50 protein-coding genes (1 of these 50 cut by a window edge) are annotated in these 56,833 nt (G+C 73.2%); 28 read left to right on the top strand and 22 right to left on the bottom strand.

Annotated elements, in window-relative coordinates; translation table 11 throughout:
• The 3 genes in view from NPS70_RS26780 to NPS70_RS26770 are tightly spaced (each overlapping or abutting the next) and all read left to right on the top strand, a layout consistent with a single transcriptional unit that may run on beyond the window.
• Positions 1-53, top strand: partial view of a hypothetical protein gene (locus NPS70_RS26780; protein WP_256527017.1) — the end only. 952 nt of this gene lie to the left of the window's left edge; only the last 53 of its 1,005 coding nucleotides appear in the window; its start codon lies beyond the left edge, outside the window; its stop codon occupies positions 51-53.
• Positions 50-1,339 carry an activator-dependent family glycosyltransferase gene (locus tag NPS70_RS26775; protein ID WP_256527016.1) on the top strand — a complete coding sequence of 430 codons (1,290 nt, stop codon included), beginning with the start codon at positions 50-52 and terminating at the stop codon, positions 1,337-1,339. Before NPS70_RS26780 ends, NPS70_RS26775 begins: the two co-directional genes overlap by 4 nt.
• The gene (locus tag NPS70_RS26770; RefSeq protein WP_256527015.1) at positions 1,336-2,304 is read left to right on the top strand and encodes an SRPBCC family protein; all 969 of its coding nucleotides are present in this window, start codon (positions 1,336-1,338) and stop codon (positions 2,302-2,304) included. Before NPS70_RS26775 ends, NPS70_RS26770 begins: the two co-directional genes overlap by 4 nt.
• 22 nt (positions 2,305-2,326) lie before the next feature.
• On the opposite strand, the gene NPS70_RS26765 is transcribed toward NPS70_RS26770, so the two are convergent.
• A complete protein-coding gene (locus NPS70_RS26765; protein ID WP_256527014.1) occupies positions 2,327-2,629 on the bottom strand; it encodes a muconolactone Delta-isomerase family protein in 303 nt (100 codons plus the stop codon).
• A 142-nt stretch (positions 2,630-2,771) separates the two neighbouring features.
• Here NPS70_RS26765 and rfbB point away from each other — a divergent pair, with 142 nt between their 5' ends.
• Positions 2,772-3,767, top strand: a complete 996-nt coding sequence (rfbB, locus tag NPS70_RS26760) for a dTDP-glucose 4,6-dehydratase (RefSeq protein WP_256527065.1) — start codon at positions 2,772-2,774, stop codon at positions 3,765-3,767.
• The gene (gene rfbD, locus NPS70_RS26755; protein WP_256527013.1) at positions 3,764-4,615 is read left to right on the top strand and encodes a dTDP-4-dehydrorhamnose reductase; all 852 of its coding nucleotides are present in this window, start codon (positions 3,764-3,766) and stop codon (positions 4,613-4,615) included. The genes rfbB and rfbD overlap by 4 nt, the downstream gene beginning before the upstream one ends.
• Positions 4,616-4,674: 59 nt before the next feature.
• Here rfbD and NPS70_RS26750 read toward each other — a convergent pair whose 3' ends face one another.
• The 7 genes from NPS70_RS26750 to NPS70_RS26720 all read right to left on the bottom strand — a co-directional run bounded on the left by NPS70_RS26750 (position 4,675) and on the right by NPS70_RS26720 (position 12,156).
• Positions 4,675-5,976 (bottom strand): activator-dependent family glycosyltransferase, encoded by a 1,302-nt coding sequence (locus NPS70_RS26750; RefSeq protein ID WP_256527012.1) that lies wholly within the window; start codon positions 5,974-5,976, stop codon positions 4,675-4,677.
• A 78-nt stretch (positions 5,977-6,054) separates the two neighbouring features.
• Positions 6,055-6,492, bottom strand: a complete 438-nt coding sequence (locus NPS70_RS26745) for a MarR family transcriptional regulator (RefSeq protein WP_256527011.1) — start codon at positions 6,490-6,492, stop codon at positions 6,055-6,057.
• A gap of 57 nt (positions 6,493-6,549) precedes the next feature.
• On the bottom strand, positions 6,550-7,863 hold the full coding sequence (locus NPS70_RS26740; RefSeq protein ID WP_256527010.1) for an activator-dependent family glycosyltransferase: 1,314 nt from the start codon (positions 7,861-7,863) through the stop codon (positions 6,550-6,552).
• 44 nt (positions 7,864-7,907) lie between these two features.
• A complete protein-coding gene (locus NPS70_RS26735; RefSeq protein ID WP_256527009.1) occupies positions 7,908-8,711 on the bottom strand; it encodes an SDR family NAD(P)-dependent oxidoreductase in 804 nt (267 codons plus the stop codon).
• 84 nt (positions 8,712-8,795) lie between these two features.
• Positions 8,796-10,019 carry a nucleotide disphospho-sugar-binding domain-containing protein gene (locus NPS70_RS26730; RefSeq protein ID WP_256527008.1) on the bottom strand — a complete coding sequence of 408 codons (1,224 nt, stop codon included), beginning with the start codon at positions 10,017-10,019 and terminating at the stop codon, positions 8,796-8,798.
• 32 nt (positions 10,020-10,051) lie between these two features.
• Positions 10,052-11,236: a class I SAM-dependent methyltransferase gene (locus tag NPS70_RS26725; RefSeq protein WP_256527007.1), complete on the bottom strand. Its 1,185-nt coding sequence runs from the start codon at positions 11,234-11,236 to the stop codon at positions 10,052-10,054.
• A gap of 101 nt (positions 11,237-11,337) precedes the next feature.
• Positions 11,338-12,156 carry an NAD(P)H-binding protein gene (locus NPS70_RS26720; RefSeq protein WP_256527006.1) on the bottom strand — a complete coding sequence of 273 codons (819 nt, stop codon included), beginning with the start codon at positions 12,154-12,156 and terminating at the stop codon, positions 11,338-11,340.
• Positions 12,157-12,366: 210 nt separating this feature from the next.
• On the opposite strand from NPS70_RS26720, the gene NPS70_RS26715 reads away from it, so the two are divergent.
• The gene (locus NPS70_RS26715; RefSeq protein WP_256527004.1) at positions 12,367-13,152 is read left to right on the top strand and encodes an SDR family NAD(P)-dependent oxidoreductase; all 786 of its coding nucleotides are present in this window, start codon (positions 12,367-12,369) and stop codon (positions 13,150-13,152) included.
• Positions 13,153-13,207: 55 nt separating this feature from the next.
• Here the strand turns inward: NPS70_RS26715 and NPS70_RS26710 are convergent, their stop codons facing one another.
• The 3 genes from NPS70_RS26710 to NPS70_RS26700 are packed head-to-tail and all read right to left on the bottom strand — an operon-like array spanning position 13,208 to position 15,713.
• On the bottom strand, positions 13,208-13,891 hold the full coding sequence (locus tag NPS70_RS26710) for a disulfide bond formation protein DsbA (protein ID WP_256527002.1): 684 nt from the start codon (positions 13,889-13,891) through the stop codon (positions 13,208-13,210).
• A 53-nt stretch (positions 13,892-13,944) separates the two neighbouring features.
• Positions 13,945-14,721, bottom strand: coding sequence for an ABC transporter permease (locus tag NPS70_RS26705; RefSeq protein ID WP_256527001.1), 777 nt, complete (start codon positions 14,719-14,721; stop codon positions 13,945-13,947).
• Positions 14,722-14,723: 2 nt separating this feature from the next.
• Positions 14,724-15,713 carry an ATP-binding cassette domain-containing protein gene (locus NPS70_RS26700; RefSeq protein WP_256527000.1) on the bottom strand — a complete coding sequence of 330 codons (990 nt, stop codon included), beginning with the start codon at positions 15,711-15,713 and terminating at the stop codon, positions 14,724-14,726.
• A gap of 320 nt (positions 15,714-16,033) precedes the next feature.
• Here NPS70_RS26700 and NPS70_RS26695 point away from each other — a divergent pair, with 320 nt between their 5' ends.
• Both NPS70_RS26695 and NPS70_RS26690 read left to right on the top strand, forming a co-directional pair.
• Positions 16,034-17,638, top strand: a complete 1,605-nt coding sequence (locus NPS70_RS26695) for an FAD-binding oxidoreductase (RefSeq protein ID WP_256526999.1) — start codon at positions 16,034-16,036, stop codon at positions 17,636-17,638.
• A 123-nt stretch (positions 17,639-17,761) separates the two neighbouring features.
• Positions 17,762-18,712, top strand: a complete 951-nt coding sequence (locus NPS70_RS26690) for an aromatase/cyclase (protein ID WP_256526998.1) — start codon at positions 17,762-17,764, stop codon at positions 18,710-18,712.
• Between the two features lie 84 nt (positions 18,713-18,796).
• On the opposite strand, the gene NPS70_RS26685 is transcribed toward NPS70_RS26690, so the two are convergent.
• Together NPS70_RS26685 and NPS70_RS26680 are read right to left on the bottom strand one after the other, a co-directional pair.
• A complete protein-coding gene (locus NPS70_RS26685; protein WP_256526997.1) occupies positions 18,797-20,020 on the bottom strand; it encodes an acyl-CoA dehydrogenase family protein in 1,224 nt (407 codons plus the stop codon).
• A gap of 118 nt (positions 20,021-20,138) precedes the next feature.
• Complete coding sequence (locus tag NPS70_RS26680; RefSeq protein WP_256526996.1) at positions 20,139-20,879, bottom strand: NAD(P)-dependent oxidoreductase; 741 nt, start codon at positions 20,877-20,879, stop codon at positions 20,139-20,141.
• A 120-nt stretch (positions 20,880-20,999) separates the two neighbouring features.
• Here NPS70_RS26680 and NPS70_RS26675 point away from each other — a divergent pair, with 120 nt between their 5' ends.
• Genes NPS70_RS26675 through NPS70_RS26650 form a run of 6 tightly spaced genes read left to right on the top strand, consistent with a single transcriptional unit; the run spans position 21,000 to position 28,008 of the window.
• Entirely contained in the window at positions 21,000-22,370 is a 1,371-nt protein-coding gene (locus NPS70_RS26675; protein ID WP_256526995.1) for a P450-derived glycosyltransferase activator, read from the top strand.
• A gap of 37 nt (positions 22,371-22,407) precedes the next feature.
• Complete coding sequence (locus tag NPS70_RS26670; protein ID WP_256526994.1) at positions 22,408-23,619, top strand: class I SAM-dependent methyltransferase; 1,212 nt, start codon at positions 22,408-22,410, stop codon at positions 23,617-23,619.
• Positions 23,620-23,673: 54 nt separating this feature from the next.
• Positions 23,674-24,288: a dTDP-4-dehydrorhamnose 3,5-epimerase family protein gene (locus NPS70_RS26665; protein WP_256526993.1), complete on the top strand. Its 615-nt coding sequence runs from the start codon at positions 23,674-23,676 to the stop codon at positions 24,286-24,288.
• The gene (locus NPS70_RS26660; RefSeq protein ID WP_305886402.1) at positions 24,285-25,232 is read left to right on the top strand and encodes an NAD(P)-dependent oxidoreductase; all 948 of its coding nucleotides are present in this window, start codon (positions 24,285-24,287) and stop codon (positions 25,230-25,232) included. Before NPS70_RS26665 ends, NPS70_RS26660 begins: the two co-directional genes overlap by 4 nt.
• The gene (locus NPS70_RS26655; protein ID WP_256526991.1) at positions 25,229-26,731 is read left to right on the top strand and encodes an NDP-hexose 2,3-dehydratase family protein; all 1,503 of its coding nucleotides are present in this window, start codon (positions 25,229-25,231) and stop codon (positions 26,729-26,731) included. Before NPS70_RS26660 ends, NPS70_RS26655 begins: the two co-directional genes overlap by 4 nt.
• Positions 26,728-28,008 (top strand): class I SAM-dependent methyltransferase, encoded by a 1,281-nt coding sequence (locus NPS70_RS26650; RefSeq protein WP_256526990.1) that lies wholly within the window; start codon positions 26,728-26,730, stop codon positions 28,006-28,008. Before NPS70_RS26655 ends, NPS70_RS26650 begins: the two co-directional genes overlap by 4 nt.
• A 146-nt stretch (positions 28,009-28,154) precedes the next feature.
• Here the strand turns inward: NPS70_RS26650 and NPS70_RS26645 are convergent, their stop codons facing one another.
• On the bottom strand, positions 28,155-28,607 hold the full coding sequence (locus tag NPS70_RS26645; protein WP_256526989.1) for a nuclear transport factor 2 family protein: 453 nt from the start codon (positions 28,605-28,607) through the stop codon (positions 28,155-28,157).
• Positions 28,608-28,785: 178 nt separating this feature from the next.
• Here NPS70_RS26645 and NPS70_RS26640 point away from each other — a divergent pair, with 178 nt between their 5' ends.
• Positions 28,786-29,565 (top strand): cyclase family protein, encoded by a 780-nt coding sequence (locus NPS70_RS26640; protein WP_256526988.1) that lies wholly within the window; start codon positions 28,786-28,788, stop codon positions 29,563-29,565.
• Positions 29,566-29,652: 87 nt separating this feature from the next.
• On the top strand, positions 29,653-30,363 hold the full coding sequence (locus tag NPS70_RS26635; protein WP_256526987.1) for a trans-aconitate 2-methyltransferase: 711 nt from the start codon (positions 29,653-29,655) through the stop codon (positions 30,361-30,363).
• A 64-nt stretch (positions 30,364-30,427) separates the two neighbouring features.
• Here NPS70_RS26635 and rfbA read toward each other — a convergent pair whose 3' ends face one another.
• Positions 30,428-31,309, bottom strand: a complete 882-nt coding sequence (gene rfbA / locus NPS70_RS26630) for a glucose-1-phosphate thymidylyltransferase RfbA (protein ID WP_256526986.1) — start codon at positions 31,307-31,309, stop codon at positions 30,428-30,430.
• Positions 31,310-31,438: 129 nt separating this feature from the next.
• Here rfbA and NPS70_RS26625 point away from each other — a divergent pair, with 129 nt between their 5' ends.
• Positions 31,439-32,548 (top strand): DegT/DnrJ/EryC1/StrS family aminotransferase, encoded by a 1,110-nt coding sequence (locus NPS70_RS26625; RefSeq protein WP_256526985.1) that lies wholly within the window; start codon positions 31,439-31,441, stop codon positions 32,546-32,548.
• A 26-nt stretch (positions 32,549-32,574) separates the two neighbouring features.
• On the opposite strand, the gene NPS70_RS26620 is transcribed toward NPS70_RS26625, so the two are convergent.
• The gene (locus NPS70_RS26620; protein WP_256526984.1) at positions 32,575-32,940 is read right to left on the bottom strand and encodes an antibiotic biosynthesis monooxygenase; all 366 of its coding nucleotides are present in this window, start codon (positions 32,938-32,940) and stop codon (positions 32,575-32,577) included.
• Positions 32,941-32,948: 8 nt separating this feature from the next.
• Positions 32,949-35,081 carry an AfsR/SARP family transcriptional regulator gene (locus tag NPS70_RS26615; RefSeq protein ID WP_256526983.1) on the bottom strand — a complete coding sequence of 711 codons (2,133 nt, stop codon included), beginning with the start codon at positions 35,079-35,081 and terminating at the stop codon, positions 32,949-32,951.
• A 1,046-nt stretch (positions 35,082-36,127) separates the two neighbouring features.
• On the opposite strand from NPS70_RS26615, the gene NPS70_RS26610 reads away from it, so the two are divergent.
• The 9 genes from NPS70_RS26610 (at position 36,128) to NPS70_RS26570 (ending at position 49,610) form a co-directional block, all read left to right on the top strand.
• Positions 36,128-37,420, top strand: a complete 1,293-nt coding sequence (locus NPS70_RS26610) for a beta-ketoacyl synthase (RefSeq protein ID WP_256526982.1) — start codon at positions 36,128-36,130, stop codon at positions 37,418-37,420.
• Complete coding sequence (locus NPS70_RS26605) at positions 37,417-38,682, top strand: ketosynthase chain-length factor (protein ID WP_308315052.1); 1,266 nt, start codon at positions 37,417-37,419, stop codon at positions 38,680-38,682. Before NPS70_RS26610 ends, NPS70_RS26605 begins: the two co-directional genes overlap by 4 nt.
• Complete coding sequence (locus NPS70_RS26600; RefSeq protein ID WP_256526981.1) at positions 38,679-38,939, top strand: acyl carrier protein; 261 nt, start codon at positions 38,679-38,681, stop codon at positions 38,937-38,939. Before NPS70_RS26605 ends, NPS70_RS26600 begins: the two co-directional genes overlap by 4 nt.
• Positions 38,940-39,362: 423 nt before the next feature.
• Positions 39,363-41,396, top strand: coding sequence for a thioredoxin domain-containing protein (locus NPS70_RS26595; RefSeq protein ID WP_256526980.1), 2,034 nt, complete (start codon positions 39,363-39,365; stop codon positions 41,394-41,396).
• Between the two features lie 167 nt (positions 41,397-41,563).
• Positions 41,564-42,835 carry a glycosyltransferase gene (locus NPS70_RS26590; protein ID WP_256526979.1) on the top strand — a complete coding sequence of 424 codons (1,272 nt, stop codon included), beginning with the start codon at positions 41,564-41,566 and terminating at the stop codon, positions 42,833-42,835.
• The gene (locus NPS70_RS26585) at positions 42,832-44,520 is read left to right on the top strand and encodes an ArnT family glycosyltransferase (protein WP_374212061.1); all 1,689 of its coding nucleotides are present in this window, start codon (positions 42,832-42,834) and stop codon (positions 44,518-44,520) included. The genes NPS70_RS26590 and NPS70_RS26585 overlap by 4 nt, the downstream gene beginning before the upstream one ends.
• Complete coding sequence (locus NPS70_RS26580) at positions 44,517-45,728, top strand: glycosyltransferase family 2 protein (RefSeq protein WP_256526978.1); 1,212 nt, start codon at positions 44,517-44,519, stop codon at positions 45,726-45,728. The genes NPS70_RS26585 and NPS70_RS26580 overlap by 4 nt, the downstream gene beginning before the upstream one ends.
• 123 nt (positions 45,729-45,851) lie before the next feature.
• Positions 45,852-48,284 carry a galactose oxidase-like domain-containing protein gene (locus NPS70_RS26575; protein WP_256526977.1) on the top strand — a complete coding sequence of 811 codons (2,433 nt, stop codon included), beginning with the start codon at positions 45,852-45,854 and terminating at the stop codon, positions 48,282-48,284.
• Positions 48,285-48,479: 195 nt separating this feature from the next.
• Entirely contained in the window at positions 48,480-49,610 is a 1,131-nt protein-coding gene (locus NPS70_RS26570; RefSeq protein WP_256526976.1) for a chitinase, read from the top strand.
• Positions 49,611-49,673: 63 nt separating this feature from the next.
• On the opposite strand, the gene NPS70_RS26565 is transcribed toward NPS70_RS26570, so the two are convergent.
• Complete coding sequence (locus tag NPS70_RS26565) at positions 49,674-50,351, bottom strand: hemolysin III family protein (RefSeq protein ID WP_256526975.1); 678 nt, start codon at positions 50,349-50,351, stop codon at positions 49,674-49,676.
• Between the two features lie 226 nt (positions 50,352-50,577).
• Between NPS70_RS26565 and NPS70_RS26560 the strand changes: the two genes are divergently transcribed.
• Positions 50,578-52,413 carry a phosphoenolpyruvate carboxykinase (GTP) gene (locus NPS70_RS26560; protein WP_256526974.1) on the top strand — a complete coding sequence of 612 codons (1,836 nt, stop codon included), beginning with the start codon at positions 50,578-50,580 and terminating at the stop codon, positions 52,411-52,413.
• Between the two features lie 178 nt (positions 52,414-52,591).
• Here the strand turns inward: NPS70_RS26560 and NPS70_RS26555 are convergent, their stop codons facing one another.
• On the bottom strand, positions 52,592-52,978 hold the full coding sequence (locus NPS70_RS26555; protein WP_256526973.1) for a hypothetical protein: 387 nt from the start codon (positions 52,976-52,978) through the stop codon (positions 52,592-52,594).
• A 135-nt stretch (positions 52,979-53,113) separates the two neighbouring features.
• Positions 53,114-54,325: a pyridoxal phosphate-dependent aminotransferase gene (locus NPS70_RS26550; RefSeq protein WP_256526972.1), complete on the bottom strand. Its 1,212-nt coding sequence runs from the start codon at positions 54,323-54,325 to the stop codon at positions 53,114-53,116.
• A 379-nt stretch (positions 54,326-54,704) separates the two neighbouring features.
• Between NPS70_RS26550 and NPS70_RS26545 the strand changes: the two genes are divergently transcribed.
• Positions 54,705-55,499, top strand: a complete 795-nt coding sequence (locus NPS70_RS26545) for a putative protein N(5)-glutamine methyltransferase (protein ID WP_256526971.1) — start codon at positions 54,705-54,707, stop codon at positions 55,497-55,499.
• Positions 55,500-55,568: 69 nt separating this feature from the next.
• Here the strand turns inward: NPS70_RS26545 and NPS70_RS26540 are convergent, their stop codons facing one another.
• Together NPS70_RS26540 and NPS70_RS26535 are read right to left on the bottom strand one after the other, a co-directional pair.
• Complete coding sequence (locus NPS70_RS26540; RefSeq protein ID WP_256526970.1) at positions 55,569-55,805, bottom strand: chaplin; 237 nt, start codon at positions 55,803-55,805, stop codon at positions 55,569-55,571.
• A gap of 294 nt (positions 55,806-56,099) precedes the next feature.
• Positions 56,100-56,510 (bottom strand): rodlin, encoded by a 411-nt coding sequence (locus tag NPS70_RS26535; protein WP_256526969.1) that lies wholly within the window; start codon positions 56,508-56,510, stop codon positions 56,100-56,102.
• Positions 56,511-56,833: the final 323 nt, after the last annotated feature.

Below are 56,833 nucleotides of genomic sequence, written 5' to 3'. Positions count from 1 at the left end.
CCCCCGTGCGGGCGGCGGCCGCGCCGGCGACGAGGGACGGAGGAGAACGATGAGGGTCCTGTTCACCTCGCTGGAAGGCAGCCACTTCCAGCTGCTCGCACCCCTCGCCTGGGCGCTGCGCACCGCCGGCCACGAGGTGCGCGCCGCGTGCGTGCCCGGGGTGGTCGAGACCGTCACACGGACCGGGATCACGGCCGTCCCGGTCGAGAGCCCGCCGTGGTACGAGGGCCTGGACGCCTTCCACCGGGAGGCCATCGCCCACTTCGGGACCGCCGACCAGGACCGGGACCCGGACCGGGAGGAGACCTGGGAGGAGCAGCTCGGCTACGAGAGCGTCATCGTCCCCGCCCTCAACTCCCGCCTGAACTCGGACACCATGATCGACGAACTGGTGGCGTTCGCCCGCCACTGGCGGCCCGACCTGGTCGTCTGGGAGACGCTCTGCCTGGCCGGCCCGGTCACGGCACTCGCCGTGGGCGCGGCCCACGCCCGCCTCGTCTCCGGACCGGAACTGGCCATGCAGCTGGGCACCCGGCGGACCTTCCTGCGCCTCGCCGCCGAGCGGCCGCCCGAGCACCGCGAGGACCCCACGGCGGAATGGCTGGACTGGACCCTGGAACGCCTCGGCGCCGGAGCCCGCTTCGACGAGTCCGTGCTCACCGGCCAGTGGGTCGTCGACACCCGCCCGGCGAGCCTGCGCGAGGACGTGGGCGTCCCCACCGTCCCCGCCCGCTACATCCCGTACAACGGGCGGGCGGTCGTGCCCCGGTGGCTCCGCGAGCCGCCGGCCCGGCCCCGGGTCTGCCTCACCCTGGGGGTGAGCATCGACAGCGGCTACGCCCTCTGGGACCTCGACACGATCCTCGTGGGGATGCTGGAGGCGCTGGCCGGGATGGACGTGGAGGTGGTCGCCGCGCTCTCCGAAAGGCAGCGCGCGCATCTGCCGCCGCTCCCGGACACCGTGCGGGTGGTGGACCACGTCCCGATGCACGACCTCCTGCCGACCTGTGCGGCGGTCGTGCACCACGGCGGCTACCAGACCAAGGCCACGGCGGAGTTCCACGGCGTACCCCAGCTCCTCCTCACGGGATGGGAGTGGGTCACCGAGGCCATGGGCGTGGCCTACGAGAATCAGGGCAACCTCCTCGCCCTCCCGCTGCGCGAGTTCACCCCCGACCGCTTCCGCGGGAAGGTCGCGCGCGTGCTGGAGGACCCGTCGTTCGCCGGGCACGCGCGGCGCCTGCGGCGGGAGACCGAGGAGATGCCGACACCCAACGAGGCCGTCGCCGAGATCGAGCGGCTCACGGCCCGGTACGGAAGGGAACGGCGAGGAGCATGACGCTCGCGGAGATCGTGGCGGAGCTGGGACGGTACCTGGACGAGGACGCTCCCGAACTGAGCCTGCCCCCGGCGGCCTTCACCTCGCCGGAGCTGTGGGAGGCGGAGCGGGACCGGGTCCTCGGAGCGTCGTGGGTGCTGGCGGCGCATGCCGGCGAGCTGGCCGCGCCGGGCGCGTCCGTGACCCTCGCGCCCGCCGGCCGGCCCGTCACCGTGACCCGGGCCGAGGACGGCACCCTGCGGGGCCGTTCCGCCCTCGGCCCGCACCGGCCGGCACCGGCGGTGGAGGAGTGGCGGGGCTTCGTCTTCGTCAACCCCGACGCGTCCGCCGAGCCGCTGGCCCCGCACCTGCGGCGGATCGGTGAGGAGCTCGATGCCTACCGGCTGCCGGAGATGGTGCGGATCGCCGGCTGGACCGAGGAATGGCGGTGCAACTGGAAGATCGCGGTCCAGAACGCTCACGAGAACTACCACGCCATGGGCCTCCACCCCACCACCGTGGCACTCATCACCCCACCGGGAGGGGCCATGGACGTGCGCGCGGACTCCCGCTGGGTGACCCGGCTCCTCAGCCCCTTCCGCGAACCGCTCCCGGCCACCGCGCTGCCCCTTTCCGACGCCCAGCGCGCCACCATGTACAACTGCGCCGTCTTCCCCTGCGGCAGCCTCGCGGCCTTCGGCGACTCCGTCGTCTGGATCACCATGATCCCGCTCTCCGCCGACCGTACCGAGGTCCGGGGCGGGGTGCTCGTGCACCCGTCGGCGCTCGAAGGCCAGGACCGCGACGCGCTCCGGGAGCAGAACGAGGAGGGCGCCGCGGTGGTCAACCGGGAGGACCGGCTGGGCATGGAAGCGGTCCAGCGGGTGGTCGGCTCCCGCTTCGCCGAGCGCGGTCACCTCTCCCCGAAGGAACCGGGGGTCATGGCCTTCTACCGCGGCCTCGCCCGGGCTCTGGCGACCGGCTGACGCCCCGGTCCGGTCGTCCGGTTCAGTCGCCCCGGTTCTCGAAGGCCCTCGGGTCGAAGCCACCCACCTCCGCCAGGGGGATCACCTCGAAGCGGAGGTGCGGGCTCAGCGGGTTGCCGTACAGCAGGGTGTTCAACTCCTCGTGCGACGCGACCTCGTAGATCAGCAGGCCGCCCGAGGCACCGACCCGGATCCAGTTGTGCCGGATCACCCCCCTGTCGACCAGCCCCTTGACGTACGCGAAGCCCTCGGGCAGCCGCCGCCGGAACTCGTCGGCCGGGATTCCGGTGGGGGACTGGGTCGCGAGGACGGCGAACAGTGCCATCGTTCCTCCAACGCTCGGGGTCTCGACGCCCGAGTCTCGAACGCCCCGGTCACTCGCGCGTCGACGACGGCTGGAGCGGCCGGTCGGCCGCGACCAGGGGGCCTCGTCGAAGGCTCGAACGGTGAAGAGCAGCCTGGACCCCGTGAATCTCCTGGTCACCGGAGCGGCCGGCTTCATCGGCTCGGCCTACGTCCGCAAACTGCTGTCCGACGATCCCGCCGTCCGCGTCACCGTGCTGGACCGGCTCACCTACGCGGGCACCCTCGACAACCTCGACACGTCCCACCCCCGGCTGGAGTTCGTCCACGGGGACATCTGCGACCCCGCGCTGGTCGACCGCCTGACGGCCGGCGCCGAGCAGGTGGTGCACTTCGCGGCGGAATCGCACGTGGACCGCTCCATCGAGGGCGCGGAGTCCTTCGTCCGCACCAACGCGCTCGGCACGCAGACGCTCCTCGACGCGGCGCTCCGCCACGGCGTCGGCCCCTTCGTCCACGTCTCCACCGACGAGGTCTACGGCTCCGTCGCCGAGGGCGCCTGGACCGAGGACAGCCCGCTGAGCCCCAACTCCCCCTACGCGGCCTCCAAGGCCGCCTCCGACGTGCTGGCTCTCGCCCAGCACCGCACCCACGGCCTCGACGTCCGGGTCACCCGCTGCTCCAACAACTACGGTCCCCGCCAGTTCCCCGAGAAGCTGATCCCGCTCTTCGTCACCAACCTGCTCGACGGGGAGCCGGTGCCGCTGTACGGCGACGGAGCCAACGTCCGCGAGTGGGTGCACGTCGAGGACCACTGCGCGGGCGTCGACCTGGTCCGCACCCGGGGCCGGGCGGGCGAGGTCTACCACCTCGGCGGCGGCACCGAACTGACCAACCGGGAGCTGACCGGGCTGCTCCTCGACGCCTGCGGGGCCGACGGGAGCCGGGTCCGGCGGGTGCCCGACCGCCCGGGCCACGACCTGCGCTACGCCCTCGACGACGGCAAGGCCCGCGCCGAACTGGGCTACCGCCCGCGGTACGCGTTCGCCGACGGCCTCGCGGCCACGGTCGCCTGGTACCGGGACAACCGGGACTGGTGGGGGCCGCTCAAGCGGCGGCTGCGCGCCCGCGAGGCCACCCCCGGCCGGTCCCCGCGATGAGGTGGCTGGTCACGGGCGCCGGCGGGCTCCTCGGCCGCGAGGTGGCCCAGGCGCTCGCGGCCGACGGCGCGGACGCGGTGCTCCTCGACCGGCGCGCGCTGGACGTCACCGACCCCGGGGCGGTCGCCGAAGCCTTCGCCCGGCACCGCCCGGGCCTCCTCGTCAACTGCGCCGCCTACACGGCCGTGGAAGCGGCCGAGACCGACGAGGAGCGGGCGCTTCGCGTCAACGGGGACGGTCCCCGGCACCTCGCCTCCCTCTGCGCCCGCCACGGCACCCGCCTGCTCCACCTCTCCACCGACTACGTCTTTCCCGGCGACGCCGACTCCCCGTACGCCGAGGGCCACCCCACCGCCCCCTGCAACGCCTACGGGCGGAGCAAACGCGCGGGCGAACGGGCCGTTCTCGGCCTGCTGCCGGACCGCGGCGCGGTCGTCCGGACCGCCTGGCTCCACGGGGCGCACGGACCGAGCTTCGTCCGGACCATGGCCGAGCGGGCACAGGCCCGGGAACCCGTTGACGTCGTGGCCGACCAGGTGGGGCAGCCGACGTGGGCGGCCGACGTGGCGCGGCTCCTGCTCGCCCTCGGACGCGTCCCGGGGGCACACGGGGTCTTCCACGCCACCAACGCGGGCCGGGCCAGCCGGTACGAGCTGGCCCGCGAGGTGTTCCGGCTGGTCGGTGCCGACCCCGGCCGGGTCAGGCCGGTCCCCGGCGCGGCTCTCGGCGGTCGGGCCCCGAGGCCCCGGTACACCGTCCTCGGGCACGACCGCTGGCGCGAGGCCGGCATCCCCGCGCCCCGGCCCTGGCGCGAGGCCTTGGCAGAGTCCCTGGGCCGCGCCCGCTGAGCGGCGCCCCGGGACGGCGCGCGTGGCAGGCGGAGGCGTCCGCCGGGTGCGCCGCCGGCTCAGCCCGCCGACCGGTGGCGCGCGGTCAACGCCTCGACCACCGGGACCAGCTCGGCGGGGGACGGCACCGCCCGGATCTCCTCCCGCAACCGCGCCGCGTTCCGCGCGAAGGACGGCTCGTCCAGCACCCGCGTCACCAGCCCGCGAAGCTCCTCCGGTGTCAGCGGACCGGGTCCGGCCGGACGCACCCCGGCCCCCGACCGCTCGATCAGCTCCGCCCGCGGGTGGATGTCCCACAGGTCGTTGGGGACGACGACCTGCGGGACGCCGTGCACCAGCGCGTTCTGCGAGGTGCCGAACCCGCCCTGGTGCACGATCGCCGAGCACGAGGGCAGCAGCGCGTCCAGCGGGACGAAGTCCGTCGTCCGCACGTTGCCGGGCACGCGGCCGGCCTCGGCCAGCTGCGCCCGGTCCAGGGTCGCCACCACCTCCGCGTCCAGCTCGCCCAGCGCCTCCAGCAGGTCCGGGACGGACGCCTGGTCACCTCCCATCACCTCCCGGAAGGAGAGGCCGAGCGTGAGGCAGACCCGGCGCCGGGAGGGCGGCTCGCGCAGCCACTCCGGCAGCACCGCCCGCCCGTTGTAGGGGACGTGCCGGACGGGGACCCACGGCAGTTCCGTGGGCGGACGGAGCGAGGCCGGGGTGGGGTCGATGGTCCACTGGCCGGTGACCAGGTCCTCGCTGAACCCGCCGCCGTACCGGGACGCCGTCCACTCCAGCCACTCGGCGAGCGGGTCCTCGCGCAGCTCCGGGGGCCTGGCGGCGAGCGAGGCCAGGTGCCGCTTCCGCATCGTGCCCACCAGGTCGAGCCCGTAGAGCAGACGCGCGTGCGCCGCCCCGCAGGCCCGGGCGGCGATCGAACCGCCCATCATCATGGTGTCCCAGACGACCAGGTCGGGCCGCCACCGGCGGGCCAGGGCCACCAGGTCGTCCACGGTCTCCTCGGCCGTGAAGTTCTGGAAGATCGCCGAGGTCATCACCGTGAACAGACCGTCCAGGAAGTCGGGGGTCAGGCGATCGGGCCGGTCCTCCGCCATCCGCATCAGCTCCTGGGCGTCCGGTGGCTCGGCCAGGCGCTCGGCCGCCTTCTCCTGCCGACGCCTCAACTCCTCCACGGACTCGTCCTGGGCCAGCCGGGGCCCCACCGGGACCGCGGTCAGCCCGGCCGCGGTGACGGTGTCCGCCAGGTCCGGCTGACTGGCGACGCGCACCTCGTGCCCGGCGGCGCGCAGGGCCCACGCCAGCGGCACCTGGACGAAGAAGTGGGGCCTCGCGGCCAGGGTCACAAACAGCACACGCATGGCCGCGAGGCTAGGGACCGGGGCTCGATACGGTCTGGACTCCCGTTGGTGCACCGGCCCGGGCCCGTCGAGCCGCCGTCAGCGGGCGGGTAACCAGGACTCGTCGTCGGTGGCGTGCGCCAGGACGCGCTGGAGGAGGCGGCGCAGGGTCTCGGCCTCCTCCGCGGAGAGGTCGCCGAGCAGTTCCGCCTCCACCCGCTCCAGGGGCCCGTCGATCCGGGTGAGCAGGTACTGCGCCGTGTCGGTGATCTCCAGCCGGCGTGAGCGGTCGTCGGCGCCGGGGCGTCGGCGCACGTGACCCGCCTCGACGAGTTCGTTGACGAGCTGGTGCACCGACTGCCGGGCGATGCCGAGCTGGCGGGCCAGCTCCGCCATGGTCAACTCGGGTTCGATCGAGAGCTGGACCAGCAGTCCGTACTGGCGGACCGTCAGGTCGTAGCCGGTCAGCCGCTCGTCGACCCGCCGCGCCGCCACCGTGCTGGTCACGGCCAGAAGGTAGGGGATGTGCGTCCTCACCAGGGATTCACCTCGACCGTGCGCGGACCGTGATCTTCTTCGCCCGACGGTATGCCATCAGGCGCCGCGACGCCCGGGGGTCCGGCGAGCGGACACCAGCCGCTCCAGGGCCGGGACGATCTCCCGGGGCGTCGGCGTCCCGAGCATCTCGGCGCGCACCCGGGCGGCGTTGCGCGCGAAGGACCCGTCCTCAAGGACCCGTACCACCATCGCGCGCAGCCGGTCGGCCGTCAGCCGCTCCGGCGAGCAGGTCAGGGCCACCCCGGCGGCCCGGGCCCGCTCCGCGCGCGGGGTGTTGCACCACATCCGGGCCGGGACCACGACCTGGGGCACGCCGTGGGCCAGCGCGGTCAGGAACGTACCGGCCCCGCCGTGGTGGACGACCGCCGAGCAGCTCGGCAGCAGCTCGTTCAGCGGTACGAAGTCGACCGCCCGCACGTTCGCCGGGAGCGGGCCCAGCGCGGAGAGCTGTCCGGCGTTGAGCGTGGCCACCACCTCCACGTCCAGATCGGCCACGGCCGCCAGCAGCTCGCCGACCGAGGCCGGGTCCCCGCCGACGACCTCCCGGAAGGAGAGGCCGAGGGTCAGGCAGATCCGGGGCCTGCCGGGCGCCTCGTCCAGCCAACCGGGCACGAGGGCAGGGCCGTTGTACGGCACGTAGCGCACCGGGACTCGGGGGAGGGAGACGGGCAGGGCCAGGGAGGTGGGGACCGGGTCGACGGTCCACTGGCCCACCACCAGCTCCTCGTCGAACCCCCGGCCGGGGCCCTTGAGGCCGTGCCGCTCCAGGACGTGCCCCAGCCACTCCTCCAGCGGGTCGTCCCGCAGCTCCGCGGGCACCCGGCCGAGGACGTGCCGGTAGCGCTCGCGCAGCAGGCCCACCAGGTCCAGCCCGAACATCAGCCGGGCGTGCGCGGCGCCGCAGGCGCGCGCGGCGACCGGGCCGGCATAGCTCATGGTGTCCCAGACCACCAGGTCGGGCCGCCAGTCCCGGGCGTACGCGACCAGGTCGTCGATCATGCGATCCGGCACCGTGTTCCGGTGCACCAGCGGTGTCCACGCGGCGAACACCCCGTGCAGGTGCTCCGGGGTCAGCCGCTCGGGGCGCAGCTCGCCCGGATCGAGGACCCGCAGCCAGGCGTCGTCGCGCAGCTCGTCCACCAGGTCCGTGTCGTCCGGGTTCATCTTGGCCGCGACGTGCAGGGGATCGCCGACCGGCACCGCCGTCAGGCCCGCCCGGGCGATGTCCTCGGACACGTCCGGCTGGGTCGCGACGCGCACCTCGTGACCGGCCGCGCGGAGCGCCCAGGCGAGCGGGACCTGGGCGGCCACGTGGGTGGCGGCGGCGAAGGGCTGGAACAGGACACGCATCGGCGCTCCCCTCGGAAACGTGCGGAGTCGGTCCACGGACGGGATCAGGTCAGGGCGAGCCCGCCGTCCACCGTGACCACCGTCCCGTTGGCGTAGGCGGCCTCCGGCCGTGTGAGCTGAAGGATCCACCAGGCCATCTCCTCGGGACGGCCGACCCTGCCGCTCGGGGCCCGGCCGGCGATCTCCTTCAGGAAGGCCGCGTACTCCGGGGCGGCAGCCTTCCCACCGGGGCCGCTCTGCCCGGAGACGTCGGTCACGCCGGGGGCGAGCCCCACGACCCGGACGCCGCGCGGGGCCAGTTCGACGGCCCAGGTCCGGGTGAGGAAGTCCAGTGCGGCCTTCGCGGCCCCGTACAGGCCGTTGTCCGGCCAGGACCGCAGGCCGATCGCCCCGGCCGAGCCGATGTTCACCACCGTGCCGGACCGCTCCGCCAGCGGTTCCAGCGCGGCTCGGGTGAGCAGGACCGGTGCCAGGAGGTTGGTGTGGAGCTGCCGTTCGGCCTCCGCCCGGTCCAGGGCCGCCAGCGGGCGGTAGCCCATCGCGGCGGCGTTGTTCACCAGGACGTCGAGCCGGCCGAGGACGTCCAGGGCCGCTCCGACGATCCGGCCGGGGGCGTCCGGCGCGGTGACGTCGGCGACCAGGCACCGGATGCCCGGGTGCCCGCCGGCGGCCTCCGCCAGGGTGGCCTCGGTGCGGCCGACGACGAGCACCCGGTCGCCCCGCTCGGCGAAGGCGCGGGCCGTGGCCCGGCCGATGCCGGTGCCGCCGCCGGTGACGACGACCCCGCGCGCGGTGCCCTGCCGCCCGGACGGCCCCGTCCTGTCGATTCCCTCGGTTCGGGTTGTCATGACGGGCAGCATCGGCAGCCGGCCTCGCAGGCCCCTCGACCCTCACGCACCGGGTCCGGCCCGCCGAGGCCCGGCTGCCGGGTCTCAGACGTCCGTCGCCAGCGCCGCCAGCTCCGTGGCGAGCGCCGCCGGGGTCGGGGCCTCCGCGATCTCCTCGCGGAGCCGGACGGCCGCGGCGCGGTGGGCGGTGTCCTCGATCAGGCGCTCGACACCGGCCCGTATCGTCGCCTCGTCGGCGCGGTGCCCGGGCACGTGCAGCGCCGCCCCGGCGGCGGCCACCCGCTCCCCGGTCACCTGCTGCTCCGCGGCGAAGGTCGCGATGAACTGCGGCACCCCCGCCCACATGGCGGTCAGTGCGCTGCCGCTGCCCCCGTGGTGCACGACCGCGGCACACCCCGGCAGCACCGCGGCCAGCGGCAGGTTCTCCGCCACCCGGACCGAGGCGGGCACCGTGCCGAGGGCGGCCACGTCCCGCGCGGTCGCGGTGAGCACCACCTCGCCGTCCAGGCCGTCGAGGGCGGCGACGATCCGGGGGAGCAGGTAGGAGTCGGGACCGGAGACCGTGGACAGGGCGGTGGACCAGGTCACGCAGACCCGGGGGCGCTCCGGCGGCCGGGCGGTCCACGCCGGTGCGGGGCCGGCGCCGTTGTACGGGACGTAGCGGACGGGCAGCCGCTCGGCCTCGACGGGCACCTTCAGCGACGGCGGGTTGGGGTCCACCACCCTGTCGACCATGGTCAGGTCGAAGGCGCCCAGGCCGTGCCGGGGGAACGCGCCGCTGTGGTCGGTGGGGACGATCCGCATGTGGTCGGGGTCGTGCGGGCTCGCGGGGCCCCACAGGCACAGTGCCGACGGAACGTCCAGCACCTTGGCCGCGAGGAGCCCCTCCAGGCTCCCCGGGTCGTGCAGGACCAGCCCCGGACGCCAGTTCCGGGCGTACTCCACGGCGGAGTCGAAGCTCCGGGCTGCCGAGTCCGCGAGCTCCGGCGCGGTCTCCCGCTCGAAGCGGCCGGCGTCGAACGCGTCGAGGCGGTCGATCCGTTCGCCCGTCAGCGGGTGAGGAGGGAGCCACGGGTACGGCCAGATCCCGTTCACCGCCTCCGCGTGGTACTGCAGGCGCAGGCGCAGCACCTCCTCCATTCCCGAGAGGACCGGGACGGGCACCAGGCCGGCCCGCCCCACCGCGGCGGCCTGCCCGGGGGCGCACAGCACCCGGACCTCGTGGCCGGCCGCCTGGAGTGCCCAGCCCAGGGGCATCATGGCCGCGTACTGGGTGGGCCACGAGGACACGGTGAACAGAACGCGCATGGTCGGTTCCCTTCGTTTCGTTCGGCGCCGGGTCACTTGGCGCCGAGAGCGGTCCACACGTCGGCGTCCATCCACGACGGCAGGGTGTCCTCGCCGTTGGTCCCCTTCTCCACGAAGGCGATGTTGTGGTAGGCGTGCAGCCCGGTGACGGTGCTCTGGGCCGGGGTGGGACGGACGACGGCGGGCTCCCGGTGCTCGCGGTGGTGCAGGTCGTCGATCAGCCCCTTGACGAGCCCGAGCGAGGTGCCGGGGCCGGCGACCCCGCCCGTGCTTCCGCCGAAGTCGGTGAAGTAGGCGGTCTGCAGGTCCTCGATCACGTAGAGGCCGCCGGGCCGGACGTACGGGAAGAGGGTCCGGAACGAGGTCAGCACGTGTTCGTTCACATGGCTGCCGTCGTCGATGACGATGTCGAACGGACCGTGCTCCCGCGCCATCTCGGTCAGGTATTCCGGGTCGTTCTGGTCGCCGACCAGCGCGGTGAGCCGCGGTTCCGTGAGCGCGGTCTTGTCGTAGATGTCCAGACCGAAGACGGTGCCCTGGGGGAAGTACCGCTTCCACATCTTCAGCGAGCCGCCGCCGAGGTCGTCGTCGAAGCCGCCGATCCCGATCTCGAGGACCCGGACGGGCCGGTCCCGGTAAGGGGCGAAGTGCCGCTCGTAGTGGGCGGTGTACCAGTGGAAGCTCGCCCACTTGTCCGAGCCGTAGCGGATGGACAGCTCGCCCAGGTCGGGGCAGCGTCCCGTGCAGCCGGCCATCAGGGTGGCGGTGGCCTGGGCGGCCGCGCGCAGCACCGTGTTCATCTCGGCGAGCAGTTCGCTCACCTGCCCGGGGTCCTGGGGCGTGGGGACGAAGGAGTTGCGGAAGTCCCCGGTGCGCGGCGAGTCCGCCGGCCCGAAGAGCCGGCGGACCAGGTCCGGCGCGGTGAAGGCCACCCGGGAGCGCACCCGGGCGGAGTCGTCCTCGACCGTCCGGATCGGCTCGTCGCGCACCATGCGCAGTGCGACGGTGTGCCGCTCCCCGCCGTGGGTCAGGTCCAGGGCCACGTCGACGGCGGCGGTGTTGGCCGGCTCCGGGCAGCGGAACAGCACCTCCTCGACGAGGACGCGTGCCACCTCGGTCAGGCCGACGTCCTTCAGCAGGGCGTCGATCTCGTCGTCGGAGCCGGCTCCGGCTCGGATCAGTCGCCGGATCACTGCGTTCTGTGCGGCATCCACCATGACGGCGTTCCCCTCGGTTCACGGAGAGTGTCCCGAACACCGTCGGCGGTTCACCTGGAGACCGGCTCAACCGCCGCTGAACGCCGCCGCCTGCGTGCGGCCTAGAAGTCCGCGCGGTGGTCGGCCACCCACTGGGCGAAGGTACGGGCCGGCCGTCCCGTGACCCGCTCGGCCGTCGGCCCCACGGGCACGTCCACCGGGTCCTGGAGCAGCCAGTCCACGGCTTCGGCCGGCATGCCCTGCCCGAGCCACAGGGCGCGGGCCCCGTCCACGGTCAGCTCCTCGAAGCGGATCGCGCGGCCGAGGACCGCGCCGAGGTCGCGCACCTGCTCGTGCTTGGTCAGGGACTCGGGGCCGGCGAAGGAGTACGCCTTCCCCGCGTGTCCCTCCTCCAGCAGCGCGGCCAGCGCCACATCGGCGATGTCGGCCTCGTGGACGGGGGCGCTGCGGGCCTCGCCGAAGGGGGCGCGCACCACGTTCTCGGCCCGGATCGTGGGGGCCCACCAGGTGAGCAGGTTGGCCATGAACTCGCCGGGCCTGACATGCGTCCACTCCAGGCCCGACGCCTCCACGGCCCGTTCCACCGCGGTGTGGTGGTCGCCGCTGTAGTCGCCGTCGGCGTACTCCGCCGACACCGAGGAGAGCACGACGATCCGCCGCACTCCCGCCTTCGCCGCCCGCGCGGTGAACTCCTCGGCGGTGCCGGGCAGGGGGAAGAGGTACGCCCGGTCGACGCCGGCGAGGGCCGCGTCCAGGCTCCCGGGATCGGCGAGGTCGCCGCGGACCACCTCCACCCCGTCGGGCAGTGCGGCCTTCTCCGGGGCCCGGGTCATCGCCCGCACCCGCGCTCCGGCCGCCCGCAGCCCCGCCACCACGTGCCGGCCCACGTTTCCCGTGGCTCCCGTCACCAGAAAGGTCATGGTCGCTTCTCCTTCACTGCTCGTCAGCGCACCGAGCCCTTCGGTGCCGCTGTCCTGCCGTGCGGCGGGCGCGGACCCGCCGACGATTCCGGGCCGTCCTCCGGAACGGCTCGAACCTTGATCGACAGGGCCGGTCCAGCCCGTGTCGAGTGCCCGTTGCCACCCTCGGGCCGCGTACGCACATCCGATGCCACGATTCCGGGAGGAACCATGACCGGTACCGAGGGACGGGTCGCCGTCGTCACCGGTGCTACCAGCGGGATCGGCCTCGCGACGGCCCGAGCGCTGGGCCGGGACGGGCTGAGGGTCTTTCTCTGCGCCCGTGACGCCGACGCCGTCGCCGAGACCGTCGCACTCCTGCGCCAGGAGGGGGCGGACGCCGACGGACAGGCCTGCGACGTGCGGTCGACCGAGCAGGTGAACGCCTTCGTGCGCGCCGCCGTCGACCGGTACGGCCCCGTCGACGTCCTCGTCAACAACGCGGGACGCAGCGGGGGCGGGCCCACCGCCGAACTGACGGACGAGCTGTGGCTCGACGTCGTCGACACCAACCTCCACAGCGTGCTCAGGGCGACCCGGGCGGTCCTGAACGCCGGAGGCATGCTGGAGCGCGGCCGGGGCCGGATCGTCAACATCGCCTCCACCGGCGGCAAGCAGGGCGTCGTGCTCGGCGCCCCCTACTCGGCCTCCAAGCACGGCGTCGTCGGCTTCACCAAGGCGCTGGGCCTGGAACTGGCCAGGACCGGCGTCACCGTCAACGCGGTCTGCCCCGGGTACGTGGAGACACCCATGGCGGAGCGGGTCCGCGCCGGGTACGCGGCGGCGTGGGAGACCACGCCCGAGGCGGTGCTCGAACGGTTCGAGGCGAAGATCCCGTTGGGCCGTTACACGACCCCCGAGGAGGTGGCGGGCCTGGTCGGCTACCTGATCAGCGACACGGCCGCGCCGATCACCGCCCAGGCCCTCAACGTCTGCGGGGGCCTGGGCAACTACTGAGCGCGGAGCGCCCCGGGCCGCCGCTGCGCACCTCCGCCCGCCGCCGCGGGTCCGGTCACGTCGGATCGTCCCACCCGCCGACGTCCGGATCCGGGTCGGCGGGCGGCCCCTTCAGCTCGTGGAAGCCGGGGGCGCCGGCCACCAGCAGCGTCCCGTCCCACAGCCGTCCCGCCTCCTCCCCGCGGGGCACCCGGGACAGGACCGGCCCGAAGAAGGCGAGCGGGCCGCGGTCCCGCTCCGCCGGGTCCGTGACGGCCACGACGGGGGTGCCGGGACGCGGGCCGAGGAGCCGGACCGCCTCGGCGTGCGAGGCCCGCAGTATCCCGTCGTACGCGGTCGAGCCGCCGACGGCGGCCAGGCCGGCCGGCAGCCCGGCGTCGGCCAGGGCCGCGGCCGGATCGTTGATCCATCTCCTGGTCCTCCCGGCGCTGCCGCGATCGGCCCACAGGGCGGCGTGGAACCGGGCCAGCGCCTGCTGCCCGTGGTGGTGCAGGACGGCGGTGCCGATCCGCACGGGCACCATGAGGTACCCCGTGGGGTCCCCCTCGGGATCGTCGTCGCGGCCCTCGTTGAGGAGGGCCAGGCTCATCAGGTGCCGTCTCAGGTCCAGCGGGCGGACCCGGGCCGCCTCCAGCAGCCAGCGGGAGGTGAGCCAGGTGTACGGGCAGGCGGGGTCGAGCCACACGTCCACGGCGAGGGGGCCGGGGTGCCGGGTGCTCGGGGTGGCTTCGGCTGTCACGGGTCGGGTGCTCCTTGTGGTCGGACGGGGCTGCGGGGCGTACGGCCGCCGCGTCACACGGTGGCGTTGCGCATGCCGCGGATGCCCGCCACGACCCCGAGGACCGCGACGGCCGCCGCGGCGAGCGTCCCGTACAGGACGCCCGTCTCGGCGAACCGGCCGTCGAACAGGGCGCGTTCCGCCTCGACCACGTAGGTCACCGGGTTGATCCGGCTGAGGACGTAGAGCCAGGTCGGGGCCGAGGCCTGGGTGATGGGCAGCAGGACCCCGGAGAGCAGCAGCAGGGGGAAGAAGATCACCTGCTGAACCCCGTAGAAGAGGGTCTGCTGCTTGCGGGAGTGGAGCGCGAGGGTGAAGGAGAGGGCGCCGATCCCGACGCCGAAGACGGTCAGGAGCGCCAGCCCCGCCAGGGCGCCGAGCGGGTGCAGCCGGAAGTCGGTCGGCAGCAGCAGGACGAGGATCAGCAGCGCCTGCGTCAGCAGGACCACCACCTCCTTCAGGGCCCGGCCCACGAGCATCGCGGCCCGGTTGAGCGGGGTGACGAGCAACCGCTCGAAGGCGCCCGAGGACATCTCGTTGAGGAGGGAGGCACCGGCCCCGGCGGTGGCGGAGAGGGCCAGCAGGACGAGCATGCCCGGCACGAACCACTGCCAGGGGGAGCCCGTGCCGCCCGTCCCCCCGCCCGCCGCGCCCATGCCGGAGAGCAGGGGCGCGAAGAGCGCCAGGAAGAGGAAGGGCAGCATCATCGTGAAGAGGAGGCCGGCGGGCTGGCGCAGCTCGGGTCCCAGTTCGCGGGCGAACGCGGTCCTGGTGTCGGTGATCACCTTCATGGTCAGGCTCCGTCGTGCGTGGTGGTCGGGGCGGTGGCGTCGGAACTCTCCCGCAGGGTGCGGCCGGTGAGGGTGAGGAAGACGTCGTCGAGGGTGGGGCGGGCGAGCCGGGCGCTGAGCGCGCGCACCCCGGCCGCCTCCAGGTTTCTCAGCAGGAGCGGGAGCCGGGTGTCGCCGTGCGGGGCGCGCACCCGCACCTCGGTCCCGTCGGCCGTCACCTCGTGCACGGCGGGCAGTGCACGGGCCACCGCGACGGCCCGGTCCGCGTCGGCGCGGTCGGCGGTCCCCACGGTGATGCGGTCTCCGGCCAGGTCGGCCTTGAGCTGCTCGGGGGAGCCGTCGGCGATCACGCGGCCGTGGTCCACCACCATCACCCGTTCGGCCCAGAGGTCGGCCTCTTCGAGGTAGTGGGTGGTGAAGACGACCGTGGTGCCGAGCTCCTTGCGCAGCCGCAGCACGTGCTCCCAGATGTTGGCGCGGCTGTGCGGGTCGAGTCCGGTGGTGGGCTCGTCGAGGAAGAGCAGTTCCGGCTCGTGGACCAGGGCCATCGCGATGTCCAGGCGGCGCCGCTGACCGCCCGACAGGGTCCCGACGGTCCGCGTGGCCATGCCCTCCAGTTCGAGTGCGGTGAGCAGGAGTTCGGTCCGGGCGCGGGACTCCGCGTGGCCGAGGCCGTAGGCGCGGCCCTGGGTGACGAGTTCGTCGGTGACCCGGAAGTTGCTGCCGGCGCTGTTGCCCTGGCCGAGGTAGCCGATGCGGTGGCGTACGGCGGCGGGATCGGCGACGACGTCGTGTCCGGCGACGACGGCGGTGCCCGAGGACGGCGGGAGCAGGGTGGTCAGCATCCGCAGACTGGTCGTCTTGCCGGCGCCGTTCGGGCCGAGGAAGGCGACCACGGAGCCGGCGTCGATGTCGAGGTCGAGGCCGCGTACGGCCTCGACGGTCTCGCCCTTGGCGCGGAAGCTGCGGGTGAGCCCGCGGGTGTGGATCATGCGTCCTCCCCTAGGGGGTTCATGGAGGGGTGTCACGGGGTTTCGGGCTGCGCGGGGACCGGCCGGCTCGGTCCGGGGCAGGGTGGGGGAAGGTCAGATGCTCTGGGCTCTTGACTTCTTCGAGCTTAGAAGCGTTAATGACGTCTTTGTCAGCCTCCCTGACGGTTTCGCCCGATCGTCGAGCGGCGCGTCGTGGCGCGTACCAGTCCCCTTCCACCGACCTGCCAGCGACGGCTTCCAGGCTGGCCGCCCACACGGCGAACGGCCTCGGGCCGGACGGGAAGGGCGGTGTCCTCTTGGCACGACTCACACGGAGACGGATGGTGGGGCTCTCGGTGGCCTCCGGGAGCGCCGCGTTCCTCGGCGGCCCGGCTGCCGCCTCCGGGCCGCCGGCCTCCGCACGGGCCGTCACCTGCCGACCGGTCCTGGGCCCGGTGGTGCTCGGGCCGGAGGATCCCCGGTACGTGGAGCTCACGACGCGCGGGTACAACGGCCGTTTCACGGGCGCACCGGACGTGGTGCACCTGGTCGGCTCGGCCGGGCAGGCGGTCCGCGCGGTGGAGGAGGCGGCCCGCGCGGGCGCCCGGGTCGCGGTCCGCAGCGGCGGGCACTGCTTCGAGGGCTTCGTGGACGACCCCGCCGTACGGGTCCTGATCGACGTCTCCGAGATGGCGGCCGTCACCTACGACCCGGAGCGGCGGGCCTTCGCCGTCGAGTCGGGCGCCACGCTCGGCCGCGTCTACCGGACCCTGTATCTCGGCTGGGGCGTGACCCTGCCGGGTGGGGGCTGTCCGTCGGTCGGGGTGGGCGGCCATGTCGCCGGCGGCGGCTACGGAGCTCTCTCCCGGCGCTACGGGCTGGTCGTCGACCACCTGTACGGGGTGGAGGTGGCCGTCGCGGACCGGTCCGGCCGGGGCCGCCTCGTGACGGCCACCCGGGACTCGACCGGCGCCGAGCGCGAGCTGTGGTGGGCCCACACCGGCGGTGGGGGAGGCAACTTCGGTGTCGTCACCCGCTATCTGTTCCGGTCGCCCGGAGCCGCCGGAGGCCCGGAAGGCCTGCTGCCCAGGCCGCCGGCCGCCGTGCGCTCGGTCTCCGTCGGCTGGCAGTGGCGGGACCTGGACCGGGCGGCCTTCACCCGGCTCCTGCGCGCCCACGGGGAGTGGCACCGGCGCCACGCCGGACTCGACTCGCCCTACGCGGAGCTGTCGAGCGGGCTCACCCTCGGCCACAGGACGAGCGGGCGGATCACGGCGGACGCCGCGCTCGACGCCGACCGCCCGGGGTCGAGGGAGCTCCTGGACGCCTTCGCCGCCGAGCTGACCGCGGCGGCCGGAGTCCCGCACACCGCGGCCACGTCGACGACACCGTGGCTGAAGTCGGTCCTCGGGGGCGTGCAATGGCCCGGCGGGGCCCGGTTCAAGTCCAAGTCCACGCTGCTGCGGAAACCCTGGAACGACCGGCAGATCGGCGTCCTCCACGACCATCTCGGCCGGGGCGGCGAGGAGTTCGCCACGGCAGCCGTCTACCTCACCTTCCTCGGCGGACGGATCAACGCGATCCACCCGGATGCCACCGCCATGCCCCACCGCGACTGCCTCTTCAGCGCCGTGCACGAGTCCCTGTGGGGAGAGGAGGAGCAGACCGAGCGCCAGATGGCCTGGGTCCGGGACCTCTACCGCGGCCTGCACGCCGACACCGGCGGCGTCCCGGTCCCGAACGCGGCCAACGGCGGCGCCTACGTCAACTACCCGGACACCGACCTCGCCGATCCGCGGTGGAACACCTCCGAAGTGCCCTGGAGCACCCTCTACCACCGCGGCCAGTACGAACGGCTGCGCCGGGTCAAGGAACGCTGGGACCCGCTGGACCTGTTCCGCCACGCCCTGGGCGTCCGCCCGCCGGGCCGACCGCCGTCCGGCTGAGCACCGGCCGGCCGCCCACCGCGCGGACCGGGCACGGGCCGTGCCGAGTTGTCGTCGAGTCCCCGGCGAGATCCGGGGCCGAAGCTGGCGCTGCTCACCCCGAGCGGAGCCGGACGGAGGACCATGTCACATCCCGGAACCCACCACACCGAGCACACGATCACGGTGGCCGCACCGGCGCGCCGCGTCTTCGACCTGATCGTCGACGTCGGCCGCTGGCCCGAGACCTTTCCGCCCACCGTGCACGTCGAACACGTCGAGCGGGGCGGAACGGAGGAACGCATCCGGATCTGGGCCACCGCCAACGGCGAGGTCAAGACCTGGACCTCGCGCCGGCTGCTGGACCGCGACCGGCTGCGCGTGCGCTTCCGGCAGGAGGTCTCGCAGCCCCCCGTCGCTGCCATGGGCGGCGAGTGGGTCGTCGAGGAGGTCTCCGCCACCGAGAGCCGGGTGCGGCTGCTCCACGACTTCCGCCCCGTCGGCGACGACCCCGGGAAGGCGGCCTGGATCGACCGGGCCGTCGAGCGCAACAGCGGCGCCGAACTGGCCGCGCTGCGCCACGCGGCGGAACGGGACGGAGGCCGCGCCGACCTTGTCCTGGCCTTCGAGGACACGGTCGAGCTCGCCGCCGGCGGCGCCAGGGACGCCTACGCCTTCGTCAACGAGGCGCACCTCTGGTCCGAGCGGCTTCCGCACGTGGTCGGCACCGTCCTGGTGGAGGACGTCCCCGGAGTGCAGACCCTGGAGATGGAGACCCGGTCACCGGACGGCGCCACCCACACCACGGACTCCGTCCGCATCTGCTTCCCCCACGACCGCATCGTCTACAAGCAGCTGCGCACCCCCGCGCTGATGACGGCCCACACCGGGCGGTGGCTGTTCCGGGAGGACGCTCGCGGAGCCCGGATCACCTCCGCCCACCTGGTGGTCCTCGACGAGGAGGCCGTCCCCGCCGTCCTCGGACCGGATGCCTCCCTCGCCGACGCCCGCGCGTTCGTGCGGAGTGCCCTGGGCCGCAACAGCACCACCACCATGGAGCACGCCGCTGCCCACGCCCGGGGCCGGAGCGCCTAGCGCCGCCGCGCTCCCGGAACCCGCCGGGCGCGGGGGAAGGGGGCCGGGTCTCCCCGCCCCCCTTCCCCCGCGCCCGGCCCCGCCTCACTCCTTCGCGCCGCCGAGCGCCGCCTCGGAGAGCCAGTCCACCGCGTCCGGGTAGGTGAACGGGTGCATGAACGCGCCCGCCCGGACGTCCCGGTAGAGCCGCGCCAGCGGATGGGACGCCGAGTAGGACGCGCCGCCGACCACCGACAGGCAGTCGGAGACGATCTCCGGGGCCAGCCGGTTCACCATCAGCTTGGCGCGCTGGAAGTCGAACATCATGCGCCGCCCGCGCTCCACCGGGTCGCCGGCGAAGTCGTACGCCAGGTGGTCCGCCACCGACAGCGTGCCGCCCACCGTCGTCCGCAGCCCGTGCAGCCGGGCCTCCGTCTCCGCCAGGAGCGTGCGCACCCCGGCCGAGGGCGCCCCGCCCCGGCGGGTGAGTTCGGCCACCACAAGGTCCCGGGCGGCCTGGGCCACCCCCACGTAGATCCCCAGCATGGTGATCGAACTGACGGTCTGCCCGGCCAGGGCCGCGTCGTCCAGCTCCCCGACGGGCCCGCGCAGGAACACGTCCCCCACCCCGACCGGGCAGTCCTCCAGCAGGACGTCCACGCTCCCGGAGGCCCTCATGCCGAGTCCGTCCCAGTTGTCGAGGACGGTCAGCCCCGGGGTCCGACGCGGCAGCACCGCGGCGGCCGACCGCGTCACCCCCGCCACCTCCACCCGGGCCGAGACGACGAAGTGGGTCGCGATCGGCGCCATGCTCGCCAGGGTCTTGCGCCCGGACAGCACCCAGCCGCCGTCCGGCGCCGGCCGCAGCCGGGTGACCACCCGGCCCCCGCCCGCGTCCTTCACCGTCGTGCACACCACCGCCTCCCCCGAGCCCATGCCCCGCAGCAGGCGCTCCGCCAGCGCCCGCGCCCGGTCGTCCCCGTACCGCCATTCGTGGGTGAGGGTCAGGCCCCGGCTGAGCTGCATGTGCAGTGCGAGCGCGGTGGACGCGTCCGCCTCGGCCACCGTCGTCAGGGCCAGGCAGACGTCGTGCAGGGAGGAGACGCCCAGTCCGCCGAGCTCCGCCGGCACCGTGGCCCCGAGCACGCCGCTCGCGCGCAGCCCCTCGAACACCTCGGCCGGGAAGGCGCCGTCCCGGTCGTGCCGCCGGGCCCCGTCCCGCACCGGCGGAAGGTACTCGGCCAGCAGATCGAGCAGCGCTCCGCCCGAGGACGTCCTCGGGTCGCGCAGATCCGCCGTGACCGCCCGGCCCCTGTGATGCGTCGCCATCGCGTTCCTCGCTTCCTTCGCTCGCCTCCGGTCGCCCGGTGCGATCGGGACGGTCCCGATGATGTCCACCACGGTTCGACGACCGTTGGAGAGCCACTGCCTCCTCGTCGCGGACCGGTCAGTCGCCCGTCTCCCGCAGGTAGCGGTCCAGGGCGCGCCGGTGGTACCCCGGCCCGAAGGCAGGGCCGCCCGGCACCAGACTGCGCAGCCTGGCCACCGACGGACAGTGCGAGAAGGCGCTCTCGCCCCCGTCCACCACCTCCTCCTCCACGGCCTCCAGCCCCAGCCGCAGCCTGAGGTGGGCGACGATCTCCCGGACGTCCACGCAGTCGCCGGAGGCCACGTTCACCGTCTCGTCACGGACCCCGGAGCCCAGCAGCCCGTCGACCAGCCCGACGAAGTCAGCCACGTGCAGCAGATCGCGCCGGGCCCCCGGGTGGACCCGGACCCGCCCCGAGCGCACCTGCGACACCAGCGAGGGCACCAGCCGGAACCCCGGCCCGTGCGGCCCCAGCACATAGGACAGGCGCAGCACCAGATGGCCCACCCCCGACTCCCGGACCACGGACTCCAGGGCGAACTTGTGCCGTCCGTAGCGGGTGGCCGGGACGATCGGATCGTCCTCACGGCCCCGGCAGCCCGGACCGCCGTACATGCTCGCGGTGGAGAAGAAGAGCAGCAGCTCGCCCCGGCGCCGGCACCGCGCCACCGTCTCCCGTACCAGCGCCGCCTCCCGCTCGTGCTCGGAGTCCGGTAGGTGCTGGCGCGGAACGCCGGCCGCCAGCACCGTCACACCGGGATGCGCGTCCCGCAACGGCCACAGGTGCCGGGCGATGAAACCCCTGCCGATGATGTCCATGACCGCGTCACCCTAGGGCGCCGGTGCCATGCGCTCCTCGTGGGCGACTCAACGGCCCCTTCGGCCGGGGCCAAAGGAAGTCGAGGGGGGGTCGAGGGCGCCTGCCTAGCGTCCTTTCCCATGGTGGCGAGCATGACCGACGGCGCGTTGGGGCGCGTCCTGCTGACCCTGCGCGGCGTCCAGTGGATCCTGGGCACCAAGGGCGACCCGTACGCGCTGCTGCTCCGCGCGACCGGAGACGACCGGGCCGAGACCGGCCGGCGCGTCCGCGCCCGCGGTTCCCTGTACTGGAGCAGCGCCGAGGCCTGGGTGACCGCCGACCACGCCGTGGTCCGCGCCGCTCTGGCCGACCGGCGCCTCACGCCGCGGCCCCCCGGGACCGCGGCCCCGGGCGGTGGGTCCCACGGCGGGCCGGACGGTGAACCGGCGCCCTGGGACGTGCCGGCCCTGCGTGAGGCCCTTCCGCTGGCCGAACTCCCCGCCGCGCTGGACCGGGAGGAGTACGAGCGGCTGCGGCTCCGGGCCGGCCCCGTGCTCGGCGAGCGGGCACTACGCCCCTGGCACGCGGCGGCCCTACGGGCCTACCGGAACCGGGCGTCCGCGGTGGGAGAGCGGTTCGACCTGGTGGACGACGTCATCCGGCCCGCGACGGTGGAGGCCGCGCGGACCCTGATCGGCGTGCCCGGGCACCGGGCCGCCCGCTTCGCGGAGCTGTCGGCGCAGACCGCCGGCGTCCTGGACGCGACGCTCTGCCCGCCGCGCCTGGACACGGCCCGCCGCTACCGCGCCGCGCTCCCCGAACTCCACGCGCTGCTCGCCGAGACGATCGCGGACGCCGCCGCCCCCGGTGCTTCCGGCACCTCCGGGGCGAACGGCGGGACCGTCCGCACCGGGCACGGCCGTGCCCGCCGGCTGGCGGACCTCCCGGCCCCCGGCGACCCGGCCGCAACCGCCGACGCACTGACCGTGTCCGCCCTGCTGGCCCTGGTCGGCGTCGAGGCCGCCACCACACTGATCGCCGACGCGACCGCCCTCCTCCTCGACCATCCCGACCAGTGGCGGGCGCTGCGGAGGGACCCCGGGCTCGCACCCGCCGTCGTCGCGGAGACCCTGCGGTACGCACCGCCCGTCCGCCTGCACCGCCTGTACGCGCGCCAGGACCTGGATGTCGCCGGGACCCCGGTGGCGGCCGGAGAGGAAGTGGTCCTGCTGGTCGGGGCGGCCCACCGCGACCCGCGCCGCCACCGCGATCCGGACCGCTTCGACATCCACCGGACCGACCGCGACCGCGGCCCCCTCCCGGACGACGGCCACCTCGGCGGCCTCGTCGGCGCGGCGTCGCGCCTGGCGGCCGACGCCGCCCTGCGGGCCCTCGCCGCGGACCTGCCCGAACTGGTCCGGACCGGCGCGGTGCTGCGCCGACTCCGCTCCCCGATCACCGGCGGCGTACTCCGCTTCCCCGTCGCCCGCCAAGGCAACGTCCGGCGGTAGTTCCCGACCCGGACCCTATGAACCCGAGGAAGGCCCCATGTGCCGTGTCTGTGGAGGACCCGTCCGTCAGTTCTTCGACTTCGGGCGCCAACCGCTCTCCGACGCGTTTGTGGACCCGGACCGCGTCGACGAGGAGTACTTCTACCGGCTCGCCGTCGGCATCTGCGAGTCCTGCGGCATGACCCAGCTCCTGGACGAGGTCGCCCGGGACCGGATGTTCCACGAGGCCTACCCGTACCACTCGTCCGGCTCGGTCCACATGCGCCGCCACTTCGAGCAGACGGCGGGCCGGCTCTCACGCGACCACCTGCGGGGCCCGGACCCCTTCGTGGTGGAGATCGGCTGCAACGACGGGGTGATGCTGCGCTCCCTGGCCAAGGAGGGCATCCGCCACCTCGGGGTCGAGCCCTCAGGCGGCGTCGCCGAACTCGCCCGCCAGCAGGGGGTGCGGGTCCGGACCGAGTTCTTCGAGGAGGCGTCGGCGGCCGAGATCCTGGCCGCCGAGGGTCCGGCCGACCTCGTCTACTCGGCGAACACCATCTGCCACATCCCCTACCTCGAATCCGTCTTCCGGGGCCTCGACACCCTGCTGGCCCCGGACGGCGCGTTCGTCTTCGAGGACCCCTACCTCGGCGACATCCTCGAACGGACCTCCTTCGACCAGATCTACGACGAGCACTTCTACTTCTTCACCGTGGGCTCGGTACGCTCCGCCGCCGCGCGCTTCGGCTTCGAGGTGGTCGACGTCGAGCGGCTGCCGGTGCACGGCGGTGAGCTCCGCTACACGCTGAAGCGGGCCGGCCGCGGCAGCCCCGGCCCGGCCGTGGCCGCGCTGCTCGCCGAGGAGGACGGCAGGGGGCTCGGCACCCCCGAGGTCTTCGACGCCTTCGCCGCCGGGGTCGAGCGCGTCCGCAGCGAGCTGACCGGCCTCCTGAAGGAACTGCGTGCCGACGGCAAGCGTGTCGTCGGCTACGGCGCCACCGCCAAGAGCGCCACGGTCACCAACTTCTGCGGCATCGGCCCCGAGCTGATCGACTGGGTCTGCGACGTGACACCGGCCAAGCACGGGAAGCTCATGCCCGGCTCGCACATCCCGGTCCGCCCCACCGAGAGCCTTGCCGAGCCCTACCCGGACTACGTGCTGCTGTTCGCCTGGAACCACGCCGAGGAGATCATGGCCAAGGAGCGGCTGTTCCGCGAGTCCGGGGGGCGCTGGATCGCGTACGTGCCCGAGGTCCGCATCCTCTGACCGCAGAACGCCGCCGGCAACGCCGGCACCACCACCAGCAACGAGGACGGTGTCATGCAGTCGCGACAGCTCGCCGTGGACGGCGCGTTCGAGTTCCGCCCGAAGGTCTTCACCGACGAACGGGGGCTCTTCGTCTCCCCCTTTCAGGAGACCGCCGCCCGACAGGCCCTCGGCCACCCCCTGTTCCCCGTGGCCCAGACCAACCACAGCCGCTCCCGCCGCGGTTCGATCCGGGGCGCCCACTACACCCTCACTCCCCCGGGGATCGCCAAGTACGTCTACTGCGCCCGCGGCCGGGCGCTGGACATCGTCATCGACGTCCGGACCGGCTCGCCCACCTACGGCCGATCGGAGGCCGTGCTGCTCGATCAGGAGGACTTCCGGGCGGTCTACTTCCCGGTGGGCGTGGCGCACGCCTTCGTGGCGCTGGAGGGCGACACCGTGATGTCGTACATGCTCTCGGGCGAGTACGTGCCGGAGAACGAACTGGCCCTGTCCGTCTTCGACCCGGCCCTCGGGCTGCCGCTGCCGAAGCACCTCGACCCGGTCATGTCCGAACGCGACAGGGCCGCGCCGACCCTGGAGGCGGCCGAGAAGGCCGGCACGCTCCCGGAGTACCGCCGGTGCCTGGAGATCGAGCGGGCGCTGTGCGGCGGCCCGGCACGATGACCGCCGAACGCGGCCCCGCCGTGGCCGTGTTGGGGGCGACCGGCTGCGTGGGACGTGCGGTGACCGCCGCGTTCGCCCGGACCGGCCGCCCGGTCGTCGAAGTGGCGCGCCGCCGGCCCTCCGGCCGGGCCGGCCGCCGGTTCCTGGCCCTCGACGCGGCCGCGGCCGACCCCGCCGTGCTCGGCGGCCTGCTCGCCGAGGCCGGCGTGGACACGGTGGTCAACGCGGCCGGCGGCTGGGTCACCGGGGAGAAGGAGAACGAGCGCGCCCACGTCCTCCTCGTGCGGAACCTGATCGCCGCGCTCGCCCGGGCACCGAGTCCGCTCCGGCTGGTGCAGATCGGGTCCGTCCACGAGTACGGCCCGCTCCCCGCCGGCACGGCCGCCGACGAGGTGCGCGTGCCCCGCCCCGTCTCCGCCTACGCGCGCACCAAGCTCGCCGGCGGCGAGGCCGTGCTCCGGGCCACCCGCGAAGGACTGGTGGACGGGGTGGTGCTGCGCGCCGTCAACCTCTGCGGCCCGGACGCGACGGACGTCGGCTTCCTCGGCGCGGCCGTGCGCCGACTGCGTGCCGCCACGCCCGGCCGGCCTGCCGAGCTGACCGTCGCCGACGCCCGCCGGGACTTCCTCGACGTACGGGACCTGGCCGCCGCCGTCCTGACGGCCGCCACCGCGCCGGTGGCCGGACAGGTCATCAACGTGGGCCGCGGCGAGGCCGTACCCGTGTCCCACCTGCTCGACCTGCTCATCGCCGCGGCCGCCCCGCCGCCCGGAGCCGTCCGGCTGCGCACCGCCCCCGTCGACTCCCGGGGCGACGACTGGACCCTGGCCGACATCGGCCGCGCGGCCCTGCTCCTGGGCTGGCGGCCGGTGGTGGACCTGCCCGAATCGATCAAGGACATGTGGGACGCCTCCCGCGCGGACCACCCTGTGGAGCTGCCATGACCGAAGCCACCGCGCGCACGGCGCGCGTCCCGGGCGGCGCCGCCCCGCCGCGCGCCGCCACCCCGCTCCGCGTCGCCGCCTCGGCGGCCGCGCGTGAGGGCGGGCTCACCGCACACGCCACGTTCCACGACTGGTACGCAGAGGCCGGCGAGCGCGCCGTCACCCGGGTGGAACGGGTCCCCCTCGACGCCCTGGACGGCTGGGAGACCGATCCGGGCACCGGCAACCTGCGCCACCGCACCGGCGGGTTCTTCACCGTGGAGGGTCTGGACGTACGGATGCCGGCCGGTGCCGTGCCGGCCTGGAGCCAGCCCATCATCAACCAGCCCGAGGTCGGCGTCCTGGGCATCCTCGTCAAGGAGTTCGACGGGGTCCTGCACTGCCTGATGCAGGCCAAGGCCGAGCCCGGCAACGCCAACGGGGTGCAGATCTCCCCGACCGTGCAGGCCACCCGCAGCAACTACACCGGCGTCCACGGCGGTCGCCCGGTGCCCTATCTGGACCGGTTCCGGGACCCCGGCCCCCGCGGCCCGCTCGTCGACGTACGCCAGTCCGAACAGGGGTCGGCCTTCCACCACAAACGGAACCGGAACATGGTGGTCGAGGCCGACGGCGACGTGGAGGTCCGCGAGGACTTCCGCTGGCTGACCCTCGGACAGCTCCACCGGCTCCTCGCCGAGGACGACCTGGTCAACATGGACGCCCGTACCGTCCTGTCCTGCCTGCCCTTCGCCCACGGGGAGCTGGCCCGGGAGTGCGGTCCGCCCGCCGACGCGTTCCGGGCCGCCCTCTTCCGCTCGTGCGACCCCTCCGCCGAGGCCCGGCACTCCCTGGGCGCCGTCCTCAGCTGGATCACCGAGGCCCGCACCCGCACCGAGGTCCGCGCCCGCCGCGTCCCGCTGGCGGGCCTGCCCGGCTGGCACCGCACCCCCGAGCGGATCTCCCACACCACCGGCGCCTTCTTCGACGTCGTCGGACTGCACGTGGAGGCCCGCGGCCGGGAGGTGGCGCGCTGGTCCCAGCCGATGATCGAGCCGCACGGTACCGGCGTCGTCGCCTTCCTGACCCGGCCCATCGGCGGGGTGCTGCACGTGCTGATGCACGCCCGGGTCGAGGCGGGCTACATGGACGTCGTGGAACTGGCGCCCACCGTCCAGTGCACCCCCGCCTCCTACGAACACCTGCCGCGGCGTGCCCGACCGCGCTTCCTGGACGAGGTGGAGCACCCGGACCCCGCACGCGTCCGCTTCCACTCCGTCCTCTCGGAGGAGGGCGGACGCTTCCACCACGCGCGCAACCGCTACCTGATCGTCGACACCGACCTCGACGTCCCGCCCGACGACCCCGACTACCGGTGGATGACCGCGCACCAGCTCGTCGAGCTGCTGCGGCACAGCCACTACCTCAACATCCAGGCCCGCAGCCTGGTGGCCTGCCTGCAGAGCCTGCTGATGCCGGGGGGCCCGGCACCGACCGTGGAGAGGAAGGTCCGGACATGAACGCCGCAGCCGACCACGAGGAGCGCATACGGCCGGTCACCGGCTGCCGGGTCTGCGGCGCCTCCGACTGGCAGGAGGTGGTCTCCTTCGGCGACGTACCGCTGGCCAACGCCTTCCTGGCACCGGCCGCCTCCTACGAGGGCGAAGCCGCCTACCCGCTGGGCGTGCTCTCCTGCCGCTCCTGCCGGCTGATGAGCGTCACCCATGTCGTCGACCCCGAGCTGCTGTACCGGAGCTACAGCTACGTCACCTCCGACTCGGACACCATCACCCGGCACATGGAGTTCGTCGCCGCCACCTGCCGGGAGCGCGGCGGGCTGGCCCCCGGCGACCTCGTGGTGGAGTTCGGCAGCAACACCGGCCAGCAGCTCGGCGCCTTCGCCCGGAACGGTGCCCGCGTGCTCGGTGTCGACCCCGCCCGCAACCTGGCGGCCGTCGCCAACGAGCGGGGGACACCGACGCTCCCCGAGTTCTTCACCGCCGCCACCGCCGAGGCCGTCCACCGCACCCACGGCCTCGCCCGCCTCATCCTCGGCCGTCACGTCTTCGCCCACATCGACGACCTGTCCGGGGTCCTCGCGGGCGTGCACGCGCTGCTCGCTCCCGACGGGGTCCTCGCCATCGAGGTCCCCTACGCGGTGGACATGCTGGAGAAGCTCGCCTTCGACACCATCTACCACGAGCACCTGTCGTACTTCCTGGTGAGCACCCTGGACACGCTCTTCACCCGGCACGGACTGAGCCTCTTCGACGTGGAGCGGCTCCCGGTGCACGGCGGCTCGCTCCTGGTCCTCGTCGGCCGGCCCGAGGCCGGGCGGCCGGTCACCGGCACCGTCTCGACCCTGATCGAGGCGGAGCAGCGGGCCGAACTCGGCACCGACTCCGGCTACCGGGAGTTCGCCCGGGGCGTGCGGACCATCCGCGAGGAGCTTCCGGCGCTGGTCCGCTCCCTGGTGGCGGAGGGCAACCGGGTCGCCGGCTACGGGGCCTCGGCCAAGGGCACCACCATCCTCAACATCTGCGACCTGGGGCCGGACGAGGTGGCCTACTGCACCGACACCACCTCCCTGAAGCAGGGCAAGGTGCTGCCCGGGACGCACATCCCGGTGCGCAGCCCCGACGACGCCCGGGCCGACCCGCCCGACGTCTACCTGATGCTGGCGTGGAACTACGCGGAGGAGATCCTCCGCAAGGAGGCGGGCTTCCTGCGCGCCGGCGGCCGGTTCGTCCTCCCCTTCCCCAAACCGGGGGTCGTCTCGGCGGACTCCGTCCGCTGACGCAGGGCCCGGTCGGCCGACCGGGCCGACGCACCCCCGCGCGGCACCGCCCGAGCGGACGCGGGGAACGCGCCCGGGCCCGGGCGCGGTACGGGCGAGGCCCGGCGGAGCGCCACGGAGGCGTCCCGCCGGGCCCCGCGCCGTCCTCAGGGCCTGTCGTCGCGGGTCACGTACCGCTCGCGCACCCGCCACTCCCCGTCCTCGACGACGAGGACGTCCTCGCACACGCACATCAGGAGCAGCCGCGGCGCCTCGTCCTTCCGGGTCGCCACCACCTGCACGTACGACCGCACGCGCACCGAGCCGTCCGGCTCCGGGTCGCCCACCGCCGCCGTGGTCAGCACGTGCCGGCGCACCTCGCCCTCGGCGGCGAGCGCCTCGTGCGCCGTGCGGACCCCGGCCGCGAGGGCGGCCCGCCCGCGGACCGGCTCGGGCAGGGAGGGCGGCGCGAACAGGCCGTCCTCGGTGAAGGTGGCGGCCCACGCCTCGGCGTCACCCGAGTCGAGCAGCTGCATCTGCCGGGCGTGGAACCGCTGTATGCCGGCGCTGAGCGACGCGTCCGGGCCGGGCGGCGCGCCCGGGGGGCCGACGGTCTCCATCAGGGATCTCCCTCCTCGCCCGCGGGGCGCGGGACGCTGCCGCAGATGCTCGCGCGCCGCCTTGGAGCCGGGCTCGTGCCCGGCCCGGCCCCCGGTTCCACTGCGGTTCCACCGTTGCTCCGGCCCCGGTCAGGAGGATGCCCACCGTGACGGCGGCCCCGACTCCTGGAGGTGCGATGTGAGGATCGTCGACCTGTCCTCGCCGGTGGACGCGGCGCTCTGGGAACCCGACCCCGTGGAGCACCACGTCCTCACGCCCCGCGAGGGCGCCGTGCACATGAGCGAGGAGATGCGCACCCACTTCGGCATCGACTTCGACCCCGACGAGCTGCCCGACGGCGAGTTCCTCTCCCTCGACCGCCTCACCCTCACCAGCCACACCGGCACCCATGTCGACGCGCCCTCCCACTACGGGTCCCGGGCCGGCTACGGCGACGGCGTGCCGCGGCACATCGACCGCATGCCGCTGGACTGGTTCCTGCGCCCCGGCATGGTGCTCGACCTCACCGACGCGCCGACCGGCGTGATCGGCGCGGACCGGCTGGAGAAGGCCTTCGCCCGCGTCGGCCGTACGCCCGACCCGCTGGACATCGTCCTGCTGCACACCGGCGCGCAGCGCCACCGGGGCACCCAGCGGTACTTCACCGACTTCGCCGGCCTCGACGGCCCCGCCGTCCACCTGCTGCTCGACCTCGGCGTCCGGGTCATCGGCACGGACGCGTTCAGCCTGGACGCCCCCTTCGGCGACATCATCGCCCGCTACCGGGCCACCGGGGACCGCGCGGTGCTGTGGCCCGCGCACATGATCGGCAGGGACCGCGAGTACTGCCAGATCGAGCGGCTGGCCAACCTGGAGGCGCTGCCCGGTCCGGACGGCTTCCGGGTCTCCTGCTTCCCCGTGAAGATCGCCGGCGCCGGGGCGGGCTGGGCCCGCGCGGTCGCCCTCGTCGAGGAATGAGCCCGACGGCCCGTCAGTCCCACCGGCCCGCGCGCCCGCCGCGGGCCCCCGTCCGCCCGCTCGCGGGCCCGCACCCGAAGGAGGCCGATGTTCGGTCACGACCTGGCGGAGGTCTACGAGTTGGTCTACCGCTCACGCGGGAAGGACTGGGCCGCCGAGGCGGTCGAGACCGCCCGTCTGATCCGGGGCCGCCTGCCCGCGGCGGACTCCCTGCTGGATGTCGCCTGCGGCACCGGGGCCCATCTCCAGACCTTCGGGGGCCTGTTCGCCCGCGTCGAGGGCCTGGAACTCTCCGAGGCCATGCTGGAGCGCGCCACCGGCCGGCTCCCCGGCGTGCCGCTGCACCAGGGAGACATGCGCGCCTTCGACCTCGGGCGGGGCTTCGACGCCGTGGTCTGCCTCTTCACCGCCATCGGCTATCTGCGGACCCTCCCGGACATGCGGGCGGCGGTCGCCGCCATGGCCCGCCATCTGCGGCCCGGCGGGGTGCTCGTCGTCGAACCGTGGTGGTTCCCGGAGCAGTTCCTCGACGGGTACGTGGCCGGCGACCTGGCCAGTGACGAGCACCGGACGGTCGCCCGGATCTCGCACTCCACCCGCGAGGGGCGGACCACGCGGATGGAGGTCCGGTTCGTGATCGGCGAGGCCGGGGGCATCAGGGAGTTCACCGAGGTCGACCTCCTCACCCTCTTCACGCGCGAGGAGTACCTGGCCGCCTTCGCGGACGCCGGCTGCCCGGCGGAGTACCTCCGGCCGGAGTGGACGGCACGGGGCCTGTTCGTCGCGCGCCGCGCCTGAGGCGCGCGGCCCGGGAGGACTCCGGCGCTTCGCGGTTCCCGGGCGCGCACCGCCCGGGAACCACTCACACCGCCGTCGCGAACTCGTCGGCGATCGTCATCACGTAGCGGCCGTAGGCCGAGTTGCCCAGCCGCAGGCCCAACCGGTGGCACTCCTCCGGAGCGATGAACCCCTTCCGCAGGGCCACCTCCTCGACGCACGCGATCCGCACCCCCTGCCGTTCCTCCAGGGTCCGCACGTACTGAGCCGCCTGGAGCAGGGACTCGGGTGTCCCGGTGTCCAGCCAGGCGAAGCCCCGGCCGAGCTCCCGCAACCGCGCCTGCCCGCGCTCCATGTACAGGCGGTTCAGGTCGGTGATCTCCAACTCGCCGCGTGCCGAGGGGCGCAGTTCCGCAGCCTGTGCGACCACATCGTTGTCGTAGAAGTAGAGGCCGGTGATCGCGCGATTCGAGCGGGGGCGGGACGGTTTCTCCTCGATCGAGATCAGCATTCCGTTCGCGTCTGTTTCGCCTACTCCGTACCGCTCGGGGTCATGCACCTCGTAGCCGAAGAGAAGGCAGCCGCGCAAGTTGTCCCGCTCCTTCCTGAGTACCTCGGAGAAGGAGTGCCCGTGGAAGATGTTGTCACCGAGCACCAGAGCCACGGAGTCGTCTCCGATGTGCTCGGCACCGATGACGAAGGCCTCCGCGATCCCGTTCGGCTTGGGCTGCTCCGCGTAGTCGATACGGAGCCCCAGGTGGCTGCCGTCGCCGAGCAGCCGGCGGAACTGGGGCAGGTCGTGCGGGGTCGAGATCACCAGGATGTCCCGGATGTCGGCCAGCATGAGCACCGACAGCGGGTAATAGATCATCGGCTTGTCGCCGACCGGCAGGAGCTGTTTGGAAACGGCCAGAGTGATCGGATGCAACCGGCTTCCCGTACCCCCGGCCAGAATGATTCCTTTCATGGTTTCGATGCTATCCACGCGATATCCGGGGCCACAAGGACAAGAATGCGGAGTCGAGGTGCAGTCGAGGTGGATGCGAGCGTGGTCCGCTGAACTCGGTGCCTATCCGACCGGAAATGGAGAAAGCCTGTGACCATTCGTGTCTGGGGATATCTGGACGAGTACGCGGCAGAGCGCGAGGAGATTCTCGACGCGGTCGACACCGTCTTCGGGTCGGGCCGCCTCGTCCTCGCCGACAGCGTCCGGTCGTTCGAGGAGGAGTTCGCCGCCCGGCACGGAGTCCCGCACTGCGTCGGGGTGGACAACGGCACCAACGCCGTCAAACTCGGCCTTGAGGCCCTCGGGGTGGGGCCGGGCGACGAGGTGATCACCGTCTCCAACACCGCGGCCCCGACCGTGGTCGCCCTCGCCGCCACCGGCGCGACACCCGTCTTCGTCGACGTGCGCGAGGACTACCTCATGGACGTCTCCCAGGTGGCGGCCGCCATCACCCCGCGCACCCGCTGCCTGCTCCCGGTCCACCTGTACGGCCAGTGCGTCGACATGGCCCCCCTGGAGGAACTGGCCGCCAGGCACGGCCTGGCCGTCCTGGAGGACTGCGCCCAGGCCCACGGCGCCCGTCACCACGGCCGGCCGGCCGGGACGATGGGAACGGCGGCCGCCTTCTCCTTCTACCCGACGAAGGTCCTCGGCGCCTACGGCGACGGCGGCGCGGTCGTCACCTCCGACGCGGAGGTGGACCAGGCGCTGCGGCGCCTGCGCTACTACGGCATGGAGGAGCGGTACTACGTCACCGCCCTGCCCGGCCACAACAGCCGGCTGGACGAGGTCCAGGCCGAGATCCTCCGCCGCAAGCTCAGGCGGCTCGACGACTACGTGGCGGCCCGTCGCGAGGTGGCCCGGCGCTATGCCGAGGGGCTGGCCGACACCGCCCTGACCCTCCCCGAGACCGCCCCGGGCAACGAGCACGTGTACTACGTCTACGTGGTGAGCCACCCGCGCCGGGACGAGATCATCGCGGCCCTCCGGGAGCGCGGCATCGAGCTCAACATCAGCTATCCCTGGCCGGTCCACACGATGACCGGCTTCGCGCACCTGGGCTACCGGGAAGGCTCCCTCCCCGTCACCGAGCAGCTGGCACGCGGGATCTTCTCGCTGCCCATGTACCCCTCCCTGACCGCGGACGCGCAGGACACGGTCGTCGAGAACCTCCGGGAGGTCCTCAAGGCCCTGTCCTGACCGAACGCCCCGATGCGCCGCCGACGTCAGTCCCGCTCGGCCGCCGTCACCGACAGCCGGGCCGTGTAGAGCCCGTTCTCGCTCCGGCTCAGGGCCCGCAGCGCGGCGGCGTGCGGGACGAACTCCGGTCTCCGGACAGCCTCTTGGAACGAGGCGCGATCCGTCCACACGGCGAGGTTCACATAGCCGGCCGGATCGTCCACCTCCCGCATCAGGCTGTGCCGGACGAACCCGGGCTGCCGCGCCATGAAGGCGGACGTCCCGGCGAACACCTCCTCGAACTCCGCGGTCGACCCGTGCACGGTGAACCTGTTGACGAAGGTCACCTCGGGACCGTGCCCGGAAGGGCGGGCGTCGTCGACGTCGTCGGAACCGCGTTCCCCGTTCGGCATGCGCTGGATCACCCTCGCCTCGTCGTGTCCGTCCGCCCGGTGGCCGCGGACGCATGACGGCGAGTCTGGCGGTCACCCGTGGAGAACGTCTCGACGCCGGCTGACCGGCGCCGCGGGCCCACCGGGCCGCCCTCCTCGTCCACCTGCTGCGGGGCGAGGGTCTCCTCCAGCCGCTCCTTGGCGTACGCCCGGGTGAGCCGGTCGAAGACGTAGCGGCCGACACTGTCGGAACAGCGGTCCGTGGCCAGCAGATGGTTGTCCGCGAGGACCTCCAGGACGGCTTCCGCCTCCGGGACCGGCCGGCTCAGCAACTCCGCGGCCTGCGCCGCGGAGAAGGGCGCCTCACCCATCATGCTGAGCAGCCGGAAGACCCCCTGCTCGGCGTGGGTGAGTCCCGCGTAGCTCGCGTCGAACCGGGACCGCACGTCCAGCTCGCCCAGCCGGGCCGCGTCGAGGATCCGGGGCGCGGCGCCGAGCCGGTCGGCCAGTGCCGTCAGCGAGAGGTGCGGCCCGGCCGCGAGCCGACCGCCGACGCAGCGCAGGGCCAGCGGGTGCCTGCCCAGCAGCTCGACGATCCGGTGGGCGGCTTCCGGCTCCCGTTCCACGCGGCGCCTGCCCGCGAGCACCGCGAGGATCTCCAGGGCCTCCTCGGGGGGCGGCGGGCACAGCTCGATGCACTCGGCCTCGACCAGCGCGGTCATCCTGCGGCGACTGGTGATCAGCAGCGCGCAGCGGGGGTCGGCGGGCAGCAGGTGCCGGATCTGGGCCGAGGACGCCACGTCGTCCAGGAGCACGAGCATCCGCCGGCCGGACGTGTGGGACCGGAACAGCGCCCCGCACTCCTCCACGCTCTCCGGAATCCGCGAGGCCGGGACCTCCAGGGCCCGCAGGAAGCCGCGGAGCACCCCCGTGGGGTCGCTCGGTTCGGGGGAGGAACCGCGCAGGTCCGCGTAGAGCTGCCCGTCGGTGAAGCGCGGACGGAGCATGTGCGCGAGACGGACGGCCACCGTGCTCTTGCCTATGCCGGGGGCTCCGGTCACGACGCTGATGCGGGCCGCCGTGCCGTCGGCCCCCGGTCCGTCGGGCTCGCACAGCGCGCTCTCCAGCTCCTTCAGCACGTCGTGGCGGCCGACCCACCCCGCAAGTCCGGCGGGCAGCTGGGCCGGTGTCCCGAGCAACTCGCGCACCGGCACCGGCACCGGCGGGAGCACGGAGCCGGGAACGGGTGGGGCCTGGCGGCCGGCCGGAGGGCCGGACCCGGGCGGGAGGGAGACCGCGGGGCCGGGGGGCGACGGGGCCCCGGCCGCCGGGACCGGAGCCGCCGCGGCCGGGCCGGGCGGAGCGGCGGAGGACGGAGCGGGGCCGAGCCGTGGCCTCCGCGGGGGCTCGGGGAGTTCGGCGGGCGAGTCGGAGAGCAGGGTGTGCTGGAGGCGGGCGAGTTCCTTGCCCGGTTCCAGGCCCAGCTCGTCGATCATCTTCTGGCGCAGGCTCTGGTAGACCTCCAGGGCCTCGTGCCGACGGCCGGAGCGGTGCAGGGCCAGCATGAGCAGTCCGTGGAGGTGCTCGTGCAGCGGGTGGGCCAGCACCAGGGACTTCAGCTCACTGATGAGTTCACGGTGCCGACCGGTCTCCAGGTCGGCCTCGATGCGCAGTTCGAGGATGCGGAACCGCAGCTCCTCCAGGCGTGTCACGTACGAGAAGAGGCGTCCTCCCGTCTCGACGTCGGCGAGCGCGGGTCCGCGCCACAGGGCCAGGGCGCGTTCGAAGCTGGCCAGCGCGCCCGCACAGTCGCCCTGCTGGAGGAGTTCCTGCCCCTCCTCGGCCTGCTCCTCGAAGCGGCTGACGTCCAGGCTGGACGCCGGAACGGTCAGGCTGTACCCGCCCGGCTGGGTCTGGAGGAGGTTCCCGAGCCCCTGCTTCAGCAGGAGCTTGCGGAACTTGTAGATGTAGGTCTGCAGCGTGGTCACCGCGCTCGGGGGCGGGCGTTCGGGCCATAACTCGTCGATCAGCTCGGACGCCTGCACCACGGTGTTGTGCCGCAGCATGAGGAGGGAGATGACCTGGCGCGGCTTGGGCGCCGTCGGCATGATGTTGCGGCCCTGCCAGAGAATCTCGACGGGACCCAAAAGCCGAAACTCCAAGATGTTTCCTCCCGTTTCAGTAGGTCCTGCACAGCCGGTCGCTCGGGTCGGATGCGGGGGCGAACCGACGGCCGGCCGGTCGCTGTCACGCCGGAGGCCATGCGGTGGGGGGGCGGTCTCCGCGGCGCCCGCCGGGGCGGTCGGTCTCGGGCGCGCGGGGACGGGGCGGAAACGGGAAGAGGGAAGGGGCCCGTGATCCCGTCAACGTGCCGGTGGCGCGGGAGCCGGGTGCACCGCGCGGAGTCCGTACCGGCCGTCTCGGTCGACCTGCCCTTCGGCCGGGGGTCGGGGTAACCCCCGGGAAAGGGCGGTAATCACGCTCCTGCCTTGCTCTTTCGCATCACCTCCCGCAACGGTGCAGCGCTACGACTGCGGTGGTGCACGCACTCCGCCGTCGGCTGATCACCTCGACGTCACGGTAGATCCTTGAAATCGGGTGGTCAACGTCGTTCCGCGAGTGCGGAGACGCTCGGAAGTCTCACGGGTGATCAGCCGTAATGTCCGTTTGGTGGGCCCGGGTTCGTGGTCTCCGGGAAAATTCCCGAAAAGCCGCGGCCGGGGTGGATTGGCGGATATTCAACCCCGTGCCGGCGGTGCGTCCGAGGCGGATTCGGCAGCTTCCAACTGGTGGGTCCGGGCACGGGGCGTATGCCGGAGGCCGATGCGTAAGGGCACCTCTTCCCGCCACCTGCCGTGCGTCCCGGCCCCGCCGGGCGTCTCGCGGGCCGTTCGAGGCTCCTCGGGCCGTACGGCGGAGCCAGGGCAAAACACCCGGTCGGAGCGCCGTCCTGGGCGCGTCCGAGTCCCCGGTTCGAGCGTTCCTCCAGCGGGGTTCAAGCGCAGACGCGTCGCGCGGGTGCCCCCGGCCGGGCCGTCCGACACCCTTCCGCCTCTCCTGTCAAGGCTCTCCACGCTCCTCCGCGCGCCTTTGAGCTGAATGCGAGGGATTCCGCGCACCCTCACTCCGTGGGCATTTCTCTTGAAGTCGACGCGGGGCCTCGCTCCGTCGTGTCCCGGGCCATGGGCCCCGGTGAAGGAGGAGGGGGATGAGGACAGCGACGCATCGCCGTGCGGTCATCACGGGAATCGGGATCGTGGCTCCGGGTGCCATCGGGGCAAAACCGTTCTGGGACCTCCTGGTATCGGGACGCACCGCCACGCGCACCATCACTTCTTTCGACGCCGCACCCTACCGTTCCCGAATGGCCGCGGAATGTGATTTCGACCCGGTTGCGGAAGGGCTCACGCCCCGGCAGATCCGCCGTATGGACCGCGCCGCGCAATTCGCGGTTGTCGCCGCGCGGGAGGGCATCGAGGACAGCGGGATCGACCGCGGGGCCCTGGACGGAGCCCGGATCGGAGTGGTCCTCGGCAGCGCGGTCGGCTGCACCACGAGCCTTGAGAACGAGTACGCGGTCGTCAGCGACAGCGGCGCCCGGTGGCTGGTGGACCACTCCTACGCGGTACCCCACCTCTTCGACTACTTCGTACCGGGCTCCATCGCGGCCGAGGTGGCCCACGACCGCATCGGTGCCGAGGGCCCGGTCTCACTGGTCTCCACGGGGTGCACCTCCGGGCTGGACGCGGTGGGGCGGGCCGCCGACCTGATCGAGGAGGGCGAGGCCGACGTGATGGTGGCCGGCGCCACCGAGGCGCCCATCTCGCCCATCACCGTCGCCTGCTTCGACGCCATCAAGGCCACGAGCCCCGACAACGACCGGCCGTCCGAGGCGTCCCGGCCCTTCGACCGCACCCGCCGGGGCTTCGTCCTCGGCGAGGGGGCCGCGGTCTTCGTCCTGGAGGAGCGGGAGCACGCCCTCCGCCGGGGTGCCGAGGTGTACGCCGAGATAGCCGGATTCGCCAGTCGCAGCAACGCCTTCCACATGACCGGACTGCGACCCGACGGGGTGGAGATGGCGGAGGCGATCCGGGTCGCGCTCGCCGAGGCCCGCACGGACCCGTCCGCGATCGACTACGTCAACGCCCACGGCTCGGGCACCAGGCAGAACGACCGCCACGAGACCGCGGCCTTCAAGCGCAGCCTCGGCGCGCACGCCCACCGGACCCCCATCAGCAGCATCAAGTCGATGATCGGCCACTCGCTGGGCGCCATCGGCTCCCTGGAGATCGCCGCCTGCGCCCTCGCCATACGCCACGACGCGATCCCGCCCACCGCCAACCTCCGCGAGCCCGACCCCGAGTGCGACCTGGACTACGTACCCCTGGAAGCCCGCTCCCTCCCGGTGGAGAACGTCCTCACGGTCGGCAGCGGATTCGGCGGCTTCCAGAGCGCCATGGTGCTGTCCGGGCCCGGCGCGCGCGGAGGGTCGGCCGCGTGAGGGCGGACACGGTCGTCACCGGGATGGGCGTGGTGGCCCCGACCGGACTGGGCCACGCCGAGCACTGGGCCGGTACCCTGCGCGGAGCCTCGGCGATCGGCCCCGTCACACGCTTCGACGCTGGCCGCTACCCGAGCCGCCTGGCCGGCGAGGTGGCGTCCTTCGTCCCGGAGGACCACCTTCCCAGCCGCCTCCTGCCCCAGACCGACCACATGACCCGGATGGCCCTCGTCGCCTCCGACTGGGCCCTCGCCGACGCCGGGGTCGACCCCGGCCGGCTGCCGGAGTACGGGGTGGGAGTCGTCACCGCCGCCTCGGCCGGCGGCTTCGAATTCGGCCACCGGGAGCTGCAGAACCTCTGGCGCCACGGCCCCCAGCACGTCAGCGCCTACCAGTCCTTCGCCTGGTTCTACGCCGTCAACACCGGCCAGATCTCCATCCGGCACGGGCTGCGCGGCCCGGCGGGCGCGCTGGTCACCGATCAGGCCGGCGGACTCGACGCCCTCGGGCAGGCCCGCCGCCAGCTCCGCCGGGGACAGCCGATGGTCCTCGCCGGAGCCGTGGACGGATCACCCTGCCCGTGGGGCTGGGTGGCCCACGTCAGCACCGGGAGGATGAGCGAGGAACCCGATCCCGCCCGCGCCTACCGGCCCTTCGACACCGAGGCCGGCGGCTACGTACCGGGAGAGGGCGGCGCGCTGCTCGTCCTGGAGAGCGAGGAGGCCGCCCGGGCCCGCGGAGCCGCTCGCCGCTACGGGCGGCTGGCGGGCTACGCGGCCACCTTCGACCCGCCGCCCGGTTCCGGGCGCCCCCCGAACCTGCTGCGGGCCGCGAGGGCCGCCCTCGACGACGCGGACCTCCGCCCCGGGGAGGTCGACGTGGTCTTCGCGGACGCGGCGGGCACCCCGGAGGAGGACGCGATCGAGGCCGAGGCACTGCGCACGCTCTTCGGCCCCCGCGGGGTCCCGGTGACCGCGCCCAAGACCATGACCGGCCGGCTGAGCGCGGGCGGCCCCGCACTCGACGTGGCCACGGCCCTGCTGGCGCTGCGCGAGGGCGTCATCCCCCCGACCGTCAACATCGCGCGCCCGCTGCCGGAGCACACCCTCGACCTCGTGACGGCCCCGCGCCGGACCCCGCTCGCCACGGCGCTGATCCTCGCCCGGGGCCACGGGGGTTTCAACTCGGCCCTGGTCGTGACGGGCCCGCGCCGGCCCGGCCGGGCGACCACCCCTCAGCGACAGGAGAGCAAGCCATCATGAATCAGCTGACGACCGACAGGCTCATGGAGATCATCCGGGACTGCGCCGGCGAGGGGGACCCGATCGAGGCCGCCGGCGGTCGGCCCGAGGACCTCGACTTCGCCGCCCTGGGCTACGACTCCCTCGCCCTGCTGGAGACGCTGGGCAGGCTGGAGCGCGAGTTCGGGGTGGCCATCCAGGAGGACGAGTTCGCCCGCGCCACCACTCCGGCTCAGCTCACCACCCTGGTCAACCGCCTGCTCGCGGCGGTCTCCTGACCGACGGGACCCGGGCTGCACCACCGCCCGCAGGCCTGGGGAACCGGCCGGTCCGCCAGGGCGACGGGGCCGCCTTCCCGCGACGGCGCGCCGGTCGCCGGAGCTGCGGGACCACGCGACGAGGACGGCCGTGTGCGAGGCGTCGGGCAAGCCCCCGCGCGGGAGGGGCCTCCGGTCTCCGGGAGGGCCGCGAGATGCCGAGTGCCCCACGGATCCGGAGAACGGATTGCCGTGGTGCGCGCGGTGCGGGGCGTTCTTCGGGCTCTCTCTGCCCGCCTGCCGGGGGCTGTGGCGGTGGCGCAGTGCCGCCACTCGTCAGCCGGTCCGGCCGCGGGAGCACTGAGCCGGCACCCCTCCGTCCCGTTCGTGCGCTTCCCCCGTGGCGCATGGGTGGGGCGGAGGCCCGTGCGCAAGGATGGGGGTATGCCGAACCGACTTGCGCAGGCCACGTCCCCGTACCTCCTTCAGCACGAGGACAACCCGGTCGAATGGTGGCCCTGGGAGGCCGGTGCGTTCGAGGAGGCCCGGCGGCGCGGCGTCCCCGTGTTCCTCAGCGTCGGCTATAGCGCCTGCCACTGGTGCCACGTCATGGCGCACGAGTCCTTCGAGGACGGCGACACCGCTGCGTACATGAACGAGCACTTCGTGTGCGTCAAGGTGGACCGCGAGGAGCGCCCCGACGTGGACGCGGTCTACATGGAGGCCGTGCAGGCCGCCACCGGGCAGGGAGGCTGGCCCATGTCGGTGTTCATGACCGCCGACGGGGAGCCCTTCTACTTCGGCACCTACTTCCCGCCCGAGCCCCGCCACGGCATGGCGTCCTTCCGGCAGGTGCTCGAAGGCGTACACAGCGCCTGGACGAGCCGCCGGGACGAGGTGGGGGAAGTCGCGGGGAAGATCACCCGGGACCTTGCCGGGCGGAAACTGAGCACCGGGGACGCCGGGACGCCCACCGAGGAGACCCAGGCCCTGGCCCTCCTCCAGTTGACCAGGGACATCGACCCCGCGAGCGGGTGGTTCAAGGGAGACACCAAGTTCCCGCCGTCGATGGTGATCGAGTTCTTGTTGCGCCACCACGCGCGTGCCGGTTCCGTGGCGGCGCTGGAGATGGCGGAGGGGCTGTGCGGCGCGATGGCCCGTTCGAGCCTGTACGACCAGGTAGGAGGCGGGTTCCACCGGTACGTGCTCACGCCGAGGGTCGGTGAACCTTTGGTCCCCCACTTCGAGAAGATGCTCTATGACAACGCGCTCCTGTGCCGCGTCTACGCCCACCTGTGGCGGGCCACCGGCAGTGCGCTCGCCCGCCGGGTCGCGCTGGAGACCGCGGACTTCCTGGTACGCGAACTGCGCACCGCCGAGGGCGGCTTCGCCTCCGCGCTGGACGCCGACAGCGACACCCCCGGCGGCGGCCACGCCGAGGGGGCCTTCTACGTGTGGACGCCCGCCGGGCTCCGCGAGGTGCTCGGTGAGGAGGACGGCGCCCGGGCGGCGGAGCTGTACGGGGTGACCGAGGAGGGCACCTTCGAGGAGGGCGCCTCCGTGCTGCGCCTGCCCGGCGGCGAGCCCGACGCGGAGCTCGCCGCCCGGCTGCTCGCGGCGCGCGAGGAGCGGCCGAGGCCGGGCCGGGACGACAAGGTGGTCGCTGCCTGGAACGGGCTGGCGATCGCGGCACTCGCCGAGACGGGGGCGTACTTCGACCGGCCCGACCTGGTCGAGCGGGCCACGGAGGCGGCGGACCTGCTGGTGCGGGTGCACATGGACTTCTCCTCCGGGGGCGTGCGGCTGCACCGCACGTCCCGGGACGGCCGCGCCGGGTCGGGTGCGGGCGTCCTGGAGGACTACGCGGACGTCGCCGAGGGCTTCCTCGCGCTCGCGGCGGTGCAGGGGGAGGGCACCTGGCTGGAGTTCGCCGGATTCCTGCTGGACATGGTGATGGACCGGTTCACGGGGGAGGAGGGCGAGCTCTACGACACCGCCCACGACGCCGAGGAGCTGATCCGGCGCCCCCAGGACCCGACCGACAACGCGGCCCCCTCCGGCTGGACGGCCGCCGCCGGCGCCCTGCTCGGCTACGCCGCGCACACCGGCTCCGCCGCCCACCGCACGGCGGCCGAAGGGGCGCTGGGCGTGGTGAAGGCGCTGGCGCCCCGGGCCCCGCGGTTCGTGGGCTGGGGGCTCGCGGTGGCCGAGGCGCTGCTCGACGGCCCGCGTGAGGTGGCGGTGGTGGGGGCGGAGGGCGACCCGCTGCGGGCGGAGCTCCACCGCACCGCGCTGCTGTCGACGGCGCCCGGCGCGGTCGTCGCCGTGGGTGGGCCCGATGATGGCGAGTTTCCGCTGTTGCGCGAGAGGCCCTTGGTGGGTTCGGGTCCGGCCGCGTACGTGTGCCGGGGATTCGTGTGCGAGACACCGACCACAGCGGCACCAGAGCTTGCCCAAAAGCTCACCAACCGGAGCTGAAACGGCGGAATTTAACCGACGAGCACCGGAACGCAATCCTCCGCCTCTACAGTCCTGAACGACCGTTGTTGCGCGCGCGTACGGGGAGTACGTGCGCGGGCGCGGTCTGCGCGCCGGACGGCCAAGGGGGGTCCTTGCCGCGGCGCAAGGGGGCCTAGGGGGGCTTTGTGCTCATATCGGTGTTCGTCGTTGCCATTTCCATGGCGCTGTTCTGGATGGCGGCGTTCACGCTCTGGTGGCAGATGCATGCCTGGCGTACACCCGAGACGCTGGCGTCCACCCGCTTCGACCGCCCGGAGGGCGGCACGGAGCTGTCGTTCTCGCTGCTGCTGCCCGCCCGCCACGAGCAGGCGGTGCTGGAGCACACCATCGAACGGCTACTGGAATCCAGCCATTCCAACTTCGAGATCATCGTGATCGTCGGGCACGACGATCCGGAGACCGCGGCGGTCGCCGAACGGGCGGCCGCGCGGGACCCGGTCAGAGTGCGGGTGGTCACCGACACCCACGAGACCAAGAACAAGCCGAAGGCGCTGAACACCGCGCTGCCGCACTGCCGGGGCGACGTGGTGGGCGTCTTCGACGCCGAGGACCAGGTCCACCCCGAGCTGCTCACCCACGTCGACCACGCCTTCACCAGCACCGGCGCCGACGTCGTCCAGGGCGGCGTGCAGCTCATCAACTTCCACTCCAGCTGGTACAGCCTGCGCAACTGCCTGGAGTACTTCTTCTACTTCCGCAGCCGTTTGCACCTGCACGCCGAGAAGGGGTTCATCCCGCTCGGGGGCAACACCGTCTTCGTGCGCACCGCGGTGCTGCGCGAGGCGGACGGCTGGGACCCGGAGTGCCTGGCCGAGGACTGCGACCTCGGTGTGCGCCTGTCCTCCGTGGGCAAGAAGGTCGTCGTCGCCTACGACAGCGACATGGTGACCCGGGAGGAGACCCCCGGCACCCTGATGAGCCTGCTCAAGCAGCGCACCCGCTGGAACCAGGGCTTCCTCCAGGTGTACCGGAAGAAGGACTGGCGCCAGTTGCCCACCCGCGGTCAGCGGATGCTGGCCCGCTACACCCTGATGTCCCCGTTCATGCAGGCGTTCACCGGTGTGATCATCCCGGTCAACGTGGGCATCGCGCTCTTCCTCGACGTGCCCGCCGGTATCGCCGTCGTCACCTTCCTGCCGCTGATCACGGCGCTGGTCACCTTCGTGTTCGAGGTCGTGGGCCTGCACGACTTCGGGGTGGCGTACGGGCTGCGGGTGCGCTTCGTGCACTACGTGAAGCTGATCCTCGGCGGCCCCTTCTACCAGCTGATGCTCGCCGGGGCGGCGGTGCGCGCCGTGTGGCGCGAGAAGACCGGCCGCAACGAGTGGGAGCTGACCAGCCACGTCGGCGCACACCTGACGGATCTGACCGAGACCAGAGAGGACGCCCGCCGGTGACGACGACCCTGCCCCCCGTACCGGAGACCACCGGGACGGCCGGCGACGCCGGGCCCGGCGGCACGCTCCGGATCCCCGCCCAGCGCACGACCTCCCCGGACACCGGCGCCGCCGCCTGGGTGCGCCCCGTCGTCCGCTTCCGCTCCTCCCGCCCCGACCTGCTGATCTGTGCCGCCCTGCTGTGCCTGATCATGGTGGTGCAGGGCTGGAACATCGCCCACTTCCCCGCACTGAGCGACGACGAGGGCACCTACCTGGCCCAGGCGTGGGCCGTCCAGCAGGGCGAGGGCCTGGCGCACTACACGTACTGGTACGACCATCCGCCGCTCGGCTGGATCCAGATCGCGTTCCTGACCTGGATCCCGTCGCTGATCGCGCCCGAGACCATGACCGTGGCGACGATGCGCCTGGCGATGCTCGTGGTCAGCGCCGCCTCCGCGGTCCTGCTGTACGTGCTGGCGCGCCGGCTCTGGCTGCCGCGCTGGGCGGCGGCCCTCGCGATGCTGATGTTCGGCCTCTCGCCGCTGTCGGTGGTGCTCCAGCGGGAGATCTTCCTCGACAACATCGCCGTGATGTGGATGCTGCTGGCGTTCTGCCTGGCCGCCTCCCCGAGCAGGCACCTGTGGCACCACTTCGCCGCGGGTCTCGCCGGAGCCGTGTCGGTGCTCACCAAGGAGACGATGCTGCTGGTCCTGCCGGCGCTGCTGGTGACGATGTGGCGGCACAGCCACCGTGACACCCGCAAGTTCGCCGTCACCGGTGCGATCACCGCCTGCGCCCTGATCGGGCTGTGCTACCCCCTGTACGCGCTGCTCAACAACGAGCTGCTGTCCGGGCCCGGCCACGTCTCGCTGATGGACGGCATCACCTACCAGCTCGGGCGCCCGGGCTCCGGGTTCATCCTGGAGGCGGGCACGGGCTCGAACGAGGTGCTGCGCTCCTGGCTGTACTACGACACCGTGCTGCCGATCGGCGGGCTCGCGGGCGCGGCGCTGCTGCTGGCCACGCTGCGCTGGTCGGTGACCGCGCGGGCGCTGGCGGGCCCCTCGCTGGTGGTCCTGATCCTGGCCGTGGTGGCGCTGCGGCCCTCCGGCTACCTCCCGGCGATGTACGTCGTCCAGGCGCTGCCCTTCCTGGCCCTGGTGCTCGCGGGCGGCGCGGCCAGCGTGGCGCACGCGGTGCTGCGGCGGCCCGTCGGGCGCGCGGCCGCCCCGCGGGCCGAACGCCGGGTGCGCGGCGCCCTGGCCGGGGTGCTGGCGCTGGCGGCCCTCGCCTTCGTCGTCCCGCACTGGTACGAGGGCAACCGCGACGCCCTCACCGCGGACGCCAACGCCCCCTACCGGGCGGCCGCGGCGTGGATGGGCACCCGGGTGGAGGACCCGGCCGCCACCCGGGTACTGGTCGACGACGCCCTGTGGCTGGACCTGGTGCACGACGGGTTCACCCCCGGCACCGGCGTCATCTGGTTCTACAAGGCCGACCTCGACCCGGCGGTGACCAGGACCCTCCCGGGAGGCTGGCGGGACATCGACTACGTCGTCTCCTCGCCGACCGTGCGCCGCGACGCGGTCGACCTGCCCAACGTCAAGGCGGCCCTGGATAACTCCGAGGCGGTCGCCGTGTTCGGCCGGGGTGACGACCGCATCGAGATCCGCCGTGTCGGCGGCGAAGGAGGCACCCAGTGACCACACCGCGTAGGACCGGGGCCGGCGAGCTCGGCGACCCGGAACTGACCGTCGGCCAGGTCGCCGAGCCCGGCGCCGTGACCCTCGTCGTGCCGACCTTCAACGAGTCCGGCAACATCCGCGAACTCCTGCGCAGGCTCACCGAGTCGGTGCCCTCCCGGCTGCCCTGCGAGGTCCTGTTCGTCGACGACTCCACCGACGACACCCCGGAGGTGATCCGCGACGCGGCCCAGGACTGCCCCTTCCCGGTGGCGGTCCTCCACCGGGACGAACCGGTCGGCGGTCTCGGCGGAGCGGTGGTCGAGGGACTGAAGCGCGCGGGGTCCGACTGGGTCGTGGTGATGGACGCCGACCTCCAGCACCCGCCCGCCCTGGTGCCGGAGCTCGTCCGTGCGGGGGAGTCGTCCGGTGCCGACCTCGTCGTGGCCAGCCGCTACCTCCCCGGAGGCAGCCGCGAGGGGCTCGCCGGAGGCTACCGGGTCGCCGTCTCGCGCGGCGCGACCTGGCTCGCCAAGGCCCTGTTCCCGCGGAGGCTGCGGGGCATCAGCGATCCGATGTCGGGGTTCTTCGCCATCCGCCGCAGCGTGGTGGCCGCCGACGAGCTGCAACCGCTCGGGTACAAGATCCTCCTCGAACTCGCGGTGCGCTGCCGCCCGGAGACGGTGGCGGAGGTGCCGTTCGTCTTCCGGGACCGCTTCGCGGGCGAGTCCAAGTCCTCGGCCAGGGAGGGGATGCGGTTCCTGTCCCACCTGTCCGGGCTGCGCACCGCCTCGGCCGCGGCCCGGATGGCCGCCTTCGGGGTGATCGGCCTGACCGGTTTCCTGCCCAACCTGGCCGCGCTGCACCTGCTCGTGGCGGGCGGGATGCACTACCTGCCGGCCGAGATCGTGGCCAACCAGTTCGGTGTGGTGTGGAACTTCCTCCTGATCGAGGTCCTGCTCTTCCGCGAGCGGCGGCGGCACCGGCACTGGGCGGACCGGTTCGGCCGCTTCGCCCTGCTCGCCAACGCCGACCTGCTGCTGCGCATCCCGTTGATCGCCCTGTTCGTCGCCCAGTGGGGGATGGCCGTGCTGCCCGCGACGGCCCTCGCCCTGCTGACCACCTTCGTGGTGCGGTTCGCGGCGACCGAGGCGCTGGTCTACCTGCCGCGCCGCGGTGCCCCGGGGCGCGGGCGGGCGGGCGCGCGGGCACTGGACACCGCCCGGTAGCGGGCCGGCCGCGCCGGGCGGGCGCGGCCGGCCCAGGAGACCGCGTGCGTGCGGCGTCGGCCCCGCGGCCGCCGCCGCACGCACGTGCACGAGAGCCGCCGAGAAACGCACGAAGGGAACACCATGTCACCACCCCTCAGGAGCGGACTGCGCCGCAGGCCCCGGACCGCCTTGCTCGCCGTCGGCGCCCTCACCACGGCTCTGCTGATATCCGCGCCGCAGAGCGCGCAGGCGGGCCCGCCCAACCTGATCAGCAACCCGGGCTTCGAGACCGCGGGAACGGGTGCCATGCCCGCCTGCTGGTCGCAGTCGGGCTGGGGCGACAACGACTACACCTTCGAGACCGTCGCCGACGCCCACTCGGGCACCAAGGCCATGAAGGTCGAGCTGACCCGCCGGGTCGACGGCGACCGCAAGGCCCTGATCACCGAGAACACGGTCTGCGCGCCGACGGTGGTCCCGGACCGCCAGTACGACCTGTCGCTCTGGTACAAGTCCACCACCCCCGATGTCTCGGTGACCCTCTTCCGCCGGGACACGGACGCGGGCTGGCAGTACTGGACCGACCTCAAGACGCTGGAGATCAGCGCCGACTACGCCCGCGCCGAGGTGCGGACCCCGGCCGTGCCGCCGAACACCGACAGGATCGCGTGGGGTGTTTCGGTCTACGGCACCGGTTCGGTCACCACGGACGACTACGCGATGGAGGAGGTCAGCGTCCCCGTGCCGGACCCGGAGTGCACGGGGACCGCGCAGGAGTGCGAGGACGGCCGCTGGGAGGTGCTGCCGGTGCAGAACCCGGTGCGCTCCATGCACTCGGTGGTGATGCACAACGGCAAGGTGCTGCTGATCGCCGGATCCGGCAATGACCCGTCCCTGTTCGAGGCGGGCAGCTTCACCTCCGCGGTGTACGACCCCGCGGACGGCAGCTACCGGGTCATCCCGACCCCCGCCGACATGTTCTGCGCCGGGCACGTCCAGCTCCAGGACGGCAGGGTGCTCATCATGTCCGGCAACAAGGGCTATCCCTCCGCCGACGGCACCATCGGCTACCAGGGACTCAAGGACTCCTACCTGTTCGACCCGGAGACCGAGACCTACATCCGGACCAACGACATGAACGACGGGCACTGGTACCCGTCCGCCACGATCCTCGGCAACGGCGACGTGATCTCCTTCGGCGGTCTGAAGGAGGACTCCACCGGCTCGGTGACCGCCGAGCGCTTCTCGGCCGCCGAGAACAAGTGGCTGCCGCTGTGGCAGGTCAACCAGACCTGGTCGTACTGGGGCCTGTACCCGTCGATGATCCTCATGCAGGACGGGCGGCTGTTCTACTCGGGCAGCCACGTCTTCGGCAACGGCACGCCCGGTACCGGGGCGGCGATCTACGACTACGAGGCGAACACCGTCACCGAGGTCCCGGGCCTGCAGAGCAAGGACGAGCGCGACCAGTCCGCGAGCGTGCTGCTGCCGCCGGCCCAGGACCAGCGGGTGCTCACCCTCGGCGGCGGCAACATCGACACCAACCCGGCGGCCAACCGGCTGACGGACATCATCGACCTGAAGCAGCCCGACCCGAGTTACGTGCACGGGCCGCCGATCCCGCAGGGCACGGTCGACATGGGCGACGGCCCCCGGCCCCAGACGGGTGCCGAGGGCAAGATGTACGTCTCGGCGGTGCTGCTGCCGGACGGCACGGTGCTGGAGACGGGCGGCGCTCTGCACAACCGGGCCAACCCGGTCTACGAGGCGTCGATCTTCGACCCGGTGACCGAGACCTTCGACCCGGTCACCCCGGACCCCGAGGCCCGCGGCTACCACTCCTCGTCCTTCCTGCTGCCGGACGGCCGGGTGATGTCGGTGGGCGACAACCCGGGCAACGGGTCGTGGAACCACAACGTGTCGGTGTACACCCCGCCGTACCTGCTGAAGGGGCCGCGGCCGCAGATCACCTCGGTGATCGACGGCGAGTGGACCTACGGCGACACCCAGCGGATCACCGTGGACCGGCCCGTGGTGAAGGCGGAGCTCATCCGCCCGGCGGCGGTGACCCACTCCTCGGACCCGAACCAGCGCTTCGTGGACCTGCCGATGACGGTCGACGGCAACAACATCGACCTCAATGTCACCAGCAACCCGAATCTGGCCCCGCCCGGCTGGTACATGCTGTTCGCGGTCGACGCCAACGGCGTGCCCTCGGTGGCCGAGTGGGTCCACCTGAGCGGTCCGGCGGCGATGGCGGCCGAGGCGCCCTCGGCGCATGTGCACGAGTTCGCGCAGGAGGCGCAGGCCGCCCCCGAGCAGCCGCAGCGCAAGCGTGCGTCGGCCCCGGTCGACCCGCAGGTCGCGGGCTGCGACCGGCACTACGGCAGCGCCGGGGTCTGCGTGCCGACCGTCTTCCCGAAGAAGGTCGCGCCCACCACCAGGGCCCGGTGCTCCTGGCTGGCGGAGCACGACTACGGGCGGCTGAAGGTGAACGGCAAGGACGACCCGCTGAAGCTGGACCCGAACCGGGACGGCGTGGCGTGCGGGAAGGGCGACCTGCGCAGGCGGTGACCCTCCCCGGCCCACCGGGCCCCGTCCGCCGGCGACCGACCGGCGGACGGGGCCCGGTGCCGTTCCGGCGCGGGCCGGGGGCGCGGGGGAAAGTCAACTCCCTTGTGGTACAGACCTGTTGACGAAAGGTCTGGACCATCCTACGGTCAATCGCAGTGCCGCCCCCGGACCACCCCCACGTCCCCAGGAGCACGCATGCCAGGCCAACGGATCGCCCGTGTCCTCGGAGCGGCACTCGCCGCCCTGCTCACCGCCACCGCCCTCGCAGCCCCGGCCGCCGCCGGGAGTGACGAGCCCGCGGAGACCGCCGCGCCCGCCCACGCCCCGGCGGTCTCCGCGCCCCACCGCGCTCCGGCGGGTGCCGCCGCCGACACCTGCGCCCTCAAGCCCCGGCCCGCCGGCAAGGTCCTCCAGGGCTACTGGGAGAACTGGGACGGTGCGGCCAACGGCGTCCACCCGCCCTTCGGCTGGGCGCCCCTGGACGACCCCCGCTTCGCGGCCCACGGCTACAACGTCCTCACCACCGCCTTCCCGGTGATCCTCCCGGACGGGACGGTGCTGTGGGAGGACGGCATGGACCGGACCGTCCGCGTGCCCACGCCCGCCGAGATGTGCCGGGCCAAGGCGGCCGGGGCCACCGTCCTGATGTCGATCGGAGGCGCCACCGCGGGCATCGACCTGAACTCCCGGGCCGTCGCCGACCGCTTCGTCGAGACGATCGTGCCCATCCTGCGCCGCTACAACTTCGACGGGATCGACATCGACATCGAGACCGGGCTCGTCGGCAGCGGCAGCATCGGCACCCTGTCCACCTCGCAGGCCAACCTGGTCCGCATCATCGACGGCGTGCTGGCCGGGATGCCCGCCGGCTTCGGCCTGACGATGGCTCCGGAGACGGCCTACGTCACCGGCGGCAGCGTGGTCTACGGCTCGATCTGGGGCGCGTACCTGCCGGTCATCAAGAAGTACGCGGACAACGGCCGCCTGTGGTGGCTGAACATGCAGTACTACAACGGCAGCATGTACGGCTGCTCCGGCGACTCCTACGCCGCGGGCACCGTGGCCGGGTTCACCGCGCAGACCGACTGCCTGGACCGGGGCCTGGTCGTCCAGGGCACCACCGTCAGGGTCCCGTACGACAGGCAGGTCCCCGGGCTCCCCGCGCAGCCGGGTGCGGGCGGCGGGTACATGGCTCCCTCCTCGGTGGCCCGGGCCTGGAACCACTACGGCGGGGCGCTGAAGGGGCTGATGACCTGGTCGGCCAACTGGGACGGCTCCAAGGGCTGGACCTTCGGCGACAACGTCAGGGCGCTCCAGGGCCGCTGACGCCCCCCGCACACGTGTACGCCCCCGGGTACCTGCCCGGGGGCGTACACGTGCGCGCCGCGCTCAGGCGTGCTGGTAGGCGACGAGCGAGATGCCGACGTAGTGCACGGTGAACGCGGCCAGCGTGAGCGAGTGGAAGACCTCGTGGAAGCCGAACCAGCGCGGCGAGGGGTTGGGGCGCTTCATCCCGTAGATCACGCCCCCGATGCTGTACAGCAGCCCCCCGACGATCACCAGGACGAGAACGGCGATGCCGCCCTTGCGCATGAAGTCGGGCAGGAAGAAGACCGCCGCCCAGCCCATGGCGATGTAGCAGGGCGTGTACAGCCAGCGCGGGGCCCCCACCCAGAACACCCGGAAGGCTATCCCGGCCGCGGCGGCCGCCCAGACCGCCCAGAGCAGCAGGCGCGCGGTGGAGTCCGGGAGCAGCAGCAGGGTGAGCGGAGTGTAGGTGCCCGCGATGATCAGGAAGATGTTCGCGTGGTCGAGCCGGCGCAGCACGGCGGTGGTCCGCGGTCCCCAGTTCCCGCGGTGGTACAGGGCGCTCACCCCGAACAGCAGGCAGGCGCTGAGGACGTAGACGCCGCAGGCGATCCGGCCGCGGGGGGAGTCGGCGAGAGCGGTGAGCACGACACCCGCGACGAGCACGGCGGGGAACATCCCGGCGTGCAGCCAGCCGCGCAGTCGGGGCTTCACCTGGTGGAGGGCGTTCTCGGTCGCTTCGAGGGCGGCTGACGTCATGCGGGCATGGTACCTACGCGACCGTAGGTGACAGGGGCCCGAGTGGCGACGCTCACGCAGGCGTGGTGATGCTCACGTGAGAGGCCCTCTGGACATATGGGCATTCGCCACGGATGATCAGATGAGTGAGGTCGGCACCGGATGAGCGCCTACGAAGCGTCCGGGTCGCAGCCCCCACGGGGCATTCATGGGAAACAACCGACAAACCCCTCATTTAGGAGCGATCGTGGCGCGCGACAACGCGGCTCCCGGCACCGTCCCCACCCGGCACCGGGAGCTGGTCTCCTGGGTCGACGAGATCGCGGCGATCACGCAGCCGGACCAGGTCGTCTGGTGCGACGGCTCGCAGGCCGAGTACGACCGGCTCGCCGAGGAGCTGGTGGCGAAGGGGACCTTCCGGAAGCTGGACCCGGTCAAGCGCCCGAACTCGTACTACGCCGCCTCGGACCCCTCCGACGTCGCCCGCGTCGAGGACCGCACCTTCATCTGCTCCGAGAAGGAGGAGGACGCCGGGCCGACCAACCACTGGAAGGCCCCCGCGGAGATGAAGGAGGTCTTCGCCGGTGAGAAGGGCATCTTCGGCGGCTCGATGAAGGGCCGCACGATGTACGTGGTGCCCTTCTGCATGGGGCCGCTCGGCTCCCCGCTCTCCGCCATCGGTGTCGAGATCACCGACTCCGCGTACGTCGCCGTCTCCATGCGCACCATGACGCGCATGGGGCAGGCCGTCCTCGACGAACTCGGCACCGACGGGTTCTTCGTCAAGGCCGTGCACACCCTCGGCGCCCCGCTCGCCGAGGGCGAGGCCGACGTCCCGTGGCCGTGCAACTCCACCAAGTACATCTCGCACTTCCCCGAGACCCGTGAGATCTGGTCCTACGGCTCGGGCTACGGCGGAAACGCGCTGCTCGGCAAGAAGTGCTACGCCCTGCGCATCGCCTCCGTCATGGCGCGTGACGAGGGCTGGCTGGCCGAGCACATGCTCATCCTCAAGCTGACCCCGCCGCAGGGCGAGGCCCGCTACGTCGCCGCCGCCTTCCCGTCCGCCTGCGGCAAGACCAACCTGGCCATGCTGGAGCCGACGATCTCCGGCTGGACGGTCGAGACCATCGGCGACGACATCGCCTGGATGCGCTTCGGCGAGGACGGCCGCCTCTACGCGATCAACCCCGAGGCCGGCTTCTTCGGCGTCGCCCCCGGGACCGGCGAGCACACCAACGCCAACGCCATGAAGACCCTCTGGGGCAACGCCGTCTTCACCAACGTCGCGCTGACCGACGAGGGCGACGTCTGGTGGGAGGGGATGACCGAGGAGGAGCCCGCGCACCTCACGGACTGGAAGGGCAACGACTGGACGCCCGCCTCCGGTACGCCCGCCGCCCACCCCAACGCCCGCTTCACGGTCCCCGCCTCGCAGTGCCCGATCATCGCGCCCGAGTGGGAGGACCCCAAGGGGGTGCCGATCTCCGCGATCCTCTTCGGCGGCCGCCGCGCCTCGGCGGTCCCGCTGGTCACGGAGTCCTTCGACTGGCAGCACGGTGTCTTCCTCGGCGCCAACGTCGCCTCCGAGAAGACGGCCGCCGCCGAGGGCAAGGTCGGCGAGCTGCGCCGCGACCCGTTCGCCATGCTGCCCTTCTGCGGCTACAACATGGGCGACTACATGGCCCACTGGATCAAGGTCGGACAGGCCGCCGAAGCCCGGGGCGACGGGGCCAAGCTGCCGAGGATCTACTACGTCAACTGGTTCCGCAAGAACGAGGCGGGGAAGTTCGTCTGGCCCGGCTTCGGCGAGAACAGCCGTGTGCTGAAGTGGATCGTGGAGCGCCTGGAGGGCACCGCCGAGGGTGTCAGCACGCCGATCGGCGTGCTGCCGGCGCCCGGCTCCCTGGACACCGAGGGGCTGGACCTCGCCCAGGCCGACCTCGACTACCTGCTCACCGTCGACCCGGAGGTCTGGCGGGAGGAGGCCGCCCTGGTTCCCGGGCACCTCGACACCTTCGGCGACCACACCCCGAAGGAGCTGTGGGAGGAGTACCGGGCCCTGGTCGACCGCCTGGGCTGACCCACCGACCGTGGCGGGTCGGTCCGACGTCCGCCCTGACCTGTGGTGTCACCCTGGCCGGCCACGTGACGACGGCCCCCGGAGCGTCCTGCTCCGGGGGCCGTCCGACCGGCCCCGCACCCGCGGGGGAGGGGGTGGCGCCCGGTCCGCGACCTCCCCGGCGGCGGACCGGGGCCGATCAGGGGGTGCCGACCAGCGGTCGGCCTTCGAGCGCCGCGGCATGCGCGTCCATGCGCTCCGCGGCCAGGATCGCCGCGGCGGTGTCGGCCCGCGAGGCCGCCACCACCAGGGCACGGCCGGCCAGCGCGTGCGCCCGCCGGTGCAGCGCGGGGCCGTCGGCGCCGCTGAGGGCGGCGTGGCGGACCGGGGGAGCGCCGCGCAGACGGGCCACCTGGACGGCGATCGCCTCGGCGGCCTCGCGCAGGGCGAGTTCGTCGGTCACGGCGAGCAGCGCGGAGAGGTGCCCCGCGAGCTGGATGTCCAGCTCCTCCTCGCGTGAGCGGTGGGGGAAGGCACCGTCGTCGGCCACCTGGTGGACCGACTTGGTGCGGATCGGTTCGTACATGGACGGCCTCCCGCGCTGTCAGGAGACCATCCTACATTGGATTGAGTCTAAAATTGGCTCGCTATCGGAATCCGCCGCCGTGCGGTGCCCCGGCGGCCGCCCCGCCCCGGGGCGGAACGGCCCCGCCGGGACGGATCAGTGCTGCCCGTAGCCGTCGAGGAAGGTCCCGATCCGGGTCACCGCGTCCGCCAGGTCCTTGGCCGCGGGCAGCGTCACGATGCGGAAGTGGTCCGGTTCGGGCCAGTTGAAGCCCGTCCCGTGCACGACCATGATCTTCTCGGACCGCAGGAGGTCCAGCACCATCTGCCGGTCGTCCTTGATCTTGTACACCGCGGGATCGAGCCGCGGGAACAGGTAGAGGGCGCCCTTCGGCTTCACGCAGGTGATCCCGGGGATCCGGGTGAGCAGCTCGTAGGCCGTGTCCCGCTGCTCCAGGAGCCGTCCGCCCGGCAGCACCAGCTGCTCGATCGACTGCCGCCCGCCCAGCGCGGTGGCCACCGCGTGCTGCGAGGGCATGTTGGCGCACAGGCGCATGTTGGCCAGGATCGTCAGGCCCTCGATGTACGAGGAGGCGCCCTTCTTGGGGCCGCAGACCGCCAGCCAGCCGGAGCGGTAGCCCGCCACCCGGTAGTTCTTGGAGAGCCCGTTGAAGGTGAGCACCAGCAGGTCGGGGGCGACCGCGGCGGTCGGGGTGTGCGTGGCGCCGTCGTAGAGGATCCTGTCGTAGATCTCGTCGGAGCAGACGACCAGCCGGTGGCGCCGGGCGATGTCGGTGAGCGAGCGGAGCATCGCCTCGTCGTAGACGGCTCCGGTCGGGTTGTTCGGGTTGATGATCACCAGGGCCTTGGTGCGGTCCGTGATCTTCCGCTCGATGTCGGCCAGGTCGGGCATCCAGTCGGACTGCTCGTCGCAGCGGTAGTGCACGGCCGTCCCGCCGGACAGCGACACCGAGGCGGTCCACAGCGGGTAGTCCGGTGCGGGGACGAGCACCTCGTCGCCGTCGTCGAGCAGGGCCTGCATCGACATCTGGATCAGCTCCGAGACGCCGTTGCCGAGGTAGACGTCCTCGACGTCCAGGTCGATGCCTTTGGTCTGGTAGTGCTGCATCACCGCGCGCCGCGCGGAGAGCAGGCCCTTGGCGTCGCCGTAGCCGTGGGCGCCGCCGACGTTGCGGAGGATGTCCTCCAGGATCTCCGGCGGGCACTCGAAGCCGAAGGCCGCCGGGTTGCCCGTGTTCAGCTTGAGGATCCGGTGACCGGCCGCCTCCAGCCGCATTGCCTCCTCGAGGACCGGGCCCCGGATTTCGTAACAGACGTTGGCGAGCTTCGTCGACTGGATCACCTGCATGACGCGAGCTTACGGCGGCGGCCCGGTGATCGCCGACGGGATTCCGCGCGGAGGGCGGGTGTCGAATGTCCTGTTTTGCAGCTTTGGGTGGTGCAGGCCCTCAGGGCCCTTCGAATGCGCTCCGGCCCGGGTCGGCGACCTGTGATTCCAACGCGAGGGACGGCGGTGTTGCGCTCGTCACCCCCGGCCGGATGCGATGGGATACTGTGCGTCCACGCAAGGTGCGGGCCGTCTCGGGCCCGCCAGGGACCGGAGGAGGTGGACCCGATCAACCCGTTCGCAGGCCGGGCGCCCCTTCTCCGCCGCCGCGCCGACCACCGGGTCTGAGCCCCGGGCGGTCGCGGTCGCCGGGTGCCCGTCGGTACCCGAAAGGCAGTCCATGCCCCTTGCCCCCACCCGCCGTGCCCACTCCGTCACCGTCGCCGCGCTGCGCTCCGCGGGCTGCGTCTTCGCCGAGGAGGAGGCGTCACTGCTGCTGGCCGCGGCCGGCACGGCGGACGAACTGGCCGCCATGACCGAGCGCCGGGCCGCCGGCCTCCCGCTGGAGCACGTCCTCGGCTGGGCCGAGTTCCACGGCCACCGCACCGCCGTGGACCCCGGGGTCTTCGTCCCCCGCCGGCGCAGCGAGTTCCTGGTGGAACGGGCCCTCGCCCTGGCCCCGCCCGGCCCCCTCGTCCTGGACCTCTGCTGCGGGACGGGCGCACTGGGCGCGGCCGTGCACCGCGCCCTGGGCGCCGGCGAGCTGCACGCCGCCGACATCGACCCGGCCGCCGTCCGCTGCGCCCGGCGCAACCTGGCACCCCTGGGCGGGACGGTCCACGAGGGCGACCTCTACACCGCACTGCCCGGCGCGCTGCGGGGGCGGGTCGACGTGCTCCTCGCCAACGCGCCGTACGTCCCCACCGCCGAGCTGGGGCTGCTGCCCGCCGAGGCCCGGGAGCACGAGCCACAGGCCGCGCTGGACGGCGGTCCGGACGGTCTCGACGTCCAGCGGCGGGTGGCCGCCGGGGCGGCGTACTGGCTCTCCCCGGGCGGAGTGCTGCTGGTGGAGACCGGCGAGCGGCAGGCGCCGCGGACGGAGCGGTTGCTGGCCCGCCGAGGTCTGCTCGTGGAGACCGCCGTGTGCGAGGAGCGCGGCGCCGCCGTGGTCTCGGCGGTGCTGCCCGCGCACTGAGGCCCCGGTGGCGCGGAAGCGCCACCGGGGCCTCGGCTCCGCTGCGTCCGGGGACGCCGGGCGGAAGGGTCAGGCGTTGATGCAGGTGTTGCCGAACGCGGGGTTCAGCAGGCCGACCACGCTGATCGAGTTGCCGCAGACGTTCACCGGGATGTGGATCGGGACCTGGATCACGTTGCCCGACAGGACGCCGGGGGAGCCGACAGCGGCACCGTTGGCACCCGCGTCGGCCATGGCGGGGGCGGCGGCACCGCCCAGCGCCATGACGATACCGGCGACGACGGCAGCAGCCTTCATGTGCTTCATTTCGATCCTTTCAGCGGGAAGCGCGGTACGGGGGCACGGCCTTCGTGCCCGCGCAGCCGCACATCGGTATATGCGGGCATGCGCTTCCGCAGACTGGGTAACGAGACGATTCCCGTTCGGAAACCGCTCACCGGCGAGCAGTTCGAAAAGTCACTCGTATGCCTCACCGATAATGGTTCGAACCTACTTCCGTCATTCGGTGGGCAATGCGGCCCCCGAATGCCGGAAATCGTCCGGACAGGGCGCCGCCCCCGTGCGCCGGCTGCGCACGGGGGCGGTTTCCGTTCCGGCGGGTCAGCGGCCGGAGAGGCCGTTCTCCGACAGGATCGGGATGTCGCTGAGGATGTGCGACAGCGGCTCGTCACCCTTGGCCTGGGTGGAGTTCTCGACGCACTGCTGGTTCTGCGGGGCCGACAGGATCGGGACGTCCTGGACGGCGATCGGCACCAGGCCGACGAGGGAGCCGACGTTGGCCTTGGCGGGCAGGCCGATGCAGGGCTTGTTGAGCGAGCCCTGGACCAGGCTCATCTGCGGGCTCATGTCGCCGTGCGTGGCCGCGTTGCCGTAGGACTGCGAGGCGCCGTTGCCGCTCGCGGAGAAGGTGCCCTCGTTGTCGCCGACGGCCAGAGCCTGCGGAGCCATGGCCGCGCCGGCGCCCACCATGGAAGCGGTGACCATGGCCGTCGTCAGAATCTTCTTGATCACTTACTTGTCCCTTTTCGTTATGAACGCGCGAACGCGGTGCAGCCTGACCAACTGGAGCCGCCGGGTTTGGTTGCGGGCGTTCACCCGATTGCCGCAACGTGTGCCCGGGGGGCCGTCGGGGCTATCGCGATCGTCCGGGTTGGTGAATGGATTCTGCACCGTTCCGCCGCGCGGGGTGCGGCACAATAGGCGAATCCATCGGGTCGAACGAGTGGTGAATTCGATATGACAATGACGTCCGACGCGTCCGGTGCCGCCCGGTCCGCCGTACCCGCGCCCGCCGCACCCCGGGACGGCAGCCCCTCACACCGGGACCCGGGCCC

This window comes from Streptomyces sp. C10-9-1, from assembly GCF_024497955.1.
Classification (GTDB): Bacteria; Actinomycetota; Actinomycetes; order Streptomycetales; family Streptomycetaceae; genus Streptomyces; species Streptomyces sanyensis.
Note: the sequence above shows the minus strand (reverse complement) of the source record. Positions and strands in the feature narration are given on the sequence as shown.

Coding starts and splice junctions, on each gene's coding strand:
- NPS70_RS26775 (WP_256527016.1), top strand. CDS start 50: ATGAGGGTCCTGTTCACCTCGCTGGAAGGCAGCCACTTCCAGCTGCTC.
- NPS70_RS26770 (WP_256527015.1), top strand. CDS start 1,336: ATGACGCTCGCGGAGATCGTGGCGGAGCTGGGACGGTACCTGGACGAG.
- NPS70_RS26765 (WP_256527014.1), bottom strand. CDS start 2,629: ATGGCACTGTTCGCCGTCCTCGCGACCCAGTCCCCCACCGGAATCCCG.
- rfbD (WP_256527013.1), top strand. CDS start 3,764: ATGAGGTGGCTGGTCACGGGCGCCGGCGGGCTCCTCGGCCGCGAGGTG.
- NPS70_RS26750 (WP_256527012.1), bottom strand. CDS start 5,976: ATGCGTGTGCTGTTTGTGACCCTGGCCGCGAGGCCCCACTTCTTCGTC.
- NPS70_RS26740 (WP_256527010.1), bottom strand. CDS start 7,863: ATGCGTGTCCTGTTCCAGCCCTTCGCCGCCGCCACCCACGTGGCCGCC.
- NPS70_RS26735 (WP_256527009.1), bottom strand. CDS start 8,711: ATGACAACCCGAACCGAGGGAATCGACAGGACGGGGCCGTCCGGGCGG.
- NPS70_RS26730 (WP_256527008.1), bottom strand. CDS start 10,019: ATGCGCGTTCTGTTCACCGTGTCCTCGTGGCCCACCCAGTACGCGGCC.
- NPS70_RS26725 (WP_256527007.1), bottom strand. CDS start 11,236: ATGGTGGATGCCGCACAGAACGCAGTGATCCGGCGACTGATCCGAGCC.
- NPS70_RS26720 (WP_256527006.1), bottom strand. CDS start 12,156: ATGACCTTTCTGGTGACGGGAGCCACGGGAAACGTGGGCCGGCACGTG.
- NPS70_RS26715 (WP_256527004.1), top strand. CDS start 12,367: ATGACCGGTACCGAGGGACGGGTCGCCGTCGTCACCGGTGCTACCAGC.
- NPS70_RS26705 (WP_256527001.1), bottom strand. CDS start 14,721: ATGAAGGTGATCACCGACACCAGGACCGCGTTCGCCCGCGAACTGGGA.
- NPS70_RS26700 (WP_256527000.1), bottom strand. CDS start 15,713: ATGATCCACACCCGCGGGCTCACCCGCAGCTTCCGCGCCAAGGGCGAG.
- NPS70_RS26695 (WP_256526999.1), top strand. CDS start 16,034: ATGGTGGGGCTCTCGGTGGCCTCCGGGAGCGCCGCGTTCCTCGGCGGC.
- NPS70_RS26690 (WP_256526998.1), top strand. CDS start 17,762: ATGTCACATCCCGGAACCCACCACACCGAGCACACGATCACGGTGGCC.
- NPS70_RS26685 (WP_256526997.1), bottom strand. CDS start 20,020: ATGGCGACGCATCACAGGGGCCGGGCGGTCACGGCGGATCTGCGCGAC.
- NPS70_RS26680 (WP_256526996.1), bottom strand. CDS start 20,879: ATGGACATCATCGGCAGGGGTTTCATCGCCCGGCACCTGTGGCCGTTG.
- NPS70_RS26675 (WP_256526995.1), top strand. CDS start 21,000: ATGGTGGCGAGCATGACCGACGGCGCGTTGGGGCGCGTCCTGCTGACC.
- NPS70_RS26670 (WP_256526994.1), top strand. CDS start 22,408: ATGTGCCGTGTCTGTGGAGGACCCGTCCGTCAGTTCTTCGACTTCGGG.
- NPS70_RS26665 (WP_256526993.1), top strand. CDS start 23,674: ATGCAGTCGCGACAGCTCGCCGTGGACGGCGCGTTCGAGTTCCGCCCG.
- NPS70_RS26660 (WP_305886402.1), top strand. CDS start 24,285: ATGACCGCCGAACGCGGCCCCGCCGTGGCCGTGTTGGGGGCGACCGGC.
- NPS70_RS26655 (WP_256526991.1), top strand. CDS start 25,229: ATGACCGAAGCCACCGCGCGCACGGCGCGCGTCCCGGGCGGCGCCGCC.
- NPS70_RS26650 (WP_256526990.1), top strand. CDS start 26,728: ATGAACGCCGCAGCCGACCACGAGGAGCGCATACGGCCGGTCACCGGC.
- NPS70_RS26645 (WP_256526989.1), bottom strand. CDS start 28,607: ATGGAGACCGTCGGCCCCCCGGGCGCGCCGCCCGGCCCGGACGCGTCG.
- NPS70_RS26635 (WP_256526987.1), top strand. CDS start 29,653: ATGTTCGGTCACGACCTGGCGGAGGTCTACGAGTTGGTCTACCGCTCA.
- rfbA (WP_256526986.1), bottom strand. CDS start 31,309: ATGAAAGGAATCATTCTGGCCGGGGGTACGGGAAGCCGGTTGCATCCG.
- NPS70_RS26620 (WP_256526984.1), bottom strand. CDS start 32,940: ATGCCGAACGGGGAACGCGGTTCCGACGACGTCGACGACGCCCGCCCT.
- NPS70_RS26610 (WP_256526982.1), top strand. CDS start 36,128: ATGAGGACAGCGACGCATCGCCGTGCGGTCATCACGGGAATCGGGATC.
- NPS70_RS26600 (WP_256526981.1), top strand. CDS start 38,679: ATGAATCAGCTGACGACCGACAGGCTCATGGAGATCATCCGGGACTGC.
- NPS70_RS26595 (WP_256526980.1), top strand. CDS start 39,363: ATGCCGAACCGACTTGCGCAGGCCACGTCCCCGTACCTCCTTCAGCAC.
- NPS70_RS26575 (WP_256526977.1), top strand. CDS start 45,852: ATGTCACCACCCCTCAGGAGCGGACTGCGCCGCAGGCCCCGGACCGCC.
- NPS70_RS26570 (WP_256526976.1), top strand. CDS start 48,480: ATGCCAGGCCAACGGATCGCCCGTGTCCTCGGAGCGGCACTCGCCGCC.
- NPS70_RS26565 (WP_256526975.1), bottom strand. CDS start 50,351: ATGACGTCAGCCGCCCTCGAAGCGACCGAGAACGCCCTCCACCAGGTG.
- NPS70_RS26555 (WP_256526973.1), bottom strand. CDS start 52,978: ATGTACGAACCGATCCGCACCAAGTCGGTCCACCAGGTGGCCGACGAC.
- NPS70_RS26550 (WP_256526972.1), bottom strand. CDS start 54,325: ATGCAGGTGATCCAGTCGACGAAGCTCGCCAACGTCTGTTACGAAATC.
- NPS70_RS26545 (WP_256526971.1), top strand. CDS start 54,705: ATGCCCCTTGCCCCCACCCGCCGTGCCCACTCCGTCACCGTCGCCGCG.
- NPS70_RS26540 (WP_256526970.1), bottom strand. CDS start 55,805: ATGAAGCACATGAAGGCTGCTGCCGTCGTCGCCGGTATCGTCATGGCG.